We start from the raw sequence: 57,671 nt of genomic DNA, 5'->3' as shown, positions 1-57,671 counted from the left end.
CGGTGACACCGCCGTTCTATCCGGAGCCCGACGCCACCCCCGTCGCGGATGCGGTGACGTCCGAAACAGACCCGATGGGCTAGGCGTGCCGGATCGAGAGCACGCTCTCGTCGGCACACGTACAGCCCACCGCCTCACAGTCGATGCTGAAGGTATGCGCTATTTCCGGTGTGGTGCAGCCGGGGTCGGTGCACTCCATGCGGTACCGGACATGATGTATCACGGTGCCGTGGCAATGCTCCAGACCGGCTGCGCACTCCCGGCACTGGATGGTCATAGCCCGTTGATAGCACTGCGGGCCGACAAAACGTGGTTGCCGCGCGGGTCTGTCGGGCCCTAGCCCCAACCCAATTCGTGGAGCCGCTCGTCGTCGATCCCGAAATGGTGCGCGATCTCGTGGATCACCGTGATCGCCACCTCGTCGACCACGGCGGCCTCGCTGTCACAGAAATCGAGTAGGGCCTCGCGGTAGATCGTGATGGTGTCCGGCAACGACCCGGCGTACCAGGAATCCCGCTCGGTCAGCGCGACTCCCCGGTACAGGCCGAGGATCTCGGGCTCGTCGGGATCACGATCCTCGACCAGGATCACGACGTTGTCGATCGCGGCAGCCAATCGCGGCGGGATCAGGTCGAGGGCGTCGGATACCAACTCGTCGAACCGCTGCGAGCTCATCCGCACCGGCACGGGTTACGGCCCCGGTGGTACGGGCACCGGCTCGCCCGGCGGCGGCCCGGGAGGCGGTGGTCCGCCGTCGGGAACCGGTGGCGGAGCCTGCTCGGGGGCCGGAGCCGGCGCCGGGGCCTGTTCGGGCGGCGGTGCCGCCGTGGTCGCGGCCTGTGGCATGTGCTGGCCGCTCGACGACGAGCCCGACGAGTCTGATGAGCTCGACGAACCAGAGGAGCTGGAGGACCCCGACGACGAACTCGAACCTGACGAGCCCGACGAACTCGAACCTGACGAGCCCGAGGAGCCGGACGAACCCGAGCTCGAAGAGGACGACGACGGCTCATCGACATCCGGCATCGGGATGGGCTCCATGTTGAGCCGCTCCTCCGGGATGTCGGGCGGTGCGACCGGGGGCTGCCCGTTGATCATCAACGGCCCCTTGGCGCTGTTGACCAATGTCGACCAGCCGCCGTTGCCCAAAGTGGCACCGATGCTGCACGACACCTGACGGCTGCCTGCCGACCAGCTCGGCAGCGAGATGGTGCTGTAACTCAAGGCCAACGTGGTGGTGCGCAACTGAACCGGGGCCAGGTAGGCATCGGTCTGCTCAGTGCAGGTGTTCTTGATGAAGTTGTCCTGGTCGCCCTCTGACGGCAGCCCGCCGGGAAACTTCTCGCCGAGGTTCACCGCGCCGGTGACCTCCATCGCGTGCGGTGCCGCGCAATCGACCGGGACATCGGTGGGCTGATTGGTGGCGGCGTCGATGCCGAGGCAGGTGCCCGCGGCCCACACCTTCGATTGATCGACTTCGGACACCTTGCCCGCGGACTCCAACTGGCTGTCACCAGGGCCGAGCAACTGCAGGCCGCACAACATGCGGCGCTCACCGGACTGCTTCCAGGCCTTCTCGCCGGACCACAGCAGGCCGATCGTGTACTTGCCGTTCGGGTCGTACTTCGGGCCCAGGTAACTGCGCACCGACGGAGTGCACTGCTCCTGGCTGATCTGCTTGATCCGGTCCACCGACGGTGGCGGCGCGCCGGGAGCGTATTCACTGCCCGGGAATGTGCGCATGTCCACCGATTGGGCCACCTCGAAACGGTGGTTGTCCTTGCAGTCGACGATGTGCGCGGCGTCCGGGTTGCGGCCGGGCCAGTTCAGGCAGTCGCCGCGCTTGACGTGATTGAACGTGTCGTTGCCACGCGGACCCAACGCGATGGTTCCGCCGGAGTTAGACCCCTCGCTACGGGGCAACGCGGTGATCAGCCCCGCGATGAGCAAGGCGCCGAGCGCGGTCAACAGCAGCGCGCGTCGTGTCGACGCGGCTGCCAGACTCTGCCACCACCGGTCCCGCGCAGGATGTTCGTCCGGCGGCGGTTCGGCGAGCAGGACCCCACCGTCGGGGTTCTCGGGGTGCTCGGATGGTTCCAACATTGCCCCCCATTGTGACAGGCGTGTCAGCACCTGTGACAACTGATGCGGTTGTAATGTTGCGTGGTTGTGCCCGGCGGTCGGGGCCAGGTGGACGGCGTCGCTCGGATACATCTCGACCGACCACCTCAGATGTACGTCGCCGCACTTCAAAAAGTAGGGTTGCGCCCGTGATCGACCTCAAGCTGCTGCGCGACAGTCCCGACACCGTCCGTGCATCGCAACGGGCTCGCGGAGAAGACCCGGCGCGCGTCGACGCGCTGTTGCAGGCCGATACGGCGCGGCGGGCCGCGATCTCGGCGGCCGACAACCTGCGCGCCGAGCAGAAGGCGGCCAGCAAGCTGGTGGGCAAGGCGACACCTGAGGAGCGGCCGGCGCTGCTGCAACAGGCCAAGGACCTGGCCGAGCAGGTCAAGGCCGCAGAGGCCGCACAGGCCGAGGCCGAGAGCGCCTTCACGGCTGCCCACATGGCGATCGGCAACGTGATCATCGACGGGGTGCCGGCCGGCGGCGAGGACGACTTCGTGGTGCTCGACACAGTCGGTGAACCCCGGGCCATCGACAACCCGAAAGACCACCTCGAGCTGGGCGAGGCGCTCGGGCTGATCGACATGGAACGCGGCGCCAAGGTGTCGGGTTCGCGGTTCTACTTCCTCACCGGCCACGGTGCGCTGCTGCAACTGGGCCTGTTGCAGCTGGCCACCCAGGTGGCGGTGCAGAACGGGTTCACGCTGATGATCCCGCCGGTGCTGGTGCGCCCAGAAGTCATGGCGGGCACCGGATTCCTCGGCGCCCACGCCGACGAGATCTACCGCCTCGAGGCCGACGACCTGTACCTGGTCGGCACCTCGGAGGTGCCGCTGGCGGGCTACCACTCGGGCGAGATCCTCGACCTGTCCGCAGGACCCAAGCGGTACGCCGGCTGGTCGTCGTGCTTCCGGCGCGAGGCGGGCAGCTACGGCAAGGACACCCGCGGCATCATCCGGGTGCATCAGTTCGACAAGGTCGAGGGCTTCGTCTACTGCAAGCCCGAAGACGCCGAGGCCGAGCACCAGAAGCTCCTGGGCTGGCAGCGCCAGATGCTGGCGGCCATCGAGGTGCCCTACCGCGTGATCGACGTCGCCGCAGGAGATCTCGGCTCCTCGGCGGCGCGCAAGTACGACTGCGAGGCGTGGGTCCCCACCCAGCAGACCTACCGGGAACTCACCTCCACCTCGAACTGCACGACGTTCCAGGCCAGGCGTTTGGCCACGCGCTACCGCGACGAGAACGGCAAGCCGCAGATCGCCGCGACCCTCAACGGCACGCTCGGTACCACCCGCTGGCTGGTGGCGATCCTGGAGAACCACCAGCAACCCGACGGCAGCGTCCGCATCCCCGACGCGCTGGTGCCGTTCGTCGGCACCCCGGTGCTGGAACCCCGGTAAGCACCACACCGCGGCCATGACTGCGGACAGCCCGGTGCGGGTGAAAGTGCTCGGCCCGGTACAGGCCTGGGTCGGCGACGATCCGGTGGATCTCGGCGCCCGGCTGCAGCGGGCGCTGCTGGCGCGGTTGGTGGTCGCACACGGCCACACGGTGTCGGTCGATCGGCTCATCGACGACCTCTGGGAGGGGGAGCCGCCACCCAAGGCGTTGTCGGCGCTGCAGGTCTATGTGTCGCATCTGCGGCGCGGGCTGGAGCCGGACCGGCCGCGGCGGGCCCCGGCCCGCATCCTGGTCAGCGCCGCGCCCGGATATTGCCTGCGACTGCCGGTCGATGCGGTCGACGCCTGGCAGTTCGAAGCCAGGGTCACTGCGGCATATGAAGAATCGGATCCACAGCAGCGGGTCCGGGGGCTCGAACTGGCGCTGGCCGGTTGGTCGGGTGATCCGTTCGCCGGCGCGGGCGACGCGTTGTGGGCCGCACCGGAGGTGGCCAGGCTGACCGAACTGCGGCTCTCGGCGGTGGAGGCGCAGGCCGGTGCCCAGGTGGAACTCGGCCGGTACGGCACCGTCGTCGCCGCGCTGGAGCGCCACGTCCGCGAGCACCCCGGTCGCGAGGGCGCCGCCGCGGTGCTGGCCACCGCCTTGTACCGGACCGGACGTCAGACCGATGCCCTGGAGGTGTTGCGGCGCACCCGGGACCACCTGGTGGATGAGCTGGGGCTGGAACCCGGCCGCGCGCTGCGCGATCTCGAACGCGACATCTTGTGTCAGGCCGACCACCTGGAGCCGTCACGGACGCTCCCGCAGCCGGCGATACCGGAGATGGCACCTCCCGACCGCATCGAGGCCGGCGCCTATGGCCGGGCCGAGGAACTCGCCGAGATCGACTCGGCCGCAAGCGCGGTCGCCGCCGGCGGTAGCTCGGTGCTGTGGATCGCAGGCGAAGCGGGCTCGGGCAAGACCACGCTGGCGGCCGCCGCGACGAGCCGGTTGCGCGCGGCGGGCTGGCGGACGGTGCTCGGCCGTTGTCCAGAGGTGCACGGCGCGCCGGCCGGGTGGGCGTGGACCGAGGTGTTGCGAGAACTCGTCGACCCCGCCGGCTCACTGGACGACCGGCAGACGCTGGCTCCGTTGCTGCACGACGGCGCCGTGGTCGAGCCCGGCACGTTCTGGCTCGGGCATGCGGTGGCCGACGTGCTGAGCGCGGTCGCCGCGCAGCAACCGCTGGCCGTTGTGCTCGACGACCTGCACCGGACCGACGGGCTGACGTTGGAGCTGCTGCGACTGGTGGCCGACCGGATCAAGGACCTTCGGGTGCTGGTCATCGGTACCTATCGGCCCTCGGAGGACCGCGGCGAGCTGGAAGTGGCCCGGGCGGCGCTGACGGTGCACACCGCGGCACACCTGATGCTGGGTGGGCTGGATGCGGCGGCCACCGCGGCGCTGGCCGCCGATTGCGGGCTGGCCGCCGCCAGTGGCGAGGCGCTGCGGTTGCTGCGCGAGCGGACGGGCGGCAACCCGCTGTTCATCCGGGAACTGGCCCGGCTGATGGCCGCCGAAGGGACCGATGCGGTGTGGGCCTCGGTGCCCGTCGGGGTGCGAGATGTGTTGCGGCGCAGGCTGGCCCGACTTCCGGGGCCGACCGTCACCGCACTGCGCCAGGCCGCCGTGCTGGGCCGCGACATCGACGTCGACCTGCTCTCCGAACTCGGCCGCATCGACCCCGACGACCTGCTCGACGCGCTGGAGCCCGCCGTCCTGCTGGGCCTGCTCGACGAGCCCGAACCCGGCCGGTTACGGTTCGCCCACGCACTGGTCCGCGACACCCTCTACGAGGACACCTCGAAGCTGCGCCGGACCCGATTGCACGCGGCCGCGTTGGAACTGCTGCGCGCACCGGCGAGGTCGGTCGATCCGGCTGCCCTGGCGAACCACGCCGTTGCCGCCGCGACAGCCGAAACCTCGTTGACCGCTGCCGCTTTCGCCACCGAGGCGGCGCGCGAGGCGGATTCGGTCGGCGCGTACACCGAAGCCGCCCGGCAGTGGCGGGCCGCCGTGCAGATGCTCGAGCTGGTGGGCGGTCGGCGGTTGGCGCCCTTGGCCGACGGCCTCGAGCGCGAGATCGACGCCCGGTGCGGGCTGATCTCCGCGCTCGCGCAGTCCGGCGACGCGGTCGCGGCGCGCATCGAGATGAAGGCCGCGCTGCAACTGCTGACCGGGAAGTCGCGCGACGACCTGATCGTCCGGGTGCTCACCGCCTGGGACACCCCGTTGGTGTGGCGGGACCGCGAATACGACGAATCCGACACCCACATGATCGGGCTGCTGCGCCGGGTGCTGGCCGGGGGAAGCGGACAGCCCACCGAACTCGCGGTGGCCGACCGGATCCGGCTGCTCAAGGCGCTGTACGTGGAACTGGAGGGCACCGACCCGGACGGGGCGCTGGCCGCCAGCACCGAACTGCTGGAGCTGGCGCGGCAGGCCTACGCCGCGGACCCGGCAGCGTCGGGCCGGCTGCTGTGCACTGCGCTGAACGTCCGTGCCTACTGCGCGTTGGGACCCGACCTCGACGCCGAACGGGATTCGACCGCAGCTGAACTGCTGCGGACCGCGGAGGCCACCGAGCAGGCCGACTATCAAGCGGTGGCGCACTGGCTGCTGTCACTGGCGGCCGGTCACCGCTGCGATCTGGCGACGGCGAAACGACACGTGGACATCGCGGTGGCCCGCGCCGGCACCGGGCAACTCGTGCACCTTCTCGGCGTGCTCGGGCTGTTCCGGGCCCGGATGCACCTGCTGGCGGGACGCTTGGACGACGCGGTGAGCGCCTACACCGACCTGGCCGCGCGCATGGTGGAGAACGGTGCCGCGAACGGGGCCAAGCTGGCGATGGTCGGACGCGTGACGGGTGAGTTCTGTCTCGGAGATCTGGGCCTGCTGGCCGACGAACTGGTGTTCTTCTACCGGGAGGTGTCGGTCGCCGCGCTGGACGCCGCGGTGCTGGCGCTGATCGCACGCGGTCGTGACGCTGAAGCTCGGGAACTGTGGCAGGCCCGCCAACCGATCGAGCGAGCGTATTTCTGGCTGCCGTTCACCGTGCTGCGCGTCAACGCGGCGGTGGCACTCGGCGACCTCGACGAGGCCCGGGCGCGGGCAGCCGATCTGGGTGCGTACTCCGGCCGGATCGCCGGGCTCGGCGTCGACGGGCTGATGGTGGGCCCGGTGGACGAGGCGCTGGCCGCCGCCGCCGACGCGCTGGGACGTCCGGAGGTGGCGCGCGGCTACCGCCAGGCCGCTGCGGCGTTGCGGGACCGGTTGGCCGAACAGGCCCGGGCCTTCATCGACTGACTGCGGCGGTGCCGGATCATCGGCTCACGCCGAACACTGCCCGTTCCCGCCGCCGGTGTACCAGCCGCAACACCGACAGCAGGATCCGCAGCCCGATCCCGGCGTGCTGCGCCAGTGTCGAACGTTCCTCGTCGGTCATCGCCGCCAGCGAGCGTGGACCGTCGAACGACATGCGGCTGCCGTCACGGGCGGCCCGCTCCACCGACTCCCAGTCCGCCACCGAGACGTGCTCGGCGATCAAGGGGAACACCTCCAGTTCCTCGTCGTTGATGTGCTCGGTCAGCGATGTCGAGAGTTCGGCCAGCTCAAGGGCCATCACGCCGGCGATCTGGCGGTCACCCATCGACAGCCGGAACGCCGCGGCGCGGGCCCGCAGCTGGTCCAGCCTCGGGTCGAGGGCGGCGTGGTCGTCGGTCAGCTCGCTCAGGTCGACATGACTGCCCACGCTGGCCTGGACCACCGGCCACAACACGGTGTCCTCGATGGTGTGGTGATGGTGAATGGAATCGCACAGCCATTCCAGGTATCGCGAAATGGCCCGGGCACGGCCGGGAGTGCAAATCACATCCCGGTCCCGCACCGCCGTGGCCAGCTCGGTCAGGCGGGTCAGATCGGCCAGCATCGCGCGGTGCGCGAGGGTGATACCCAGCAGGTCGGGCGCGGGATCGCCGGATTTGCGGGGTTCGACTGTGACGGTGGTGGACACGGCGGTGCTCCTCGGGTTCTGCGGATCCGGGGTTGGCGGATCGGATGTCTTGGTGCACAGCCTGGGCGCGCCGACTTAAGTGCGACTTGTTTCCGGCTTGTCGCGGTCACAGTAGGGTTGCAGCCATGATCGATATCGACCTTGGCGAGGTGCGTAATTGGTTCGGCTTCGGTGTGGCCGGAAATTTCGCGGGCCATCTCGAACAGGCCGGAGAGGCCGGGGATTTCGTCAAGGTGGTCACCGAAGGGTATGCGCCCAAGGGCGTCTTCCCGTGGTACGCGCCCGGCCGCGATGATTTTCTGGGCGAGTTCCCGCTGTCCAGCGATGCCATCTTGCTGCCCGAGCCCGGGGAAGTTGAGGGCCCGCTCAACCTGCAGATCGAGCCCGAGGTCGGGGTGGCCTGCCACGTGGTGTGGAACGGCGACACCGTGGTGCGGCTGGAGCCGTTCGCCCTCGGCGCATTCAACGACTGCTCGATCCGCCGACCGGGTGCACCGAAGATCAGCCACAAGAAGAACTGGGGCCCCGCCTCCAAAGGTGTTGCGCCGCAATTCTTCGAGATCAGTGATCTGACCCCGGACGGCCCTACCGCGACGATGCGGCTGGTCTGCTACCTGAGCGAGAACGACGGCGAGCAGCACGCATACGGCGTGGATTCGCCGCTGGTGGGCTACTCGTACTACGGCGAGGTGCTGCTGGACTGGATCGTCGAGCGGCTGGCCAACCAGAAGGGTTCGGCGGACACACCTTTGGAAGATGTCGGCGCCTTGATGGTGGCCAGCGGGCATCCGGAGAACGTGCTGATCGGCATCGGCGCCACCCGCTACACGCCGCTCGGTGAGTCCACCTTCCTCAAGCCTGGAGATGAGGCGATCGTCCGGGTGTACGACAGTGCGTCCAGTGCGGCTTCTGAACTGCGGCAGGTGGTCTCAGCGCGTTAACTGCCGAGCAGTTCGTCGAGTAGCGCGATCAACTCGGCGGGGCGCTGCGGGGTGAACGCCGGATCGGGGCGAGTCCCGTTGACCTTCAAGGTGATCAGCGTCGACTTGATCGGCCGCCACACGTCCAGTGGCATCCAGCGGCGCAGGTCCGAACTGCCCCAGATGCGGAACCGGTTGAGGGCCAGCCCGAGTGACTCGGCCCGGTACGAGCGGATGTCCCGCAACGGGATCACCTTCGAGGTTCCCGACGGGAAATGGTAGCGCCGCAACGTGATCGCCTCGCGATCCAGCTGGATCAGGCCGTCGTCGTAGTACTGGCGCGGGGCACTCATGCGCGTGAGCACCGCAACTCGTGGCCCTTGGTGGTCAGGCATTTGCCGTTCTCCAGGTTCCACTGCCAGCCGTGCAGATTGCAGGTGAGTGTCTTACCTTCCACCACACCGAACTTCGACAGATCGGCCTTGAGATGCGGGCACCGGCGCTGGATTTCGAAGCCGTCCAGGGTGATCGAGGAAGAGTCGTCGTGCGCCTCGGCGAACCAGCCGTCGGCGTAGGCGATGCGCTCGTCGGTCAGGCACTTGAAGAACGTGTAGAGGTACTCGTTGTACCCGCCCACGCGCCAGGCCGCGAAGCGGGTGGACAGGAAGATCGTGTTGACCCAGTCCGGCTCGTTGTCGCGCAGCACGGTGCGCACCAGCTCGGGTGGGATGGCGAAACCGTAGCGGAACTTCTCATCCGCGATGGGTTCGCGCACAAGACGTTTCGGGAAATCCAGCACCACGGTCTCGTTGTGGCCGGGGCCCGACAGGCGCAGTTCGACCGGGTAGCCGATGCCGTCGCAGATCTGGTCGGTCTGGCTCATGATCGGCTCGAACAGTGCCCGCAGCGCGGGCAGCAGGGGCTCTCCGGCTGCCGGGGCCCAGGAGGCCTTTTCCGCGGCCAGCACCGGGGCCATCCGTTGTGCGTAGTCCTCGATGTACGCGGCTTTTCCGGTGGTGAAGATCGTCTCGGGATCCTCGACCGGGTGGGTCAGCGAGTTCAGTTGGGATCCCGCGAAATCCGCGGTGCTGCCGGGGAGCATCAGCAGGCCGCCGTCGTGGCCGTGGCGGCGCATCTGGTCCAGGAACACCACCTGGTCGGGGAAAATGTTCGCCGGATCGCCGTGATCGTCGTTGAGATCGCGCAGCTCGGCATCCAGGAAACAGGGCGGCCCGGCCGAGGGGATCACCCACGTTGCCCCGACCTGTGCGATGTATTGGCGGCACCGGTCCATCTGGCGCTGGCGCTTCTGGATACCGAAGGCTTCCTTGGCGCGCGCGGGCATGTCGTAGACCATCGGGTACCAGATGGCGCCCGAATACTGCAGCATGTGCACGTCGACCTGACCGAAGTCGGCATGCAACATCTCGAGATCCACCGGACGTGCGTCGTTCATGTTGAATGCGACGGTCTCGCCGTCGTCCACCACCAGACCTGAGTCACCGATCGGGCCGTCGGCGGGTGCGCGCAGCGCGATGATCATCACATCGAGGTCGCCCTTGGGGCCGCTGACGGTGTGCTTCACCGAATCGGTGGTCTCGAAGAACCGGTGGAAGCCCAGCGCCTGGAGTTCGCGTTGCAGGTCGGGCACCGGGAAGTCGGGCAGCAACACCACCGCGTCCTTGTTGACGTGGCGGCGCAGGTTCTCCGGGTCGAAGTGGTCCTTGTGCAGGTGCGACACGTAGAGGTAGTCCACGTCGCCAAGCGCTGCCCAGTCCAATTGGCTGTTGTCCGGGAACGGGAACCACGAGGCGAAGTAGGCGGGATTGACCCAGGGGTCGCACAAAATGCTGCCAGCCTTGGTCTCGATCAGGAAGCCGGCATGCCCGACGCTGGTGACCTGCACAAACGGCCTTTCGATGGAGTACTTCGATGCCCGCCCAGCCTAGCCCGAGTTGGGTGACGCGCAGATACGGGCTGGGATTAGGCTGGCTACGTGGAACCGGTGTACGGGACTGTCATAAAACTCGCTCGAATGGCCTGGCGGCTGCAGGGGCTGAAGTTCACCGTGACCGGGGTGGAGAACCTCCCGGTCACCGGCGGCGCGGTGGTGGCCATCAACCACACCAGCTACTTCGACTTCACGTTCGCCGGCTTGCCGGCCTACCTGCAGAAGCGGGGCCGCAAGGTGCGGTTCATGGCAAAGAAGGAAGTCTTCGACAACAAGGTCACCGGCCCGATCATGCGCAGCCTGCGGCATATCGAGGTCGACCGGGACAGTGGTGCGGCGTCATTTGAGGCGGCGGTCGACTACCTCAAGGCCGGGGAACTGGTCGGGGTGTACCCGGAGGCGACGATCAGCCGCAGCTTCGAGATCAAGGATTTCAAGTCCGGTGCGGCCCGGATGGCGATCGAGGCCGGGGTGCCGATCGTGCCGCACATCGTGTGGGGTGCCCAGCGCATCTGGACCAAGGGCCATCCGAAGAATTTGTATCGGCCGAAGGTGCCGATCTCGATCGCGGTCGGCGAGCCGATTCAGCCGACCCTGCCCGCAACCGAGCTGACCGCGCTGCTGCATTCACGCATGCAGCACCTGCTGGCTGAGGTTCAGGACACCTATGGTCCGTATCCTCCTGGCGAGTTCTGGGTACCGCACCGCCTGGGCGGTTCGGCGCCGACGTTGGCCGAGGCCAACCGGATGGATGCCGAGGAAGCGGCCGCGAAGGCGGCCAGGCGCGTGTTGGACGGCCCTTCTGGGCCTTCTGAGGCTTCTGGACCCACCGGGGCCTCGGGGTAAGACGCGTATGGAACCGGTTTTCCGAAGTTTGGAGATTGCCGCCAGGCTCGCGGTACGGGCCACCGGGACTCGGATCACCTTCGGTGGGTTGGAGAATCTGCCCGCCAAGGGTGGTGCCGTCGTGGCCATCAACCACACGAGCTACGTGGATTTCCTTCCGGCCGGCCTGGCGGCCACCGAGCGTGGCCGGCGGTTGCGGTTCATGATCAAGGCGGAGATGGACCAGGTGAAGGTGGTCCACTATTTGATCAGGCACACCGGGACGATCCCGGTGGACCGTAGGGCAGGCGCCGGGGCCTACGCCGTGGCGGTGGAGGCGTTGCGCCGAGGCGAGTTGGTCGGGGTGTATCCGGAGGCGACGATCAGCCGCAGCTTCGAACTCAAGGACTTCAAGACGGGTGCGGCCCGGATGGCGTTGGAAGCCGGCGTGCCGATCGTTCCGCTGATCGTCTGGGGTGCGCACCGCATCTGGACCAAAGATCATCCGAAAGCATTGGGGCGCAAGAATATTCCTGTCACTGTTCAGATCGGTGCACCGATTGTGCCCACGGGTACCGTTGCCCAGCTCGATGAGTCGCTCCGGGCAGGGATGTCCTCGCTGCTGACCCGGGCCCAGCGGGACTACCCGGCCCCGGCCGGGGCGCATTGGGTGCCGCGCCGGCTGGGTGGGACGGCTCCGACGCTCCAGGAGGCCAAGCGGCTCGACGAGGCCGAGTTGGCTGAACGCGCGCGCAAGCGTGCCGAGCGTGAAGCGAAGAGCAGCAGGTGAGCGTCGAGTGGGCGCCGGGGCTGATCGCCACCGACGTGGACGGAACGCTGCTCGACGAGGACGAGAAGGTCACGCCGCGCACCCGGGCGGCGGTACAGGCCGCGGTCGAGGCGGGGGCGAATTTCGTGCTGGCCACCGGGCGCCCGCCGCGGTGGATCGCGCCGGTGGTCGACGGTCTGGGGCTGGCGCCGATGGCGGTCTGCGCCAACGGGGCCGTGATCTACGACCCGTCGACCGACCGCATCATCTCGGCGCACACGCTGTCGGCCGAGGTGCTCGGTGAGCTCGCCGAGATCGCCACCCGGGTCATTCCCGGCGCGGGCTTGGCGGTGGAGCGGGTGGGCTCGTCCGCGCATGATGCCGCGACCCCGCAGTTCGTCAGTTCACCGGGCTACGAGCATGCCTGGCTCAACCCGGACAACACCGAGGTGTCGGTCGAGGATCTGCTGAGCGCCCCGGCGGTCAAACTGCTCATCCGCAAGGCCGGTGCGCGCAGTGCTGACATGGCCGCTGAACTCCTCAAACACGTTGGGCTCCAAGGTGATATCACCTACTCGACCAACAACGGGCTGATCGAGGTGGTGCCGCTGGGCATCAGCAAGGCCACCGGCGTCGAAGAGCTGGCCGCTCCGCTGGGGCTCACTGCCGCCGACATCGTGACCTTCGGCGACATGCCCAACGACATCCCGATGCTGAGCTGGGCGCAGCGCGGGGTGGCGATGGGCAATGCCCACCCTGCCGCGGTGGACGCGGCCGACGAGGTGACCGTGACCAACCGCGAGGACGGGGTGGCCCGGGTGCTGGAACGCTGGTGGTCCTGAGACGCCTCGGGCGCTCAGGTGATGGGGGTGAAGCGCTCCAGCTGCACGGGCTGCTGATCGGGTGACGGCGGGGGCAGTTCCACGGGCACACCGTCGACCACGCGGGTCACAGTGCCTTTCTCGCGGTCGAAGTTCAGTGTGCCGTGCTGGAAGTTCTGCACGATCCACTGGGGCTCGGGGATTTCGGCGCTGGTCGGCAGCCCCAGCACCCCGCGCTCGAAGCCCAGTGTTCCCCAGGCCTCGTAGATGGCCCCGGTGACGGGTTGGGCGCCGCTGTCGGGTGACCAGTAGACGGCGCCGCGCTCGAATGTCGCGTACCGGGCGCTCCCTTTGCCTACGGTCTCGGGTGAGGTCGGGTTGCCCAGCAGGCCGGCCGCCCCGCCTTCGGCCTGCCAGCGGTTGTAGATCGCGCCGCCGCGCATCTGGTCGGCCAGGTCCGCGGGCCCGGGAGGCTGATTGAACCGGGCGGCGATGTCGCGGATGTGGCCCATCTGGGCGTAGGCGGCGTTGCCGGGGCAATCGGTGATGCCGACGTCGCGGTGGGTGAAGATCGTCGGCAGGGTCGGGGTGGCTCCGCGTGGGAAGTGGGTGAAAGACCCGCCTGCGGAGGTGAGTACGACGGTGCCGTGCGGATCGACGTGATTGAGCCCGAGCCGCCAGCCCAGGAGGCGGCCGGTGTTGCGCACCTGGATCTCGGTGGGCGGTACGACGTCGAAGTCGCCCATCATCGCCACGCCCCAGGTGTCGATGTTGAAGCCGCCGGTGTGGGACCCCTCGACGGGCTTGTCCATCCCGCCGGCGCGGCCCTCGAAAACCTGCCCGTACTTGTCCACCATGGCGTTGTAGGCGATGTCGCACCAGCCCAGCTCACGGGTGTGGTACTCGTAGATCGACCGGACGATGCCTGCCGAGTCCTCGGGGGCATACTCGTTGCTGCCCGCCGTGTGGTGCACGATGCCGGCGCGAATACCCTTGTCGTACACGGTGTTTCCGCACCGCATCGACTCGTTGGCGCCCCACTGGGCGCGGTTGATGATGGTCGGCGGTTGGCCGGGGTTGATGGCGGCGGTCGGCAGTGGCCGGACGTCGGCAGGTGCCTGCGGCGGGGTGATCAGTACTGCGGTCACGTTCTGACCGATGGGCGCCTGGACGTTGGCGGGGATGTAGCCGAGTGCGGGCTGTGCCGCGCCGGGCTTCCCGGGTTTCCCGGGCGGTGCCGCGGGTGCCCGCGGTGCGCGGGTGACGGCGATCTGCACGGTGTTGGTGCGCCCGACGAACACCGGTTCGGTGCCGCGTGGGCCTGCGGTGTCGGCGCCGACGCCGTCGAGATTCTCGGCCTGGTACCAAGGGCCCCAGCTTCCGTCGTCCTTGCGGGCGCGGACCCGGGCGGACGTGCCGCGCAGGTCCGGCGAGGTGAGCGCGACCATCGAGAACGGGGTGTCCTGATGGATCTCGCGGATGCTCTCGCCGACGGCAAGGTTTTCGAGAGATTGCTGTGTGAGTATTGGTGCAGTCTCAGCGGTATCGGACTGTTTGCCAGAATCGGTGCCGCTGATCGCCCAGGGCACGATCACGACCGTCGCCGCAAGGGCGGTGAAGAGTATCGACGGAGCGGAACGGCGGGACTGCACGGACTGATGTTACGTATGAGCCTGGTGTTACGGATGGTTCGACACGCTCCACGCAACGGCACCGCAGAGCCAGATGGCTTCTGCGGTGCCGTTCTTCTAACCGGGTCCTGTTATGCGGGCGGCGGCACGGGCGCCGGGGCGGGTGCCGGCGGTGCGGGCACCGGCGGCTTCATCGCCGAGGTGATCGCCGGCATCACCATGCCCTTGAGCAGGTCGATCGCCTGGCCTGCACCGAGCTGGTTGGCGGCGCTCGACAGGTCGCCGAACAGGCCGCCGCCACCGCTGCTGGTGGCGGGCATCGCGGACAGCGACGGATCGGCGCCCAGCAGCGGGTAGGTGCCCGCGGCTGGATCGAGCCCGATCGGGGCCGAGATCGGCACCTCACCCGGGGCGGGCAGGCCGCCCGAAAGTGACGGGTCGAGGCCCACCGGGGAGGTGGTCAGGCCGGTGCCGCCCAATGAGGTGGGCGACGTCGTCAGCCCGCCGGTGGCCGGCGGGGTGAGCGCCGGGTTGGTCAGCGAGCTTGCCGGGTCGGTCAGTCCACCGGTGGCCGGCGGGGTCAGCGCCGGGTCGGTCAGTGACCCTGCGCCCGCCGGGGTGAGCGCCGGATCGGTGAGGGACCCGGTCGCCGAGGGCAACGCCCCGGTCGGCGAGCCTGCGGTGGGGGCCAGTCCGTTGGGGCTGGTCAGTGCCGCGTCGGGAGAAGTCAGTCCGGGCGCGGTCAAGCCCTGGCTCGGCATACCCGGCGCGGTCAGGCCCGGCGCGGTCAGGCCCGGGGAGGCCAGGCCCGGCGAGGTCAGGGTGGGTGAGCCCAGCGTCGGCGTCGGCGACGAGCCGGTCAGCAGACCGGTCGGCATCGGCGGCAGGTTGATGCCGAACTGGGACAGCCCCTGTGACAGCGCGGACATCAGTTCGCCGGGGAGGTCGGTGACCAGTGCGGCCTGGGTGAACTCGCGTTCTTGGGGCGCGGGGGAAAGCTGCGATACGGCAACTAGGGCGACTGGACTTGCGACTGCCACTGCGGCGACTGCGCTCATGGCTGTCGAGAGCTTGCGTCGACGACGGTTCGGCACGGAAGTCTCCTCAATATGTTTACTGCAAGGACTGCACTTCGGGTTGCAGGGTGGTGCTTTCCTCTTGCTGCGTCGGCATCCGGAATCCGATGCGGTGAAGTCCATGAGTGCCAACGAGATCGATGTTAAAGCTGTGACTCGTGGGTCTAAAGTGACGATATTGAATCGTGAGCGAATTGCGATCTGGCTCCTTCGCCGAATTCGGGGCAGGGGGGCGCGGTCGGATACCCTGGCTGCCGATGACGTCCTTATCTCCCCGGGTCGCTGCAGACCAGTCCAGCGGACATTTCGACTTATTCGTCGTCGGCTCCGGTTTCTTCGGTCTGACGATCGCTGAGCGCGTGGCGACGCAACTCGGCAAGCGCGTGCTCGTTATAGAACGCCGCCCGCATATCGGTGGTAACGCCTACTCGGAAGCCGAACCGCAGACCGGTATCGAAGTCCACAAGTACGGCGCCCACCTGTTCCACACCTCCAATCAGCGGGTGTGGGATTACGTGCGGCAGTTCACCGACTTCACGGGCTATCAGCACCGGGTTTTCGCGATGCACAACGGCCAGGCCTACCAGTTCCCGATGGGCCTCGGTCTGGTCTCTCAGTTCTTCGGCCGTTACTTCACCCCGGATGAGGCTCGCGCCCTGATCGCCGACCAGGCCAGCGAGATCGCCGGCCACGAGGCGGCCAACTTCGAGGAGAAGGCCATCTCGCTGATCGGGCGCCCGCTCTACGAGGCGTTCGTGAAGGACTACACGGCCAAGCAGTGGCAGACCGACCCGAAGGAACTGCCCGCTGCCAACATCACCCGACTGCCGGTGCGCTACACGTTCGACAACCGCTACTTCAACGACAAGTACGAGGGCCTGCCGGTCGACGGATACACCGCCTGGCTGGAGAACATGGCCGCCGACGATCGCATCGAGGTGCGGTTGGACACCGATTGGTTCGACGTCCGCGACGGCCTGCGCGCGGCCAATCCGGACGCGCCGGTGGTCTACACCGGCCCGCTCGACCGCTACTTCGACTATTCCGAAGGCAGGTTGGGCTGGCGCACACTGGATTTCGAACTCGAGGTGCTGAGCACCGGAGACTTTCAGGGCACCCCGGTGATGAACTACAACGACGCCGACGTGGACTACACCCGGATCCACGAGTTCCGCCATTTCCACCCGGAGCGGGAATACCCGGCCGACAAGACCGTGATCATGCGGGAATACTCGCGGTTCGCCAAAGAGGACGACGAGCCGTATTACCCGATCAACACCGAAGCCGATCGCGCCCTGCTGGCCTCCTACCGGGCCCGCGCCAAGGCCGAGACCGCCACGGCGAAGGTGCTTTTCGGTGGCAGGCTGGGCACCTATCAGTACCTTGACATGCACATGGCCATCGCCAGCGCACTCAACATGTACGACAACACCCTGGCACCGCACCTGTCCGACGGTGCGCCGCTGGCTACCGAAGAGGAAAGCAGCAAAGCATGAGTGACATCCCATCCGGCGCACTCGACGCCGGAGAGTCGCGGGCCGTCAGTCTGCTGGCCCGCGTCATCCTGCCGCGACCGGGCGAGCCGCTCGACGTCCGCAAGCTCTACCTCGTCGACGACCCGACCAATGCCCGCCGGGCACATGCGCCCACCCGCACGACCCTCGAGATCGCCACCGAGTCCGGGATCTCGTTCGCCACCTACTTCAACGCGTTCCCGGCCAGCTACTGGCGCCGGTGGTCGACATTGAAGTCGGTGGTCCTGCGCGTCGAGCTGACCGGCACGGCCCGCGTCGACGTCTACCGCTCCAAGGCCACGGGTGCCCGCATCACCGTCGGCGGCGCCCCCGTCTCCAGCGGTGACTCCTCCGAGCCCGCTGCGGTCGAATTCGAGATCGACCTGGCACCGTTCGAAGACGGCGGCTGGATCTGGTTCGACATCACCTCCGACACCGCGGTGCGGGTGCACAGCGCCGGTTGGTACGCCCCGACGCCCGCGCCGGGCCGGGCCAATGTGGCCGTCGGCATCCCGACCTTCAACCGGCCCTCCGACTGTGTCAACGCCCTGGCCGCGCTGACCTCGGATCCGCTGGTGGACGAGGTGATCAGCGCGGTCATCGTGTCCGACCAGGGCACGAGCAAGGCGAAGGATCATCCCGGTTTCGAGGCCGCCGCGGCGGGCCTGGGTGACCGCCTCTCCATTCACAACCAGCCCAACCTCGGCGGTTCCGGCGGCTACAGCCGGGTGATGTACGAGGCGCTGAAGAACACCGACTGTGAACAGATCCTGTTCATGGACGACGACATCCGCATCGAACCCGATTCGATCCTGCGGGCCCTGGCCATGAACCGGTTCGCCAAGGAACCCATCCTGGTCGGCGGCCAGATGCTCAATCTGCAGGAACCCTCGCACCTGCACATCATGGGCGAGATGGTCGACCGCACGAACTTCATGTGGTCGGCCGCCCCCAACGCCGAGTACGACCACGACTTCGCCAAGCACGCCCTCGATGACACCGATTCGGACCGCAGCAAGCTGCTGCACCGCCGCATCGACGTGGACTTCAACGGCTGGTGGATGTGCATGATCCCGCGGCAGGTCGCCGAGGAACTCGGCCAGCCGCTGCCGCTGTTCATCAAGTGGGACGACGTTGAATACGGCCTGCGCGCCGCCGAGCACGGCTATCGCACGGTCACCCTGCCCGGTGCGGCGATCTGGCACATGGCCTGGAGCGACAAGGACGACGCGATCGACTGGCAGGCCTACTTCCACCTGCGCAACCGGTTGGTGGTCTCTGCTGTGCACTGGGACGGCGACGCGCGCGGGCTGCTGGCCAGCCACCTCAAGGCGACCTTCAAACACCTGCTGTGCCTTGAATATTCGACGGTCGCCATTCAGAACCGGGCCATGGAGGACTTCCTGGCCGGCCCGGAACACATCTTCTCCATCCTGGAATCGGCGCTGCCCGACATCCGCGCGATGCGCCAGCAGTTCCCTGACGCCGTGGTGTTGGGCGGCGCCACCGAGCTGCCACCGGCCTCGGATCTCAAGCGCAAGAGGATCCGCATCCCGGTGTCCAAGCCGGCCATCTTGGTGAACCTGGCCCGCGGCGTCGTCCACCAGATGCGCCGGCACGATCCGGAAACCCATGTCCGGCCACAGATCAACGTGGCCACCCAGGATGCGCGCTGGTTCTCGCTGTGCCGGGCCGACGGGGTCACCGTCACCACCGCAGATGGGCGTGGTGTGGTGTACCGGCAGCGCGACCGCGCCAAGATGTTCGCGCTGCTCCGGGCCTCGCTGCGCCAGCAATTACGTGTGGTCCGTCAGTTCGACCGGATGCGCAAGGTCTATCGTGAGGCGCTGCCGGTGCTGACCAGCACCCAGAAGTGGGAGACGGTGTTGCTGACAGAGTCGGCGGAGAAAAACTGACATGACCGATGCCCCGCGCGGCGAGGACGCCGTGTTGGTTGCCGTGCAGTCTGCCCTGGCCACCCGGCCGGGCGTGCTGACCGGTGCGCGTGCGCTGTCGCATTTCGGCGAGCACAGTCTGGGTTGGCTGGGGCTCGCGGCCGCCGGCGCGCTGGCCCAGCCGGCCAAGCGCAAGTCATGGTTGGCGGTTGGCATCGGTGCCTTTGCCGCCCATGCCGCCGCGGTTCTGATCAAACGGGTGGTGCGCCGGGAGCGGCCACATCATCCCGACATCGCCGTGAACGTCGGGACGCCGAGCCGGCTGAGTTTCCCGTCGGCGCATGCCACCTCGACCGCCGCGGCCGCCGTGTTGCTGGCCCGGACGACAGGTCTGCCGGTGCGGGCGGCGCTGGTGGTGCCGATGGCGCTGTCGCGCCTGGTGTTGGGTGTGCACTATCCCACCGACGTGCTGACCGGCGTGGCCGTCGGGACGGTGGTGGGTTCTGTGGTCGGAAAAACTGCCGGTGTTGGGCCGAAGGAGACCGTGGCCAAATGAGTGAGGAAGCGCTGCCGGAACTCGGCCCGCCGAAGAACCTGGCCTCCGGGCTGATCAAGGCGATCCGTCCACGCCAGTGGATCAAGAACCTGCTGGTGCTGGCTGCCCCGCTGGCGGCCGTCGGCAGTGGAATCGAGTACAACTACGCCGATCTCGCCTACAAGGTGTCGATCGCGTTCGTGGTGTTCTGTCTGGCCGCCTCATCGATCTATCTGGTCAACGACGCACGCGACGTCGAGGCCGACCGCGCCCACCCGACGAAACGGTTCCGGCCCATCGCCGCCGGGGTGGTCCCGGAATCGCTGGCCTACACGTTGGCGGTCGTGCTCGGGGTGGCCTCGATCGGCATCTCGTGGTTGCTGACCCCGAATCTGGCCGTGGTGATGGCGGTGTACATCGCCATCCAGCTGGCGTACTGCTTCGGGCTCAAACACCAGGCCGTGCTGGACATCTGCATCGTGTCGTCGGGGTTCTTGTTGCGCGCGATCGCCGGTGGTGTGGCCGCCGACATCCCGTTGTCGCAATGGTTCCTGCTGGTGATGGCTTTCGGCTCGCTGTTCATGGCGGCCGGAAAACGTTATGCCGAGCTGCAATTGGCCGAGCGCACCGGCGCCAAGATCCGCAAGTCGCTGGAGCGGTACACGAGTAGCTACCTGCGATTCGTGTGGACGTTGTCGGCCACCGCGATGGTGCTCTGCTACGGCCTGTGGGCGTTCGGGCGCGACAGCGCCAATGACCCCCTGGGGCTCGACGGCCAGGACGCCTCGTGGTACGCGATCACCATGGTTCCGTTCACGATCGCGATCCTGCGTTATGCGGTGGACATCGATGGTGGCATCGCCGGTGAGCCAGAGGAGATCGCACTGAAAGACCGAGTTCTGCAGATCCTGTTCCTGGCGTGGATCGGAACCATCGGTGCTGCCATCTACTTCAGCTGACCGGATCACGCTGCGCCGCCTGGCAGGTGGCGTGGGTGACCGGTTGGCGGCGCGCTGGCCGGTGTTTCCGTATGACGCCACGGTGCGGATCAGCCTGTGGGTGAGCGTGGTGGTGACGGCCGCGTTGTTCGGCTGGGGTGCCTGGCAGCGCCGCTGGATTGCCGACGACGGCCTCATCGTGCTGCGGACGGTGCGAAACCTGTTGGCGGGCAATGGCCCGGTCTTCAATGCGGGTGAGCGGATCGAAGCCAACACCTCCACGGTGTGGACCTACCTGGTGACACTGGGCGCCTGGCTGGGCGGCCCGGTCCGGATGGAGTACGTGGCCCTGGCGCTGGCGCTGGCGCTGAGCGTGCTCGGCATCGTGCTGGCGATGCTCGGCACCGGCCGGTTGTACGCACCGAGCCTGCAGGGCCGCCGCGCCCTGCTGCTGCCCGCAGGCGCGCTGGTCTACATCGCGGTCCCCCCGGCGCGCGACTTCGCCACCTCGGGACTTGAAAACGGTTTGGTGCTGGCCTATTTGGGCTTGTTGTGGTGGATGATGGTGTGCTGGTCGCAGGCTCTGCGGCGACCGAAACCCGTGTCCGGCAAGTACTTCGAAGGGGCTCTGGCCGCCGTCGCCGGGCTCAGTGTGCTGGTCCGACCCGAGCTCGCGCTGATCGGTGTGGGCGCGCTGGTCATGATGCTGGTCGCGGCACGTGGGTGGCGCCGCCGGGTCCTGATCGTGGTGGCCGGTGGGCTGCTGCCGGTCGCCTACCAGATCTTCCGGATGGGCTACTACGGACTGCTGGTGCCGGGCACCGCGGTGGCCAAGGACGCCTCGGGCTCCAAGTGGGCCCAGGGCCTGACCTACCTGACCAATTTCAACCAGCCGTACCTGCTGTGGGTGCCGGTGATGCTGCTGGCCGCACTCGGGGTGGTCCTGCTGGCCACCAGGACCCGGCCGTGGTGGGTGCGCCACCAGGTGCCCCGCGGCTACGGCTGGCTGGCCCGGACCGTCCAAAGTCCGGCTGCCGTGGTGCTTTTCATGTTCGTCAGCGGGGTGCTGCAAGCGCTCTACTGGGTGCGCCAGGGCGGCGATTTCATGCACGGCCGGGTGTTGCTGACGCCGCTGTTCTGCATGCTGATGCCCGTCGCGGTGATCCCCGTGGTGCTGCCCGACGGTACGAAGTTCACCAGGGAGACGGGTTACCTGCTGGCCGCGGCCACCAGCGTGCTGTGGGCCGCGGTGGTGGGTTGGTCGATCTGGGCCGCGAACTCGCCCGGTCTGGGTGCCGACGGGACGCGGGTCACCTACTCGGGCATCGTCGACGAGCGCCGGTTCTACTCGCAGGCCACGGGTCACGCGCACCCGTTGACCGCCGCCGACTACCTGGATTACCCGCGCATGCGGGCCGTGCTGACCGCGATCGAGAACACCCCTGACGGGGCACTGCTGCTGCCGTCGGGCAACTACGACGTATGGGACGTCGTACCGGCCTACCCGCCGCCCCCCGGTCTGTCCGAGTCGCAGCGTCGGGCACTGAAAACGCCGCACACCGTGTTCTTCACCAACATGGGCATGCTGGGCATGAACGTCGGGTTGGACGTCCGGGTCATCGACCAGATCGGCTTGACGAATCCGCTGGCCATGCACACCCAGCGGTTGACCGATGGCCGAATCGGCCACGACAAGAACCTCTTTCCGGATTGGGCGGTGGCCGAGGGGCCGTTCCTCAAGACCCGGCCCTACATCCCGGCCTATCTGGACGAGGAATGGATCGCCCAGGCGGAGGCCGCGCTGGAGTGCCCGGCCACCGAGTCGATGCTCAACTCGGTGCGCGGCGAGATGACCCCGCGGCGGTTCCTGTCCAACCTGGTCCACGCGTATGACTTCACGAAGTACCGGATCGACCGGGTGCCGCTCTATGACCTCAAGCGCTGCGGCCTGCCGGTTCCCGAGCCGAAGAAGCCGCCGTACACCGGGATGCCGGCCACCGGTCCCTGATCGTTCGCGAAGTTGTCACAGCCGAATCTGTGTGTTTGGTAACGCTGGGCGCGGCTGGGCCGATACGCAGACGGGCCTGTGTACAGATCTTGATTGGACGGTACGAAGAAACCGATGCTGACCTCTGGTGTTCATCTCACGCGCCGCCGGGGGTGGCAGGGTTTCGAACCGTGCCTGATCGCGACCGTCAACGGTGCACGGGCGACCAGGGACGACAACTGCTGCAGAGAAGCACCACGCGTTCGTGTGGTTGACTACACGGGCACGTGAGCCGCTTACGTCGGTGTGAATCGATGTGCGGAATACGAAGAAGAGATCAGATAGGGAGCGGTATGAAGTTCGTTGGGAAGATGCGCGGCGCAGCGGCAGGTCTGTCGCGCCGGCTGACGGTTGCGGTCGCCGCGGCGGCCGTACTGCCTGGCCTGGTTGGCGTCGTCGGCGGCTCGGCGACCGCAGGAGCCTGGTCTCGACCTGGCCTGCCGGTCGAGTATCTCGACGTTCCGTCAGCTGGGATGGGGCGCAATATCCGGGTTGAGTTCCAGAGCGGCGGGGCGGGCGCACCCGCGCTGTACCTGCTCGACGGCATGCGCGCCCGTGAGGACAACAACGGTTGGGACATCGAACTCCCGACGTTCGAGTGGTTCCTGAACTCCGGCATCTCGGTTGTGATGCCGGTCGGTGGCCAGTCCAGCTTCTACACCGACTGGTACAAGCCGGCGTGTGGCAGCAAGGACGGCGGCTGCAAGACCTACAAGTGGGAGACCTTCCTGACCCAGGAGCTGCCGCAGTGGCTGGCAGCCAACCGGGATGTCAAGCCGACCGGCAGCGCCGTGGTGGGTCTGTCGATGGCCGGTTCGTCGGCGCTGATCCTGGCGGCCCGCCACCCGGACCAGTTCATCTACGCGGCCTCGCTGTCGGGCACGTTGAACCCGTCCGAGGGCTGGTGGCCGATGCTGATCGGTATCTCGATGGGTGACGCCGGTGGCTACAAGGCCGACGACATGTGGGGCAAGACCGGTGACCCGGGCAACGCCTGGAAGGCCAACGACCCGACCGAGCAGGTCGCCACGCTCGCGAACAACGGCACCCGCATCTGGGTGTACTGCGGTAACGGCAAGCCGGGCGAGCTCGGTGGCACCGACATGCCGGCCAAGTTCCTCGAGGGCTTCGTCTGCCGGACGAACTCCACCTTCCAGGAGAAGTACATCGCGGCCGGTGGCAAGAACGGTGTGTTCAACTTCCCGCAGAGCGGTACGCACGCCTGGGCCTACTGGGGTCAGCAGCTGCAGGCCATGAAGCCTGACCTGCAGCGGGTCCTGGGCGCCACCCCGACCGCCTGAGCGGACGCGGGTAACACCAGGTAAGACAAAGGAAGACGGCGGCGATCCCCACGGGGTCGCCGCCGTCAGCCGTTTGCGGCCCCTCCCGCGGGGGCGATGTGGTTCACTACAACGCGGGTTACGTGTGCGGGGGCACTTCGAGCGACCGGCAGCAGGAGAGGTTGATGATGAGGCGTGCGTTGAGTCTGATGCGGGCGATGCTGCTGGCCCTGTTGGCTCCGGTGCTCGGTGCCGGCCTCTGGGCCGTATCGGCGGCGACGGACACTCCCGCCCGGGCCGACGGTGTCGAGTACCTGATGGTCCCGTCGGCGGCGATGGGCCGCGACATTCCGGTGGCGTTCCAGGGCGGCGGGCCGCATGCGGTGGTCCTGCTCGACGCGTTCAACGCCGCCCCTGACGTCAGCAACTGGGTCAACGCCGGCCACGCGATGTCGACACTGGCCGGCCGCGGTATCTCGGTGGCGGCCCCGGCGGGCGGCGCCTGGAGCATGTACACGAACTGGGAGCAGGACGGCAGCAAGCAGTGGGAGACGTTCCTGTCCGCTGAGCTGCCCGACTGGCTGGCCGCGAACAAGGGTCTGGCCCCGGGCGGGCACGGGGTCGTGGGCGCCTCGCAGGGCGGTACCGCCGCGCTGACACTGGCCGCGTTCCACCCCGACCGGTACCGCTTCGCCGGCTCGCTGTCGGGCTTCCTGACCCCGTCGGCCACCACCCTCAACGGCGCGATCACGGCCGGGATGGCCGAGTTCGGCGGGGTGGACAGCTACGGCATGTGGGGTGCCCCACAGCTGGGCCGCTGGAAGTGGCATGACCCCGACGTGCACGTGCAATTGCTGGCCGATGCCAACACCCGGCTTTGGGTGTACAGCCCGGCCACGCTGACATGTAGCGACCCGGCCGCGATGATCGGTGTCTGCGATCAGGCGCAGGGCAGCAACCGGTCGTTCTACCAGCACTACCGCTCCGTCGGTGGCAGCAACGGGCACTTCGACATGCCGGCCGGAGGTCAGCATGACTGGGGTAGCTGGGCCCCGCAGCTGGCGCATATGTCGGGCGAATTGGTCGCGACCATCAAGTAGCCGTCCGGGCGACCTGCCGGAATGACCAGAATCGGCTGCGCCGGGGCACTTTTCACCAGCCGGTACGGTGGAGGCGTGCAGCACACACTACGGTCGGCCACCTTGGTGGTAGCGGTGTCCGTTGCGTCGTTGCTCACGGCATGCGATGCGGGCGACGACATCATGGCGCCACTGGTGCTGCCCACCTCACAGGTCAGCGGTGCCCAGCCGCAGGCGGTGTCGGCTCAGCCGCTGCCACGCCGCAGCGGTGAGCTGGATATCACTTCGCAGCAGCACACGTACCTCGACGAGCTCAAGGCTGTCGGGATCACCCCGTCCAGTGAGCTGTTGGCGCTGTCGATCGGGTCCTATGTGTGCCAGGCCCGCGCCGCCAGGCAGAATGAGCAGGCGGTGCGCGCGTTCGTCCTGCCGCTGGTGCGTAGCGACGTCCGGGCGTCGCGGTCCGGGCAGAAAAGCCCGACATCGGCCGAGATCGACGCCGCCGCCACCGACTACATCCGCACCGCCACCGAACATCTCTGCTAGCCGCAGATCACACCGCACCGCACGCGAGGAGCCCGAGTAACCCATGGCCAAAAATGCCAGCCGCCGGAAGCGTCACCGCATCCTGGCCCTGATCGCCGCCGCGGCGATGGCTCTCGTCGTGGTGCTCGTGGTGACGATCGTGGTGATCGTGATGCGTCGTCCCGAGACTCCGTCGGCGCCGCCGACGGCCCAGCCTCCCGCCGGGGTGCCCGGCCCGTCGACGCCGCGGAAGCCGCGCCCGGAGTTCCAGTCCGCCGACTGCCCCGATGTGATGATGGTTTCGATCCCGGGCACCTGGGAGTCCTCGCCGCAGGACGACCCGTTCAATCCGACGCAGTTCCCGCTGTCTCTCATGACGAACATCAGCCGGCCGATGTCCGAGCAGTTCGGGAAGGACCGCCTCGAGGTCTACACGGTGCCCTACACCGCGCAGTTCCATAACCCGTTCTCGGCAGACAACCAGATGTCGTACGACGACAGCCGCGCCGAGGGGAAGCGCACCGCGGTCAAGGCCATGACGGACATGAACGACCGTTGCCCGCTGACCAGTTACGTGATCGCCGGGTTCTCGCAGGGCGCGGTGATCGGCGGTGACCTCGCCAGCGACATCGGCAACGGCCGCGGCCCGGTCGATGAAGACCTGGTTCTGGGCGTGACGTTGATCGCCGACGGCCGCCGCCAGCTCGGTGTCGGGCAGGACGTCGGACCCAACCCGCCCGGTCAGGGCGCCGAGATCACGTTGCACGAGGTGCCGGTGCTGTCCGAGATGGGTCTGACGATGACCGGCCCGCGGCAGGGCGGTTTCGGTGCCCTCGACGGCCGGACCAACCAGATCTGCGGCAAGGGCGACTTGATCTGCTCGGCGCCGGAAGAGGCTTTCTCGATCTTCAACCTGCCCAAGACTTTGGAGACGCTGACCGGCAGCGCGGCCGGGCCGGTGCACGCCCTGTACAACACCCCGCAGTTCTGGGTGGAGAACGGGCAGACGGCCACCCAGTGGACGCTGAACTGGGCGAAGGACCTGGTGGAGAATGCGCCTCATCCCAAGCACGGATGAGCGGCGCGGCGGATTTGGTCGGGACCGTCACGGTCCCTTAACATTAAGAGAAAAATAAGAGCTTCGCGCGTGCGTGGTTGGTTGACTAGAGCCGTCAGCTGACTCGTAGGCGTGGTCGCCGCGCCCGGTACGATCGTCCGGGTTTGGGTACGTACGGCCGCCGAGTGGCTGCAACGCACCGCCAATGACGTGCGACAACGCGACGAGTACGGCTCTGACAGGAGAAGTTAAATGCCGTTCATCAATCCGTTCATCAAGGACGGTCAGATCAAGTTCCCGGACGGAGCCAGCGTCGTCGAGCACGTCGAGCGCTGGGCCAAGGTTCGCAGCGACAAGCTGGCGTACCGCTTCCTGGACTTCTCCACCGAACGTGACGGCGTGGCCCGTGATTTGACCTGGGCCCAGTTCAGCGCCCGCAACAAGGCTGTCGCCGCCCGGCTGCAGCAGGTCACCCAGCCTGGTGATCGCGTCGCCATCCTGTGCCCGCAGAACCTGGACTATCTGGTCGCGTTCTTCGGAGCGATCTACGCCGGACGCATCGCGGTGCCGCTGTTCGACCCGTCCGAGCCCGGCCACGTGGGCCGCCTGCACGCCGTGCTGGACAACTGCCACCCGTCGGCGATCCTGACCACCACGGAGGCCGCCGAGGGCGTACGCAAGTTCTTCCGCAGCCGCCCGGCCAACCAGCGCCCCCGCGTCATCGCCGTCGACGCGGTTCCGGACGACGTCGCGTCCACCTGGATCCACCCTGAGGGGCCTGACGAGACCACCATCGCGTACCTGCAGTACACCTCGGGGTCGACCCGAATCCCCACCGGTGTGCAGATCACCCACCTGAACATGGCGACCAACATCGTGCAGATCGTCGAGGCGCTGGAAGGCGAGGAGGGCGACCGCGGTCTGTCCTGGCTGCCGTTCTTCCACGACATGGGTCTGATCACCGCGCTGATCGCCCCGATGATCGGCCACTACTTCACCTTCATGACCCCGGCCGCCTTCGTGCGCCGGCCGGAACGGTGGATCCGTGAGATGGCCCGCAAGGAAGGCGACACCGGCGGTGTCATCTCGGTGGCCCCGAACTTCGCGTTCGACCATGCCGCCGCCCGCGGCGTCCCCAAGGACGGCACGCCGCTGGACCTCTCCAACGTCAAGGCCGTGCTCAACGGCAGTGAGCCGATCTCGGCTGCCACCGTGCGCCGGTTCAACGAGGCCTTCAGCCCGTTCGGCTTCCCGGCCAAGGCGATCAAGCCGTCCTACGGCCTGGCCGAGGCCACGCTGATGGTGTCGACCACGCCGTCCGCCGAAGAGCCCAAGATCATCTACGTCGACCGCGACGAACTGAACACCGGTCGCATCGTCGAGGTGGACGGCGACTCGCCCAAGGCGGTCGCCCAGGCCTCGGCCGGCAAGGTCGGTGTCTCCGAGTGGGCCGTCATCGTCGACGCGGACAGCGCGACCGAGCTGCCCGACGGCCAGGTCGGCGAGATCTGGATGAGCGGTCAGAACATGGGCACCGGCTACTGGGGGAAGCCCGAAGAGACCGTCAACATCTTCCAGAACACCCTCAAGTCGCGGACCAGCCCGTCGCACGCCGAGGGCGCGGAGGACGACGCCACCTGGGTCCGTACCGGCGACTACGGCGCCTTCTACAACGGCGACCTGTACATCACCGGCCGCGTCAAGGACCTGGTGATCATCGACGGCCGCAACCACTACCCGCAGGACCTGGAGTACTCCGCGCAGGAGGCCAGCAAGGCGCTGCGTACCGGCTACGTCGCGGCGTTCTCGGTGCCGGCCAACCAGCTGCCCGACGAGGTGTTCGAGAACGCGCACGCGGGCCTGCACCGTGACGACGACGACAGCTCCGAGCAACTGGTGATCGTGGCCGAGCGGGCGCCCGGCGCCCACAAGCTCGAAGTCGGGCCGATCACCGACGACATCCGCGCGGCGATCGCGGTGCGGCACGGCGTCACCGTGCGCGACGTGCTGCTGACCGCGGCCGGTGCCATCCCGCGTACCTCCAGCGGCAAGATCGGCCGGCGGGCCTGCCGCTCGGCCTACCTCGACGGGTCGCTGCGCAGCGGGAAGATCGCCAACGATTTCCCCGACGAGACCGACTGAGCTGAGCTGACCCACACCGCCGACTGCCGGCCGGTTGAGACAAAGGTGACCTGAACATGGATGAAACACAAAGCAATTCGAATCTTCCAGACGGCACCGAGCCCGCCGCGGCACCGTCGTCGCGTCCGGATCTGACCGTCGCGGAGATGCGCGAATGGCTGCGCAAGGCGGTGGCCAACGCCACCGGGCAGTCGGCCGACGCGATCGACGAGACCACCCCGCTGATCGAGTTGGGTCTGTCTTCTCGTGATGCGGTGGCGATGGCCAGCGACATCGAGGACCTCACCGGCGTCACGCTGACGGCCACGGTGCTGTTCCGGCACCCCACCATCGAGTCGCTGGCGACGGTCATCATCGAGGGCGAGCCCGAGCCTCCGAGCACCGACGACGAGGACTGGTCGCGGGAACGCGATGTGGAAGACATCGCCATCGTCGGCGTTGCCACCCGCTTCCCGGGTGACCTGAACACCCCCGACCAGATGTGGGACGCCCTGCTCGCCGGCAAGGACTGCATCACCGACCTGCCCGAGGGCCGCTGGGAAGAGTTCCTCTCCGAGCCGCGGATCGCCGAGCGCGTGGCCAAGGCCCGCACCCGTGGCGGCTATCTTTCGGACATCAAGGGCTTCGACTCCGAGTTCTTCGCGCTGTCGAAGATGGAGGCCGACAACATCGACCCGCAGCAGCGCATGGCGCTGGAGCTGACCTGGGAGGCGCTGGAGCACGCCCGCATCCCGGCGTCGAGCCTGCGCGGCACCAGTGTCGGTGTGTTCGTGGGTAATTCGACCAACGACTACCAGTTCCTGGCGGTCTCGGATCCGTCGGTCACGCACCCGTACGCCATCACCGGCACCGCGAGTTCGATCATCGCCAACCGGGTTTCGTACTTCTATGACTTCCGCGGCCCGTCGGTCGCCGTCGACACCGCATGCTCCAGTTCGCTGGTGGCAGCGCATCAGGGTGTGCAGGCGTTGCGTTCCGGTGAGGCCGACGTGGCCATCGTCGGCGGTGTCAACGCGTTGATCACCCCCATGGTCACCGTCGGCTTCGACGAGGTGGGTGGCGTGCTGGCCCCGGACGGCCGGATCAAGTCGTTCTCCTCGGACGCCGACGGCTACGCCCGGTCCGAGGGTGGCGGCATGCTGGTGCTCAAGCGGGTGTCCGACGCCCGTCGTGACGGCGACCAGATCCTGGCCGTCATCGCCGGCAGTGCGATCAACCACGACGGCCGGTCCAACGGTCTGCTCGCCCCCAATCCCGATGCGCAGGAAGCGGTTCTGCGCAAGGCCTACAAGGACGCCGGGATCAACCCGCGGACCGTCGATTACATCGAGGCGCACGGCACCGGCACCATCCTCGGCGACCCCATCGAGGCCGACGCCCTCGGCCGCGTGGTCGGGCGCGGTCGTGAGGCGGACAAGCCGGCCCTGCTGGGCGCGGTGAAATCCAATGTGGGCCACCTCGAATCGGCCGCGGGCGCGGCGAGCCTGGCCAAGATGACGCTGTCGCTGGCCAACGACAAGCTGCCGCCGTCGATCAACTACGCCGGGCCCAACCCGTACATCGACTTCGACAAAGAACACCTCAAGGTCAACGACACCGTCTCGGAATGGCCGCGCTACAGCGGACACGCGATCGCCGGTGTGTCCGGATTCGGCTTCGGCGGCGCCAATGCACACCTGGTGCTGCGCGAAGTGCTGTCCTCGGATCTTGTGGAACCGCAGCCGGAACCTGAAACGGCTGAAGAGAAGTCGGATTCTGACGAGGCCAACGCCGTGTACGTCGGCGGTGTGCGGATGGACGAGTACGGCGAGTTCATTCACGACGATGATGAATCCGGGGCCGACGAGTACCCGGCGTACGACGAGGTGAACCACGAACTGCCCGGGCTGACCGACGAGGCCAAGCGCCTGATCGAGGCCGCCCGCGAGGAGCTGGCCGCAGCTGAAGCCGCCGAACCTGTCAAGAAGGTTGTCCCGCTTGCTGTCTCGGCCTTCCTGACCTCGCGCAAGAAAGTCGCTGCCGCTGAGTTGGCGGACTGGATGGACAGCGAAGAGGGCCGGGCGTCCTCGCTGGAATCCATCGGACGCTCGCTGTCACGCCGCAACCACGGCCGTTCGCGTGCCATCGTGCTGGCCCACGACCACGACGAGGCGATCAAGGGTCTGCGCGCCGTCGCCGAGGGCAAGCAGCACCCGAGCGTGATCTCGGCCGACGGTCCGGTCACCAACGGTCCGGTGTGGGTGTTGGCGGGTTTCGGGGCGCAGCACCGCAAGATGGGCAAGAGCCTGTACCTGCGCGAGCCGGTTTTCGCGGAGTGGATCGACAAGGTCGATGCCCACATCCAGGATGAGCGCGGGTACTCCGTTGTCGAGCTGATCCTCGACGACTCGATCGACTACACGAACGAGACGTGCGAATACCCCATCGAAGTGGTCCAGACGGTGATCTTCGCCATCCAGATCGCGCTCGGCGAGTTCCTCAAGGCCCACGGTGCCAAACCGGTTGCGGTAGTGGGGCAGTCGCTCGGTGAGGCGGCCGCCGCATACTTCTCCGGCGGCCTGAGCCTGGCCGATGCCACCCGGACCATCTGCTCGCGTGCCCACCTGATGGGTGAGGGCGAGGCGATGCTGTTCGGCGAGTACATCCGCCTGATGGCGCTGGTCGAGTATTCGGCCGACGAGATCAAGACGGTCTTCGCCGACTACCCGGGCCTTGAGGTGTGTGTCTACGCGGCCCCGACCCAGACCGTCATCGGCGGCCCGCCCGAGCAGATCGACGCGATCATCGCCAGGGCGGAATCCGAGGGCAAGTTCGCCCGCAAGCTGCAGACCAAGGGCGCCAGCCACACTCAGCAGATGGACCCGCTGCTCGGTGAACTGTCCGCCGAGATCCAGGGCATCGAGCCGCATCCGCTGAGCACCGGTTACTTCTCGACCGTGCACGAGGGCAAGTTCATCCGTGCCGGCGCCGAGCCGATCCATGACGTGGAGTACTGGAAGAAGGGTCTGCGCCACAGCGTCTACTTCACCCACGGCATCCGCAATGCGGTGGACAACGGCCACACCACGTTCCTTGAGCTGGCACCGAACCCGGTGGCGCTCATGCAGGTTGGGCTGACGACGGCGTCGGCCGGGCTGCACGATGCCCAGTTGATCGCGACCCTGGCCCGTAAGCAGGACGAGGTCGAGTCCATGGTGACCGCCATGGCCCACCTGTTCGTGCACGGTCATGACCTGGACTTGCGGACCTTGTTCCCGCGCAAGTCCACCGGCCTGGCCGGCGCGCTGGACTTCGCCAACATCCCGCCGACGAAGTTCAAGCGCAAGCAGCACTGGCTGGACGCGCACTTCACCGGTGACAGCTCCGCGGTGATGCCCGGCAACCATGTCGCGACGCCGGACGGCAAGCATGTCTGGGAGTTTGTGTCGAAGGGCACCGCCGATCTGGCTGCCCTGGTGAAAGCCGCTGCCGCGCAGGTGCTTCCGGATGCCAGGTTGACGGCTTCCGAGCAGCGTGCGGTGCCTGCCGAGGGGTCCCGCCTGGTCACCACGCTGACCCGGCACCCGGGCGGCGCCTCGGTGCAGGTGCATGCCCGGTTGGACAACGGAGGTGAGTCTTCCTTCTGTTTGGTCTACGACGCGATCGTGACCCGGGGTGGCGCAGCGACCACGCTGCCCACTGCGGTAGGTGCCGGTGTTGTCGCAGAACAGGTTTCGGCCGCGCCGGCATTGGCCGAGCCCGAGCCCGAGGATGACGCGGAGATCCTGTCCGACAACCTCACCAAGGGTGCAGGCATGGGCGCCGGCTTCGAGAAGTGGTCGCCGGATTCCGGGGAGACCATCGGCCAGCGGCTGGGCACCATCGTCGGTGCGGCCATGGGTTATGAGCCCGAGGACCTGCCGTGGGAGGTGCCGCTGATCGAGCTGGGCCTGGATTCCCTGATGGCGGTGCGGATCAAGAACCGCGTCGAGTACGACTTCGACCTGCCGCCCATTCAGCTGACTGCGGTGCGCGACGCCAACCTGTACAACGTCGAGGACCTCATCAAGTACGCGATCGAGCACCGCGACGAGGTCGATCAGATCGCCGAGTCCCAGAAGGGCAAGACGGCCGAGGAGATCGCCGCCGAGCAGTCCGAACTGCTGGGTGGTGCCTCCACGGTCGCCGAGCTCGAAGCCAAGCTGGCCGAGGCCGGACATCCGTCGGGTGACAAGCCCGCCGAGGACAGCGAGCCGGACAAGCCCGCCGAGGCCGCGGCCACCGAAGGCTTGGAGATCCCGCCGCCGCCCACCGATCCGGGTGGCCCGGCCATCCCGGCTCCGCCGTCGGATCCGTCGGGACCGAGTAAGGCGACCGCGGCTGCGGCGGCAGCCAAGGTGCTGACCCAGGAGGCGGTCACCGAGGCACTGGGCGCCGACGTGCCCCCGCGTGACGCCGCGGAGCGGGTCACGTTCGCCACTTGGGCGATCGTCACCGGCAAGTCGCCGGGCGGCATCTTCAACGAGCTGCCGTTCGTCGATGTCGAGATGGCGACGAAGCTGTCCGAGCGGCTCTCCGAGCGCGCCGAGGGCACCGTCACGGTTGAGCAGGTGCGGTCGTCGAAGACCATCGAAGAGCTGGCCACGATCGTGCGCGATCAGCTCGAAGAGGGTGTGGTCGACGGGTTCGTGCGCATCCTCCGGCCCGCGCCGAAAGGCACTGCGGACGGGTCCTCGAAGATTCCGGTGTTCGTGTTCCATCCGGCCGGCGGATCGACGGTCGTCTACGAGCCGTTGCTGAAGCGCTTGCCGGCCGACACCCCGGTGTACGGCATCGAGCGGGTCGAGGGCTCCATCGAGGAGCGCGCCGCCGAATACGTGCCCAAACTCCTTGAGATGCATCAGGGTCCGTTCATCCTGGCCGGCTGGTCGCTGGGCGGGGCGCTGGCTTACGCCTGTGCGATCGGCCTGAAGCAGGCCGGTGCCGACGTCCGGTTCGTGGGCCTGATCGACTGTGTTCGCCCCGGCGAGCCGATCGACCAGAGCCAGGCGGGGATGCGGGCTCGCTGGGACCGCTACGCCCGGTTCGCCGAGCGCACCTTCAACGTCGAGGTTCCCGAGATCCCTTACGAAGAGCTGGAGAAGCTCGACGACGAGGGCCAGGTGAAGTTCGTCCTGGAGGTCGTCGCGCAGAGCGGTGTGCAGATCCCGGGCGGGATCATCGAGCACCAGCGGACGTCCTACCTGGACAACCGGGCCCTGGACACCATCGAGATCCAGCCCTACGACGGGCACGTCACGCTCTACATGGCCGACCGCTACCACGATGACGCGATCGTGTTCGAGCCCGCGTACGCCACCCGTCAGCCCGACGGCGGCTGGGGCGAAGCTGCCTCGGACCTGGAGGTCGTACACATCGGGGGCGAGCACATTCAGGCCATCGATGAGCCGTACATTGCCAAGGTCGGTGCTCATATGAGCGAGGCGATCGGCCGTATCCAGAGCGAAGCGACAATGTCGACAGCGGAGAGCGAGAGCAAGTGACGAACAAGACGACGGCTGAACTGCTGGCCGAGCTCCGCGAGAAGCTGGAACTGGCATCCGATCCGGGCGACGAGAAGGCCAGGGCCCGCCGGGACAAGAAGGGAATCCCGTCCGCACGGGCCAGGATTCACGCCCTGCTCGATCCGGGCAGCTTCCTGGAGATCGGTGCGCTGGCCAAGACGCCGGGCGATCCGAGTGCCTTCTTCGGCGACGGCGTGGTGACCGGGCACGGCACCATCAACGGCCGTCCGGTCGGCGTGTTCAGTCACGACCAGACGGTGTTCCAGGGGTCGGTCGGGGAGATGTTCGGCCGCAAGGTGGCCCGGTTGATGGAATGGGTGGCCATGGTCGGTTGCCCGATCATCGGTATCAACGACTCCGCGGGGGCCCGTATCCAGGACACCGCGACCTCGCTGGCCTGGTACGCCGAACTCGGCCGCCGGCACGAGATGTTGCGCGGCCTGGTTCCCGAGATTTCGCTGATCTTCGGCAAATGCGCCGGCGGAGCGGTGTATTCGCCGATCCAGACCGACCTGCTGGTGGCGGTGCGTGACCAGGGCTACATGTTCATCACCGGCCCGGACGTGATCAAGGATGTCACCGGCGAGGATGTCACCTTCGATGAGCTCGGCGGCGCGGATGTGCAGGCGCAGCGCGGCAACATCCACAAGGTGGTCGAGTCGGAGGCCGCCGCCTACCAGTACGTGCGCGACTACCTGAGCTTCCTGCCGTCGAACCACTTCGACAACCCGCCCATCATCAATCCCGGCTTGGAGCCGGAGATCACGCCGCATGACCTGGAGCTGGATTCCATCGTGCCGGACGCCGACAACATGGCCTACGACATGCAGGAGATCCTGCTGCGGATCTTCGACGACGGTGACGTGTTCGAGATCGCCGACCAGCGGTCCCCGGAGCTGATCACCGCGTTCGCCCGGGTCGACGGACATCCGGTCGGCGTCGTCGCCAACCAACCGATGTTCATGTCGGGCGCGATCGGCAACGAGGCTTCGGACAAGGCCGCCAGCTTCATCCGGTTCTGCGATTCCTACAACCTGCCTTTGGTTTTCGTGGTCGACACCCCGGGCGCGATGCCGGGTGTTGCCGAGGAGACGGGCGGCATCATCAAGCGCGGTGGCCGGTTCTTCAACGCCATCGTCGAGGCCGACGTGCCGAAGGTGACGGTCATCATCCGCAAGGCTTACGGCGGCGGGTACGCGGTGATGGGTTCCAAGCAGCTGACGGCCGATCTGAACTACGCCTGGCCTACTGCCCGGATCGCGGTGATCGGTGCCGAGGGCGCGGCCCAGCTGCTGGTCAAGCGGTTCCCGGATCCGACCGCACCTGAGGTGCAGAAGATCCGCGCCGACTTCATCAAGGGCTACAACGACAACATGGCCACGCCGTGGATCGCTGCCGAGCGCGGCTACATCGACGGTGTCATCCAGCCGCACGAAACCCGGTTGCTGCTGCGTAAGTCCCTGAAGCTGTTGCGGGACAAGCAGAACGGCCCCAAGGTGCAGCGCAAGCACGGTTTGCTTCCGCTGTAGCTTGCGGTGAGCGGCCGGCACACAGTCTTACTCACAAGCGTGTAATTCAGAACTACCGCCTGTGAGCAGTGGCGACACTGGGCCCCTGCAAAACCATCCACAAGTTATCCACAGGGCACTGGAGTTCGCTGGATGCTCGGCTGGTTAGGCTGAGGGCGGAAGGGGATCGCCTATGAGCACCGCCGTCGTCGTGGGGAGTGGGCCCAACGGGCTCGCGGCCGCCATCGTGTTGGCCCGGGCCGGGCACGAGGTCACCGTGCTGGAGGCGTCCGACGAAATCGGTGGCGGGGTGCGCTCGGGGACTCTCGGCGGTGTCGTGGTGGACCACTGCTCGGCGATTCACCCGATGGCCGTGGGCTCGGCGTTTCTCGCCGGTCTCGGCCTTGAGCGGCACGGATTGCGCTGGCGCTGGCCTGAAATCGACTGTGCGCACCCGCTCGACAACGGTGAGGCCGGTCTGCTGTATCGCAGTGTCGAGCAGACCGCAGCCGGACTCGGTGCCGACGGCCGGCGTTGGCGGGCACTGTTCGGCGGCCCCGCTGCCCGTTTCGACACGCTTGCCGACGACATCATGGGCCCGCTGGTGCGCATCCCTGCCCATCCCTTGATGCTGGCCCGGTTCGGGTTGCCCACGGTGCTGCCGGCCGCGGTGCTGGCCCGGGTCTTTAAGACCCCGGCGGCCCGGGCGTTGTTCGGAGGCGTTGCGGCCCATACCTTCCGGCCGTTGCACTATCCGATGACCTCGGCGATCGGGCTGGGAATCCTCACGGCCGGACATCGGCACGGCTGGGCCGTCGCCGAAGGCGGGTCGCAGGCGATCACCGATGCGTTGGCCTCGGCCCTGGCCGAACTCGGCGGCAAGGTGCAAACGGGTGTCCGGATCACCACGGCGGCTCAACTGCCGCCGTCGGACATCACCATGTTCGATCTGACGCCGACGGCTGTCGCCGGCATCCTGGGGGCCCGCCTGCCCCGGCTGGCGGCGCATGCTTACCGTCGATTCCGTTATGGCCCAGGCGCCTTCAAGGTCGACTTCGCGGTTCGCGGGCCGGTGCCGTGGACCAATCCCGAGGTGGGGCGGGCCGGTACGGTGCACCTGGCCGGCGACTTCGACGAGATCGCGGCCACCGAGCGGGACATCCATGCCGGACGTATGCCGCGCCGGCCGTTTGTTCTGGTAGGTCAGCAGTACCTGGCGGACCCGGGCCGCTCGGCCGGAAAGATCAATCCGATCTATGCCTATGCGCATGTGCCCCATGGCTATACCGGTGATGCCACCGACGCCATCATCGCGCAGTTCGAGCGGTTCGCGCCGGGATTCGCCGACCGGGTCGTCGAGTCCGCGGTGCGCTCGACCACCGAGATGTCGGTCTACAACCCGAACTACGTCGGCGGCGACATCTGCACCGGTGCCAAGGACATCCGGCAGCTGGTGTTCGGGCCACGGCCCACCCTGGCTCCCTATGACGTCGGGATTCCGGGCATGTACATCTGCTCGGGTGCCACGCCGCCGGGCCCGGGTGCCCATGGCATGTGTGGCGCCAATGCCGCGGTGCGAGCGCTGGAGTATTTGCGCCACCGCTGAGGGGTTCAGGACTGCAGGCCGGCGATGAAGACGCCGAGCAGCCCGCGCACGGTGCCCTCGAAATCGGTGACCATGGCGTCGTGGCCGGCCGCACCCGGTCGGGTCCATGCCCACGCCGTCCCGGTGAAGGCGTGGATGGCCGCTGTCAGCGAGGCCAGCTGCGCGTCGGACAACGGCAGCGCCGGTCTCAATGCCGCACCCAACCGCTGCTGGGCGTCATGTGCCTGGGCCGGCAGTTCCGGGAGGTCTTCGGGGCCGAGCCGGTTGATGAGGACTGGGGAAGCCGCGATCAGATCGCACAGCAGTGGACGCTCGGCCAGGGTGCGAGCCAGGGCGGTCGCGGGTGTGACGGTGCGCAACTCGCCGGCCAGCGTCTCGATCCAGTCGAGGTGTTCGTCGTACATGACCCGTAGCAGGAGCGCTTCGCGTGAGCGCACGTACCGCAGGATGCCCGATTTCGCCAGGCCGGCCGCCGCGGCCACGTCACCCAAGGTGAGCGTGGCGGCTCCGGTGTGCCGGAGGCACTCCCGCGTGGCGGCGAGCAACTGGGTCAACCGGTCCTGGCGCTGGACGGCGTTACGGGCGCGCTGGAAAGGCGGCGCGGATTCGGGCACCGCTACATAATAGAACGCTGTTCTGTTAAAGTCCCGACTCGTGCACCGCTATGAATGCGTGATCCGCCGCCACACCACGGCGCCGCCAGCGATACTGTTCGCCATCGTGTCCGACGGGTCCCGGTGGTCGGAGTGGGCCCGGCCCCTGATTCCCTACTCGGCGTGGGAGACCCGAGGCCCTGCCGACGATGGCGGAGTCGGGGCGATCCGGGCCGTGGGCACCAGGAAGAAGCCGGCCCGCGAGATGACCACAATTCACGAGCCCGGCCGCAGACACGGCTACACCATGCTCGCCGACGGACCGATCCGGGATTACCAGGCCGAAGTCACGTTCGCCGAGTCCGCGGGCGGCACCGAGGTGACCTGGCGGGGGCGCTACCAGACTCGTTGGCGTGTCGTTGGATTGGGCTACCGGCTGGTCCTGCGCGTGGTGCTCGGAACACTGTCGCGCAAGCTCGTCACCGCCGCTGAAAAAGGGATCGGATAGCGCGAGTGGCCAGTTATGGCACAACTTTTGGTTCAACGCGTGTCATAACTGGCCACTCGATGCACCGCAACGGGCTACGGCTTGATCCGGATCCGGCCAGGCTTGTAGAGGCCTGAATGGGTCTCTGTCCCAAGCTCGATCGTCGCCGGAGCCGCATCGACGATGGTGTCGAATCTGCGCAGCGAGCCCCAGTCGCGGCCCCAGTCCTTGTCCAGGTAGGTGGCCATCACGTGCTGGCGCAACAACAGGTCACTGATCCCCAGCAGGCCGCCATTGATGCCGTCCTCCCAGGTGTCGGTGTCTTTCATCTTGGCGTTGTAGTCCGGGGTGATGCGGAACTTCGGCACCTCGGTGACGCCGTTGGCGTGCAGCATCGGCTGCTGGCACGGGAAGGCCATGCCCACCGCCCAGTCCATCAGCACCGGCTGCTGTGATCCGACGTACTCCTGCACGGTCTTGACCTCGGGCACCCGCGGCGGGGTGACCGCGACCCAGTCGCCGGGGCTCAGCGACAGGTCGTCGGCGATCACCCGGACGTAGGTGGCGTCGGCCGGAATCTCACTGCGGTCGAAGCGCAGGTTGCGCCAGGACGGGATCGGCCCCAGGTCATACGGCACCACCCGGCCGGCCGGCACCGCGGTGCCATCGGGCCCGGTCCGTCCGTATTCCAGTTCGACGGTCTGCCCCTCGGTACGGCCGTTGAAAATGCTGTTGCCGGTGATGGTTCCGGCCGCGGTCACGACGACCAGCGGGTGGGCGTCGTCGCGGGCGGGCAGCTCATACCAGGCCGAGGCCAGCTTGCTCACCTGCTGCGCCGGGCCCTCGGCGAAGCTGCCGGCCAACGGAACCCGGTTGGGATCCAAGCCGTACGGCAGTGGCACGGTCGATCCGTTGACACCGGGGGTGTCCAGCTTGACCGCGGCGTTCCAGTCGGCGTCGATGCCCGGCATCGGCACGGTGATCCGGATCGCCTCGGCAACAATATGATCCGGCACTCCGTTGGGGGTGAACCCGGTCGGCGCGGTGCCGCCCAGCGGCCCCAGCGGGCCGTAGTCGCCTGGCACCGGGGTGAGGAAGCCGTCATTGGTGTCGGGTTCGACGAGCACGTCGTCGGCCAGGCCACAGCCGCCGGCGAACGCTCGCAGGTTCGACGAGGCGTTGGAGTAGGTGCCGTCCTGACGCACCACTCCGTAGAGCATCGAACCGACGAACACCACCACCATGAACCCGGCCGCGACCGGCACCGGAGCGGTGGTCAGTGCCCGCGTCATCCGGCCCTCGGCCGATGGCCGCAGATGCAGCCAGTAAGCCCACAGTGCGGTGATCACGAACAGCGCAAAGAAGATGGCGCTCACCGTGATTCCGCCGATGTTGGGCTTGTCGTTGTTGAAGGGCACGCCGTAGCTGGACACGTACCACCAGCCGTTGGTGCTGGCGAAGCACAGCGCGAGCACGAACAGCACGGCAGACGTGAACGCCATCCGATTGCGCGCCGAGCGCAGCACTGCGGGTCCGGCCAGCACCGTCACCACCGCGGCCATCGCCGCACCCACGGCGGCGAACAGGCCGAAGTGGTGCACCCACTTGGTGGGGGCGAACTGCAGGAAGAAGATCGTGGCGAAGATGATGCCCATCAGCCGCCACACCGGTCCCCGGGCTACACCGGGAATCCGTTTGCGCCGCAACATGATGAACAGCGAGGCGAACAGGCTCAGCGCGGTGACGATGAAGCCGAACCGCCGTGACAGCGAGCCGTCCACGGTCGGCAGGATCAGGTAGTAGTAGCGCAGGTTCTCGGTGTACCACTCCTGCGCCGGCCCGATCGCGGTGCGAATTCTGGTGGCTTCCAACACCGTGGCGAACGTTTGGTCGGCGAACACCACGGTCAGGATCACTGTGCCGGCGGCCAGCAGCGGCAACACCAGCGGCCACACGCCAAGGACGCGGCGCCGGCGCACCAGGATGCGCAGCAGCGGACGTCCACCGGCCACCAGGGCGGCCACGGCGATGATGCCGGTCGGCTGGATGCCGAGGGTGAAGGCCGCCGAGATGATCGCCAGGGCGGCCGGGGTCAGCCTCCCGGAGATGATGGCCCGCTCGATCAGCACGTAGGTGATCAGGGCGCCGGTGGCGATCTGGCCCTCGGGGCGCAGGCCGTTGTTGAACGGCATCCAGGCCGCCAGCAGCACCATGCCGGCTGCCCACAGTGCGGGCCTGGACGCGATCACCGCGGGCCCGAGCCGGGGCAGCACCTCGCGTGACAGCAACAGCCAGCACACGATTCCGCACAGCAGGTCAGGCAGCCGCATCCAGATGCTGGCGTCGCTGATGTGGGTCATCAGGGCCAGCAGGTTGTAGTACCAGCCGAAGGGGTCTTCGGGGCTGCCGAACCAGCGGAAGTAGTTCGACATGTAGCCGGCGTGGTCGGCGACTCGCGCCATCTGGAGTTGGTAGCCGTCGTCGGACGAGTTGGCGCCGATGATGTGCCACAGCAGGAACGCGCCGACCACCACCACGTCCAGGGCGCTGAACGTGCGCCAGCGCGACGGGATCACGCGGTGCATACGCCGGCCGTCGAGCCGGTCGAGGCGCCACAGCGCGAGCACCGCGATCACCGTGGCGGCGATGCCGATCAGGATCGCCGCGAGCTTGAGCGCAGTGGGCTTGGAGGTGAATCGGGTGTCGATCGTGGCCGAGAGCGAAAGTCCTTGCGGCGCGGGTCCGCTGAGCTCGGTGAAGACGCCGACGATCTGGGGTCGCAGGTTCGGATCGGCGAAGCCGGTGCGCAGCTCCTTGCCGTCCTTGTCGGTCAACCCGACGAACGTGGCGAAAGTGCCCGCCTCCGACGACGTGATCTCGATACGTGAGCAGCCCGCGGCCTTCTCGCGCGGCACGCTGGCGATCACCACGTTGCGGTCGGTGATGTCGACGCGCTTGGCGTTGACGTTGACGAACAACGCGTTGAGCGCGGCTTGCCTGCCCTCCTTGGGGGCGGTGCCGAGCACCATCGCACCCTCGGGCGGCGTCGACCGGATCACCTCACACGGCACCGTCACCGACATGGTGACGGGCGTCTGGCTGATCAGCGGTGCGGTGACGCTGTTCATCTGTCCGGCTTGCGGCCAGTTCAGGGTGGCGGTGGTCTGCACCACCGGCAGCAGCGGCGTGGCCACCGCGCACAGGAAGCCGATCAGGCCGGCGATCATCGCGACCCAGCGGGTCAGCTGAACGTTCTTGTCAGCGCTGTGTTCGCGCAAGGTCACGCTCATGGCAGGGCTCGGATCGGTCCGGGCCGGCTGAAGCCGAACACTCGTTGGGTTCCTTGATCAATCGAGGCCACAGGCGCCTGCCCGGCCGGTACCACCGGGTCGTATTTCTCGATGGAGCCCCAGTCCCGGTACCAGTCGTCGCGCAGGTACGTCGGAATGGTCGACGTGCGCAGCAGCGCCTGGATGAAAAGGAAGGGACCACCCTTCTGGGCGGACTGCCACATGTTCGACGACACCACCACTTGCTTGACGTTGGGAAGGATGCGGTACTGCGGCAACTCGGCCACACCGAGTCGTTCGGAGAACGGGCGCTGGCACGGGAAGTTCGCAGCGGTCGCGATGTCCATCAGCACCGGGGTCTGCTTGCCGAGGAACTCCTGCGCGGTCTGCAGGGTCGGCACCCGCGGCGGGGTGAAACCGAACCACTGATCGTCGGACAGGTTCGGGTCGTCGGCGACGATTCGCGCCACGTTGGCCTCCGGCGGCGCCCAGGCCAACGGGAAACGCAGGTTGCGCCAGGCGTATTGGGCGAACACGTCGATCGGCTGCACGGCGTCGAGGGCCTGGAAGCTGCCGTCGGGACGGTGCACGCCCCACTGCAGTTTCAGTGACTGGCCGTAGTGGAACTCGTGTTCTTCGTCGTAGTACCAGATGGCGCCTGCGGCGGCGACGGTCACCAGCGGCCGGTCCGGGGTGCGGGGCGGCAGTTGGTACCAGGCCGAGGTGGCCTTGGCGGCGACGGTATTTTCCTTGTAACTGCCCATCACCGGGGTGCGCGCGGGGTCCAGGCCGAACGGCAGATACACCCGCGAGCCGTTGACGCCTTCGGGGCCGTAGCCGCCGCCGGTGCCCGCGGCGTAGGCGATGCCGACGTTGGGCTTGTTGGGGGAACCGTCGGAGTTCACCGTGCCAGGGTTGGCGACGACAGGCTTCGGCGGTTCGAGCGTGTCGCTGATCCCGTTGGGGGTGAAGCCGACGGGGTTCTGTCCGCCCAGCGGGCCGTACTCGCCCCAGGTCTGCCCTTCCGCCGGTTGCAGCATGCCTGCGTTGGTGTCGGCTTCGACCAGCACGTCGTCGGCCATGGCGCAACTGTCCGAGGACAGACCGGAGGTGAGCGCCGAGAGGTTGGCCTTGGCGGTGGTGTAGACGGGGTAGCGCTGGACGAAGCCCTTGGTCATCGAGCCGACTTCGAGCACCACCATGATGACGGCGACCACGAGCAGCGGCGTGGAGGCGAGCACGCGGTTGCGGCGGGTGTTGGCGACTTCGGTGTGTCCGGCGTAGTCGATCCGGAAGTGCAGCCAGCCGGCCAGCACCGCGGTGACGATCGCCAGGGCCAAGAACATGGTGGTCACCGGGTAGCCGGCGATCACCGGCTGACGGTCGAACCAGGGCACGCCGTAATTGCCGACGTAGAACCAGCCGTTGATGCCGGAGGTGGCCCAGGCGAGCACGAACAGCAGAGCGGTGACGTAGAGCGCGAGGTTGCGTCGGCTGTGCAGACCCACCCGGGCGAAGGCGAACGCGGTCACCGCACCAAGGGCGGCAGCCAGTCCGGCGAAGGCACCGAACTGCACGGCCCATTTGGTCGGGGTGAAGTGCAGCAGGAGTAGGCCGATGGCGGTGGTGCCGAGCAGTCTCCAGACCGGGCCGCTGGCGATCCCGGGCACGTGCCCCTTGCGCAGCAGCAGCGCGATCATGCCGAACAGGCACAGCATCATGGCCAGCACCGCGAACCGTCGGGTCAGCGAGCTGTCGACGGAATCCTCGACGGTCAGGAAGTAATAGCGCAGGAATTCCTGATACCAGGAGATGGTCGGGCCGACCGTGTACTTGATCCGGGCCGACTCGGCGACGGTGGCCAGGGTCTGGTCACGGAACACGACGACGAATATCAGTGCCGCCGAGCCGGCGAGCGCGGCGAGTGCGGGCAGGGCGATGCGGCGGCTGCGGATGATGCCGACCACGCGGCGCGCACCGACCAGCAGCGGGGCGGCGGCGATGATGCCCTGCGGGGCCAGCGTGACGCTGAGGGCGGCGACGATGATCGCCAGGGCCGTGGGCCACAGACGCCGTGTTCCGATGGTGGTCTCGACGAGCGCCCACACCGCGAGCACACCGAAGGCGATCAGCGGTTCGGGGCGCAGTCCGTTGTTGAACGGGAACCAGGCGGCCAGGAACACCGCGCCCGCGGTCCACATCGTGACCCGGTTGAGTGCGACGCGCCGGCCGAGCCGCGGCAGCACCCAGCGGCTCAGCAGCAGCCACGTGCCGATGGCGGCCAGGGTGGCGGGCACCCGCATCCAGACGCCCGCCGTGCTGATCGCTGCGAAGTGGGCCAGCACCGACTGGTACCAGTCGAACGGGGCCTCGGTGGCGCCGAAGTAGCGGAAGTAGTTGGCGGAATATCCGGCGTCGGCCGACACCCGCGCGATGGTCAGGTTGTAGCCGTCGTCCGATGAGATGGCGCCGATGACGTGCCACAGCAAGAGTCCGCCGATGACGCCGATGTCGGCGATCCAGGTGGCAAACGGGACCTTCACGAAACGGCGCCAGGCGTGACGAATGCGGTGGCCGCCACTGACCTGAATGTCGCCGCCGGGGCGGCTCCGCCGGTCCAGCACGGCGAGCGCGACGATCGAGGCCACCACGCACACCACGCCGAGCGCCATCACCAGCAGCTTGAGCGCGGTCGGTGAGGTGATGAACCGGGTGTCGATGTCGACGCGGGCGCTCAGCCCGGGCTGCGGCGCCATCTTCAGGTCGGTGAACAGGCCGGCGACCTGAGGCTTCTTCTCCACGGCCGCGGTGCCGGCGGCGCCGGGGATGCCGACGAAGTCAGCGCCCACCCCGCCGAGGTTCGCCCACAGGTGCAGCGCGCTGCAGCCGCCGGCGTTGACCGCCGCGCGGGGAGCGACGGCTGCCACCGAATCTCGGAATGCCACCACCACGGTTTCGGTGTTGGCGCGCACGAACAGCCCGTTGCGGCTGGCGTCGATGCCACCCGAGGGGATTGTCGAGAACACCAGGCCGCCCTCGGCGGGCAGCGTCGCGATCGCCGAGCACGGGATGGACACGTCGAGGGTCTGCGGGGCGCCCGAGACCAGCGGCGCCGTCACCGCGGTGACGTTGCCCGCGGCATCGGTGCCCTGCGGCCACAGGATGGTCGCAGTGGTCTGTTTGACGGGCAGCAGTGGCACCAGGGCGCACAACACCACACCCGCGATGCCCGCGACGATGGCGATCAGGCGTGCGATGCCCACAACACGGTCGGTTGGCTCATCGGAAGGCACGAGGCTCGATGTTATGCGACCCGTATGTGAGACCCGGTTTCACCTGCCGCGTGCTGGAGAGACTTGTCCGAGCTGTGTCCTAGCTGTGCCGCAGCGGGGCCGGGCTCCACAGTCCGCTGCGGATCGCGGTGCCCAGGTCCAGGCGAGCCGGTTCGGCGTCCGGGTACCACGGTGTGAGCCGTTGCAGCGAGCCCCAGTCCCGGAACCAGTCGTCTTTCAGATATGTCGGCACGCTCGACGGGCGCAGCAGTAGTTCGGTGATGCCCAGCGGGCCGCCGCCCAGGTAGTCCATCACCGGCGAGTTGGCCTCGGCGCCGAAGCGGTCCGGCAGGATCCGCCACTTGGGCACCTCGGTGACGCCGTACTGATGGGCGAAGGGGCGCTGGCACGGGAACGCCAGGCCCACGAGCCAGTCCAGCAGCACCGGGTCCTGCGATCCGACCACGTCCTGCAGGGTGCGCAGCTGCGGGATGCGCGGCGGGGTCACCGCGATCCAGTGCTGCGGGGCCAGGTCGTCGTCGGAGGCGACCAGGCGGATCTGGGTGGCCTCCCGCGGGATGGCGTCCATCGGGGCGCGCAGGTTGCGCCAGGCCGGGGCGGCGCCCACGTCGGCGAATCCGACGCCGCCGCCGGGCTTGTTCTCGGCGGCCTGGGCATCGGTGGCCCACTGCACCACGACCTCACCCGGATCGAACCGGCCTGCTGCCGAGACCACGAGCAGCGGGCCGGCCTGATCACGATCGGGCAGCCGGTACCAGGCCGACCGCATGATCGCCGGCTGCTGGGTTCCCGCCCGCCAGCTGCCCAGCACGGGGGTGGTGGCCGGGTCCAGGCCGTACGGCAGCCGGGCCCTGGAGCCGTTGATTCCGGCGGCGGCGGTGGTGCCGCCCTCGGTGCCCACCTCGCTGCCGGTCACGGTGCCGGAGTCGGTGTCGGCGAAGTTGCCGGAGCCGGGTTGTTCCATGACCGGGTCGGCCGAGATGTCCGAGGGGATGCCGTTGGGGCCGAATCCCTGCGCGATGACCGCGCCGAGCGCCTGCCCGGGCGGTTCGCTGATCGGTTCGAGGGCACCGGTGTTCGCGTTCTCCTCGACCATCACGTCGTTGGCGAGTCCGCAGGTCTTGCCGGTGAGCGCCTCCAGATTGGAGCGGCCGACCGACCAGGCCGGGTACTGGTTGGTCATCGCCAGCGTCAGTGAGACCACCTCGAACGTCACCAGCAGCCACGCGGCGATCGCCAGCGGCGATTGCACGATCCGTTGCCATCGGCGCTGTGGCCCGTCCGGGGATTCGTCGCGGTCGCTGAAGTGGTACCAGGCGGCCAGCAGCAGGGCCAGCACCGACAAGCCGAGCAGCATGGTGGTGAACCCGAAATGCCACTCGGGGAACGAGTTGGACCAGGGCACACCGAAGTTGGAGACGTACCACCAGCCGTTGACGGTCGCGAACGACAGCGCCATCACGAACAGCACGAGTGCGGCGAACATCGAGCGGTTGCGTCGGGAGCGCATCGCGGCGGCCGTCACAGCGACCGCAGCCAGCGCGCCCAGCGATCCGGCCAGCCCGGCGAACACACCGAAGTGGTGGGTCCACTTGGTCGGGGTGAACATCATCGCCAGGAACGAGATGATCGTGATGCCGACGATGCGCCGGCTCGGTCCCGCGGCGGTACCTGGTATGCGGCCCTTGCGCAGCGTCATCGCCACCGAAACCACCAGCGCCACAAGCAGGGTCAGCACCGCGAAGCGTCGCGCCACCGAACCGTCCGGGCTTGAGGTGAACAACCGCGAGTAGCGGATGTGCTCGTCGAACCAGGCCAGGCTGGGGCCGACGGTGGATTTGAAGGTGCTGGCCTGGATCTCCCCGGCCAGGGTCTGGTCGCGGAAGATCAGGATGATCGTGACGGTGCAGGCAGCCAGGATCGGGGCCAGTAGCGCAAGGTGGCCGAAGCGTGAGGTATGCCGGGCCACAATGGTTTTCAGCGGCCCGACCGCCACCAGTAGGGCGCCGACGGCCGCGATACCGGTGGGGCCCGAGAACAACGTCAAGGCGCCGATGATGATGGCGATGGCCACCGGCAACGTTCGGTTCGTGGCTACTCCGCGCTCCACCGAACACCAGGTCAGCAGGATGCCGAGGGCGATGATCGGCTCGGGACGCAGTCCGTTGTTCAGCGGCAGCCAGAACGCCAGGAACATTCCGGCCGCGGTCCAGGCGGCCGCCCGGTTGGTCTTGACGGCGCGACCTAGCCGCGGCAGCACCTCACGGCTGATCACCCACCAGCACGCGAGCGCCATCACCAGGGTGGGAAGCCGCAGCCAGATGCTGGAGGTGGAGACGTGGGCCCACAGGGCCAGCAGGTCGTAGTACCAGCCGAACGGGGCCTCTGGTGTGCCGAACCAGCGGTAGTAGTTGGCCATGTAACCGGCGTGCTCGGACACCCGGGCCATGGTGAGGATGTAACCGTCGTCGGAGGTGTTGGCGCCGACGAAGTGCCACCACACCAGCACGGCGGTGACGAGTCCGTCCAGCGGTTTCATCGACCACCAGCGGGGCGGCAGGAAGCGCCGGTGCCGGACACCGTCGGCGGTGTCGAGACGGTGCAGCGCGCCCAGTACGATGACGGTCATCGCGACGCCGACGATCATCGCGAGCAGCTTGAGCAATGTCGGGGCGCTGCTGTAGCGGGAGTCGATGGTGGCCGAGAACTTCAGGCCCTCGGGCGTGGGCCCGGACAGGTCGGTGAAGACACCGACGATCTGCGGCCGGAAGTCGTAGCCGCCCCGTTCACCGCGCAGGGGCGCGTCGGGATGGTCGGCGGTCGCACTGGCGTCACGCTGGGTGAGCCCGACGAACTCCCCGGTCACCTTGTCGGCGTGCGCGGTGAAGGTCAGGGACTGGCATGCCGGGCTGAGTACCGCGTCCAGCGGTGCGCTGATCACCGGGGTGTTGCGCACGATGACCAGCACGTCGTTGTTGACTCGCTCGATCAGCAGGCCGCGGTCGACGGCTTTGGGCGCCTGCTTGGGCACAGTGGACAGCAGGACGGTGCGGGCTCGGTTCTCCGGCCCGGCCAGTCCCGCGGCGGCCTGGCACGGCACCGTGATGGTCAGGTCGGTGGCCACGTACCCGATCAGCGGGGCGTTGATGCTCTGCCATGTGCCGTTCTGCGGCCAGTTCAGCTCGGCGGTGGTCTGCTTGACCGGAAGCAGCGGTGTCGCCACCGCCATCAGTACGCCGAGCAGACCGGCGACGATCGCGATGAGCCGCGCCGTCCGGTGATTGCTGCCGGCGGTTCCCTGCGGTCCCGTCACGGGCTCTGATGCTATCGGCGTGTCAGCGCCGGGATTAATGGCCATCGGGGGTTGGCTTTCTGATCGCCAGGACGAATGGACCGATGTCGGTCACCTCGAAACGTGGATCTTTGAACAGGGCCGTGTCGAGCGCCACGTGGTAGCGGCGCACGTTGGGCTGGTTGGGGTAGACGTCGGATGCCAGGCGCAGCGTGTAGGTGTCGTTGGCGCCATGGCGCATCAAGAACACCGTCGGTGCCTTCCAGGGCATTTCGTCGAGGGCCTTCACGAACTCGTCGGCCTTGGTCATGGTGGCCCAGGCTTCGATGGCCTTGGCGCGTTTGTCGAATTCGGCCAGCGGGTTGGCGTAGTGCGACGTCAGACCTTGGAACCCGTAGTAGGGGTAGTACGACAGGAAGCTGTAGTCGGCGGTCAGCACCACGGTCTGGTTGCGCGGAACCCCGGTGACCTCGGCGATCTTGGCGTCGATCTCGCGGTAGTAGCGTTCGGCGCCCGGTGGCCGGCGGTCGGCTCGCTGACCGGTGCCGTCGGTGTCGGTGTAGGCCACGTTGATGTCGGGGCGCAGCACGTCGGGGATGTCCTGGCTGAACGTGAGGGCGCCGATGGCGCCGACCGTGGCGGCCGCGGTGATGACCCGCCGTGCGGTTTCCGGTTGATAGCGCCGCGCTGCGAGACGGGCCAGGCCCTGCGCCGATTCAATGAACCCGAACGCGCCTGCGGTGGTGAGCAACACGGTCAGCGTCGGCTGCAGCCGGAAGGACAGCAGCGTGGTGCCGACCAGGGTGGTCAGCATCGACAGCAGGGACCAGGCGTAGACGGCGAGCACCGCGATGGCCAGCGCGCCCGCCCGCGTCGAGGTGCGTGCCCGGACCACCAGCCACAGCGTGCCGAGCATGCACAGCGCGCCCAGCAGCGTGAAGCTCAGCATCGGGAAGGTCAGCTGGGCGCCGGCGTCGGGCAGGTAGTGCTGGGCGGTGCCCTTCTCTGCGGGCTCGCCGCCCAGCCACGCCAAAAGGTACGGGGCCCAGGTGATCAGGGCGATGGCCCCGGATATCACGGCGATGACCGCCAGGCGCAGCAGCGGGTCGATGCTGCGCCGCGCGACCGCCAGCACCAGCGCCATCAGTGCCAGCGTGAACGCGCAGTAGGCCAGCAGCAGGGTGTAGAAGAGGGCGGCGAGGCCGAGGAAGATGCCGACACCGATGACTGCCGCCCAGCCGCCGTTGCGGGTTTTGCCCCGAAGCCCGGACCAGGCCAGCACGAACACCGGCGGCAACAGCACGGTGATGATCGCGGCGTAGGGCTCGGTGGAGGAGTAGGCCAGCATCGCCGCGGTGCTCGCGGTGGTGACGATCAGTGCGTGCTCGAACCGAATCATGGTCGACCACAACACGAATGCGACGGCGACCGCGATGGTGATCGAGACGATCGACCACGGCTTGAACATCTCCCATGCCGGGGTGTCGGTGGCCGCGGCGATGCGCCCGCCCATCCAGAACCAGCCGGCCGGGTAGTACGGCGGCAGCCCGAAGTAGGTCATGTCGTGCAGGCCGGGGGTGTCGGTCAGCCGGGTCAGGTATTCGGTGCGGAACTGCTGGTCGACCGAGACCCCGAACAGGTACAGCTTGGTGGCGCCCAACGGCATCGCCAGGGTGACCACCGAGAAAGCCGACAGGAAGATCAGTGCGGTCAGCCGGGCCAGCGTGCGCCGGCCGCGGCGCCAGAACAGGCCGGCGGCCAGTATGCCCGCCAGGGCACCGACCTGGCCCACCGTGGTGAGCGCGTGCAGCTGGTTGGACGTGTTGTAGGCCGGCCATTGGACCTGGGCGATCGCGGCGATCGAAACCCCGGCCACCGCCGAGGCGAGCATCAGGGCGATCACCATGTGTCCGATGACCCTGGCCGGACGCTGCTGCATCAGATGGGAAGCTTGCGGAAGATGGGCCGCGGGATGTGCCGCAGAACCATCATCACGTAGCGGAACGCGCCCGGCGCCCAGACCAGCTCCTTGCCCTTGGCCGAGGCGGTGACGGCCAGTTCGGCCACATACTCCTTGTCGACCGTCAGCGGGGCTTCCTTGACGTGCGCGCTCATCCGGGTGCGCACCTGCCCGGGCCGGATCACCAGCACCCGCACACCGAATTCGCGCAGCGCCTCTCCGAGACCGAGGTAGAACCCGTCGAGCCCCGCCTTGGTGGAGCCGTAGACGAAGTTGGAGCGGCGCACCCGCTCGCCGGCTGCGGAGCTCATCGCGATGATCCGGCCGTAGCCCTGTGCCCGCATCTTCTCGCCGACCAGCACGCCGACGGAAACGGCTGCGGTGTAGTTGATTTCGGCGATCTGCACGGCTTTACGCTGGTTCTGCCACAGTTCTTCGGCGTCGCCGAGCAGGCCGAACGCGACGATCGCGACGTCCACGTCACCGGAGGAAAATGCCTTGTCGATCACGTCGGGGTGGCTTGCGGTGTCGACGGCGTCGAAGTCGATGACCTCGACCGAACTGGCGCCGGCCTTGCGCAGCTGGGCTACTGCGCCGTCGCGGCCCGGGTCGCCGGGCAGGGCGGCCAGCACGATGCGGGCCGACGCGTCGCGCAGATAGCGCTCACAGATCGCCAGCCCGATCTCTGAAGTGCCGCCGAGCAGCAGAATCGTCTGGGGGTTACCTACGGCGTCGAACACCATCTAGCGCAGCTCCAAGCCTCGGGGGACATCGTGACGAGGGTACCGTGCGGTTTCTCCTGAAAATCCGAGCAATCCGAGCGCAGGGCCTTGACCCCACTTCCTACGCGACGTAGCTTTTTTCTACACCGTGTAGGAAATGGGGGAGATCATGACGATCCGTGACTGGCTGACGTTGCCCGCGACGGAACCGGGGGAGGACTACGGTTTCTTCGGTCCCGACTCGATGACATGGAAGGTGTGGAGCTATCCCACCTCGCTGTCGATCGGGTTCCAGCGCGCTGTCGTCATCGAAGAACTCGACCCCGCGCTCGTCGCGGCGGTCGACAAGACCCACGAGATCTACTCACGCCCGCGCACCCGGTACGACCGCACGCTGCGGTACTTCGCGATGGTGGCGTTCGACGACAGCCGCTCCACCACCAAGGCCGCCGACGTCCTGGTCAAGGTCCACTCCAAAGCGATCGGCACCGATCCGGTCACCGGAAAGACCTACGACGCCAACGATCCCGCTTCGCAGCTGTGGATCCACCTGACCGCGTGGCATTCGATCCTGGTGGCCTACGAGAAGTACGGTCCCGGCCCGTTGTCACCCGAAGAGGAGCTGCAGTACTGGCGCGAATGCGCGATCGCGGCCGAACTGCAGACCTGCGATCGCTCCGACGTTCCCCTGACCCGCGAGGGCATCCGGGAGTACTTCGAGCAGATGCGGCCCCAACTGATCGGCTCGGACATCGCCCGGCAGGCCATGCACCACCTGCTGGGTGCCGAGGTGATGTTGCCCGAGATGCCGCTGCTGCTGCGGCCGGGCACCAGGGTCATCACCGCGTTCCTGCGCCGCGGCACCCTGGCGACGATGCCGCGCTGGATGCGAGAGATGGCCGGGCTCAGCACTTCCCGGGTGCTCGACGCGTTGGCGGTGCTGCCGCTGCGGATCGGGTTCCGGCTGATTGCGACGAGCACCCGGCTGCAGCTGATCCTGCTGCGACTCCTGTCCCCGGCGACCTTGCCGATCGGCGCGCGGGTGCTGCTGGCGGTTCCGCCGAAGGACCCGGTCACCACCACACCCCGTGAGGCGCAGCGCCGCTTCGGCTACGACGCGCCCAGCCAGGCGCACTTCTCACTTCGTGACCGGCAGGCGGTCCGGGTGTTCGGCGAGGGCCGCGCACCCAGTGACGAGGGGATCGTGGAATCACAGCCGATCCTTGGCACCATCGGTTGACATGGAAGATGCCGCACTAGCCAACCGGGCCCGCGCCGAACACCTGGGCCCGGACCGGCGCCGGCCGCAAGTGCTGGACACCGCGTTGGATATCGCAGCACACCAGGGCTTGGCCGACGTCACGATGGGAACCATCGCGAGACGTCTGGGTGTCACCAGGCCGGTGGTGTACGCCTGCTACCCGGGCCGTGGGGAAGTGCTTGCCGCACTGCTGGATCGGGAAACCGACGTGGTGCTGTCCAGCCTGCTCGAACTGCTGCCGCCGCAGCGCACCGGCTCCATCGAGCAGTTGTTCGTTGACGGTTTTCGAGCGCTGGGAAGCACGGTCCGTGAACGCCCGGCCTCCTGGCGCATCATCTTCGCCGCCGACCCCGATCCGGTGTTGACCGCGGCCATCGTCGCCGGCCGTGAGCGCATCCGAGGGCAGCTCGCCACCGCGATGCGTCCGCTGCTGCAACGCTGGCAGGTCGCCGATGTCGACGTCACACTGCCCATGCTGGTCGAGGTGTTCCTGGCGATCTGTGAAGCCGCCGTCCGCAAGATGCTCGACGACGGGGACGACGCCGAACCCGAGCTGATGGCCGAAATCTTCGGCAGGGCGGCTTATCGGGCAATGCGCGCAAAAGCCTAGCGCGACAACAACACCCCGCGAGCCGGAGCTCGCGGGGTGCTGCGTTACCCGTCAGATCAGGCCGTCGAAGCAGCCGACCGATCAGACCTCCAGGTCGAACCGGTCGGCGTTCATCACCTTGGTCCAGGCCGCGACGAAGTCCTTGACGAACTTCTCCTTGGAGTCGTCCTCGGCGTAGACCTCGGCCAGCGCCCGCAGCTGCGAGTTCGAGCCGAACAGCAGGTCGACCCGGCTGGCGGTCCACTTCGGCGAACCGCTGGCGCGGTCGGTGCCGACATAGGTGCCGTCGTCGGCCGGTGCCGGGGCCCACTTGGTGCCCATGTCGGTCAGGTTGACGAAGTAGTCGTTGGTCAGCTGACCCTTCTTGTCCGTCAACACGCCGAGTTCCGAGCCGCCGTGGTTGGCGCCCAGCACCCGCAGACCACCGATCAGCACGGTCATCTCCGGAGCCGACAGACCGAGCAGATTGGCCCGGTCGATCAGGCGGTACTCGGGCGGCAGGCTGTCGCCCTTGGCCACGAAGTTGCGGAAACCGTCGCCCTTGGGCTCCAGGTAGGCGAACGAGTCGGGGTCGGTCTGCTCCTGCGAGGCGTCGCCCCGGCCGGAGGTGAACGGCACCTCGACGTCGAAACCGGCGTCCTTGATGGCCTTTTCGAGACCGACGACACCACCGAGGACCACCAGGTCGGCGAAGGACACACCAGTGTCGGAAGCGGCCTGGATCTCCTCGAGCTTGGCGATCACCGGGGCCAGCTCGTCGGGCTCGTTGGCCTCCCAGCCCAGCTGCGGCTGCAGCCGGATCCGGCCGCCGTTGGCGCCGCCCCGCATGTCGCTGGAGCGGTACGAGGCCGCTGCCTTCCACGCGGTGTCGATCAGCTGCTGGGTGGTCAGACCGGAGCCGGCGATGGCCGCCTTGAGGGTGGCGACGTCCGCGTCGGACAGCGGCTTACCGGCCGGGATGATGTCCTGCCACACCCAGGTCTGCTTGGGCACCAGCGGACCGAGGTAGCGCGTCACCGGACCCATGTCGCGGTGGATCAGCTTGAACCAGGCCTTGGCGTACTCCTCGGCCAGCTCCTCGGGGTGATCCAGCCAGCGGCGGGTGATCTCGCCGTAGATCGGGTCGAACCGCATCGACAGGTCGGTGGTGAGCATCGACGGGTGGGTCTTGCCGTTGCCCTGCGCCATCGGCACCGAGTTGGCCCAACCGTTGTCCTTGGGCTTCCACTGGTTGGCGCCCTGCGGGCTCTTGGTCAGCTCCCACTCGTTGCCGTAGAGGATCTCCAGGAAGCTGTTGTCCCACTTGGTCGGAGTGTGCGTCCAGGTCACCTCGATACCGCTGCTGACAGTGTCGTTGCCGACGCCGGGGTTGGCCCAGCCCAGACCCATCTGCTCCAGCGGTGCGGCCTCGGGCTCGACACCGTTCTCGATGTCGGTGGCGCCGTGGGTCTTGCCGAAGGTGTGGCCACCGACGATCAGGGCGGCGGTCTCGACGTCGTTCATCGCCATCCGGCCGAACGTCTCGCGGATGTCGATGGCTGCCGCCAGATAATCCGGATTGCCTTCGGGCCCTTCGGGGTTCACGTAGATCAGGCCCATGTGGCTGGCGCCGAGCGGGTTCTCCAGCTTGGTCCGGTCACCGTCGGCGCCGGCGTAGCGCTCCTGCGAGCCCAGCCACTCGTGCTCGGCGCCCCAGTAGATGTCCTCCTCGGGCTCCCAGTAGTCCGGGCGGCCGAACGCGAAGCCGGCGGTCTTGAAGCCCATGTGCTCCATCGCGCGGTTGCCTGCGTAGACGAGCAGGTCGGACCACGAGATCTGCTTGCCGTACTTCTTCTTCAGCGGCCACAGCAGGCGGCGGGCCTTGTCCAGGCTGACGTTGTCGGGCCAGCTGTTCAGCGGGGCGAAGCGCTGCATACCGCGCCCGCCACCACCGCGGCCGTCCTCGACGCGGTAGGTGCCCGCGGCATGCCAGGACATGCGGACGAACAGCGGACCGTAGTGCCCGAAGTCGGCCGGCCACCAGTCCTGTGAATTCGTCAGCAGCTCATCGAAATCGCGCTGGAAGGCCTCGACATCGAGAGACTTGACGGCCTCGCGGTAGTCGTAGCCCTCGTCCGACGGATCGATGGCAGGCGGGTTCTTCTGCAGGATCTTCAGGTTGACCGCGTTGGGCCACCAATCGCGGTTGCTGCCGCCCTCCACGGGCGGCTTGATCCGCATGGGACAACCGCTTTCGGCGGGTTCGGTCTGTGCTTCACCGATCGGGGGATGGGTTTCGGCGTCTGCCATGACAATCCTTTCCGGGGCTGGCGGGTTAAGGGGTTATCTCTTTGGAGAAACGGAACATTCGGGGCAGGTGCCCCAATAGATGACCTCGGCTTCATCGATCTCGTAGCCGTGGTCTTCTGACGCGGACAGGCATGGGGCGGACCCGGCCGCGCAGTCCACGTCGGCGATTGCGCCGCACGATCGGCACACGACGTGATGGTGGTTGTCGCCGATGCGCGATTCGTACCGGGCGACCGAACCGGATGGTTGGATGCGACGCACCAGAGAGGCTGCGGTCAGCGCGTGCAACGAGTCGTACACAGCTTGGTGTGAAACGTCGGGCAGTTCGTCACGCACGGCACGGATGATCGTGTCGGTGTCGGCGTGCGGGTGTGTGCTGACTGCGTGCAGCACCGCCACACGGGGGCGCGTCACACGCAGGTCGGCGCTTCGCAGCATCTGCTGGAAGTCCGCGGTTGTCGCCACGAACGGAAGTCTGGCCCCTTTTCTGGAATTAGTCAAGAATAAAATTCTCGGCGAACTCGAGGGGAACAGAGAGGGGCTAGACGAGCTCCAGCCGGCGCGCCATGTCCGAGATGAACAGGCCGTCGGGATCGACCTTGCGACGTACCGCCAGCCACTCGTCGATGCGTGGATACATCGCGTGGAAGGTCTCGGCCGTCGTGCGGGAGTCCTTGGCGGTGTAGAGCCTGCCACCGAATTCCAGTACGCGGCGGTCGAGTTCGGTGACGAACTCGTTCAGTCCGGCCTTGATCGGGAAGTCCACGCACACGTTCCAGCCGGGGATCGGGAAGCTCAACGGCGCCTGGTTGCCCGGGCCGAACAGCTTGAACACGTTGAGGAACGAGTAGTGCCCGGAGCGCTGGATGTCGACGATGATGGCCTTGAACTCCTCGACGGCCTCGGTGGGCACCACGAACTGGTACTGCAGGAAACCCGCAGGGCCGTAGGCGCGGTTCCACTCCCCGAACATGTCCAGGGGGTGATAGAACTGCGTCAGGTTCTGCACCTTGTTGCGGTAGGTGCCCGACTTGCGGTACCAGAGTTCGCCGATCGGTCCGAAGGTCAGCTTGTTGGCCAGCCCGTTGGGGAACACATCCGGCAACGTAAGTAGTTGTGGCGCATCGAATTTCAGCGGGTTCTTGCGGAGTTTCGGCGGCAGCTGATCCAGCGTTGCCAGTGAACCTCGCGAGATCGCGGCCCGGCCGAGTTTCGGTGGCTTGCTGATCGCGTCGAACCACGCAGACGAATAGGTGTAGTTGGATTCGCTACCGTCGCTGTGGAATTCGATGGTCTCGTCGAGGCTGTGGGTGACATCGCCGTCGGCGATGAAGTACGCGGTCTCCGTCGGGGTCATCTCGATGGTGGCCCGCAGGATGATGCCGGTCAGGCCGTTACCGCCGACCGTGGCCCAGAACAGTTCGGATTCGGGACCGTCCGGGGTGAGTTTGCGGATCTCGCCGCCCGCGGTCAGCAGGTCCATCGAGCGCACGTGGTTGCCGAAACTTCCGGCGCTGTGGTGGTTCTTGCCATGGATGTCGCAACCGATGGCACCACCGATGGTCACCTGCCGGGTGCCCGGCAGCACCGGGACCCACAACCCGTGGGGGAGCGCGGCCCGCATCAGCTGGTCGAGGTTCACCCCGCCGTCCACGTCGACCAGCTTGGTGTCGGCATCGATCGAGTGGATCTGGTTCAGCGCCGACATGTCGATGACGAGTCCGCCGCCGTTTTGGGCGTTGTCACCGTAGGAGCGACCCAGGCCGCGGGCGATGACGCCCCGGCCCTTGTGCTCGGCGGCCTGCGTGACGGCCTTGACGATGACTTCGGGATCGCTGGTCGAGAGCACCTGTGCCACGGTCGGTGCGGTCCGGCCCCAGCCCGTCAGGCGCTTGGGAGTGGTCGGCAATTCGGTAGTCGACATCGCTAAGGAGAGTACCCGGCAGTAGCCACGGACCGGCCCGACTGCGCGCCGAGAGTGACGCAACGGTCGTCGGACGCCGCGCAGAACAACCCTGGCGTCCCTTTCGCGACAGCGTCTGCGGCGCGCAGCTCAGTGCAGTTTGAAGATCACCGCACGCTGCACGATGAAGTTGATCACCGTCGCCGTGCCCTGGGCGATCACGAAGGCCACCGGCACCGCCCACGATTGGTAATCGGCGAGGTGGAGCACCAGGTGGTTCAGCCCGACCTGCACTGCGAAAGTGACCAGGTAGAGCGCCCACACCGCGATGAACCGGGCCGTGCTCGGCGGAGCCTGGAAGGTCCAGCGCCGGTTGATCAGGTAGGCGGTCGTGGTCCCGGCGATGAAGCCGATCGTTTTGGCCACGTCGACCTGCAATCCGAAGGCCTTGTAGAGCAGTACGTACAGCCCGAAGTCCACGATCGCCGAGAGCCCACCGGTCACGACGAACCGGAACGCCTGCGTTTTGAGGTCCAGGGTCGGCGACATGACGGGTTCGGCCACCAAGGCAGCTTAGCGAGGGCCTAACGTTCAGTCGTGTTGCAGACGGTGCTCAACGACCTCGGGATAGCGGTGTTCGCGTCCTCGGGGGTCATCGTGGCGATCCGCAAGGGCTTCGATCTGTTCGGTATCGCGGCGCTGGGCGTGTTGACCGGTGTGAGCGGCG

The 57,671-nt window shown here is 67.6% G+C and carries 42 protein-coding genes (2 of these 42 cut by a window edge); 24 read left to right on the top strand and 18 right to left on the bottom strand.

The genetic code is table 11. The features are described from left to right. Window positions 1-83, top strand: the 3' portion of a protein-coding gene (locus tag BKG60_RS03405; RefSeq protein WP_070184702.1) for a histidine phosphatase family protein. It extends 607 nt beyond the left edge of the window; 83 of the gene's 690 nt are visible here — the last part of the coding sequence; the start codon falls outside the window, past its left edge; the stop codon is at window positions 81-83. On the opposite strand, the gene BKG60_RS03400 is transcribed toward BKG60_RS03405, so the two are convergent. From BKG60_RS03400 to BKG60_RS03390, 3 genes are read right to left on the bottom strand one after another with little or no spacing between them, the layout of a single operon-like run. Beyond that, window positions 80-277, bottom strand: coding sequence for a hypothetical protein (locus tag BKG60_RS03400; RefSeq protein ID WP_075909224.1), 198 nt, complete (start codon window positions 275-277; stop codon window positions 80-82). The genes BKG60_RS03405 and BKG60_RS03400 overlap by 4 nt on opposite strands. A 59-nt stretch (window positions 278-336) precedes the next feature. Then, window positions 337-687 (bottom strand): metallopeptidase family protein, encoded by a 351-nt coding sequence (locus BKG60_RS03395; RefSeq protein WP_075909223.1) that lies wholly within the window; start codon window positions 685-687, stop codon window positions 337-339. A 3-nt stretch (window positions 688-690) separates the two neighbouring features. Further along, window positions 691-2,103 (bottom strand): septum formation family protein, encoded by a 1,413-nt coding sequence (locus BKG60_RS03390; RefSeq protein WP_083650225.1) that lies wholly within the window; start codon window positions 2,101-2,103, stop codon window positions 691-693. A 167-nt stretch (window positions 2,104-2,270) separates the two neighbouring features. Between BKG60_RS03390 and serS the strand changes: the two genes are divergently transcribed. Next, window positions 2,271-3,527, top strand: coding sequence for a serine--tRNA ligase (gene serS / locus BKG60_RS03385; RefSeq protein ID WP_075909222.1), 1,257 nt, complete (start codon window positions 2,271-2,273; stop codon window positions 3,525-3,527). A 16-nt stretch (window positions 3,528-3,543) separates the two neighbouring features. After that, complete coding sequence (locus BKG60_RS03380; protein WP_075909221.1) at window positions 3,544-6,876, top strand: ATP-binding protein; 3,333 nt, start codon at window positions 3,544-3,546, stop codon at window positions 6,874-6,876. Window positions 6,877-6,892: 16 nt separating this feature from the next. Here the strand turns inward: BKG60_RS03380 and BKG60_RS03375 are convergent, their stop codons facing one another. Next, on the bottom strand, window positions 6,893-7,582 hold the full coding sequence (locus BKG60_RS03375; protein WP_075909220.1) for a hemerythrin domain-containing protein: 690 nt from the start codon (window positions 7,580-7,582) through the stop codon (window positions 6,893-6,895). Window positions 7,583-7,707: 125 nt separating this feature from the next. On the opposite strand from BKG60_RS03375, the gene BKG60_RS03370 reads away from it, so the two are divergent. Then, complete coding sequence (locus tag BKG60_RS03370) at window positions 7,708-8,523, top strand: DUF5718 family protein (RefSeq protein WP_075909219.1); 816 nt, start codon at window positions 7,708-7,710, stop codon at window positions 8,521-8,523. On the opposite strand, the gene BKG60_RS03365 is transcribed toward BKG60_RS03370, so the two are convergent. Then, on the bottom strand, window positions 8,520-8,855 hold the full coding sequence (locus BKG60_RS03365) for a hypothetical protein (RefSeq protein WP_070186651.1): 336 nt from the start codon (window positions 8,853-8,855) through the stop codon (window positions 8,520-8,522). The genes BKG60_RS03370 and BKG60_RS03365 overlap by 4 nt on opposite strands. Next, complete coding sequence (locus tag BKG60_RS03360) at window positions 8,852-10,408, bottom strand: MBL fold metallo-hydrolase (protein WP_075909218.1); 1,557 nt, start codon at window positions 10,406-10,408, stop codon at window positions 8,852-8,854. The genes BKG60_RS03365 and BKG60_RS03360 overlap by 4 nt, the downstream gene beginning before the upstream one ends. A gap of 90 nt (window positions 10,409-10,498) precedes the next feature. Here BKG60_RS03360 and BKG60_RS03355 point away from each other — a divergent pair, with 90 nt between their 5' ends. From BKG60_RS03355 to BKG60_RS03345, 3 genes are read left to right on the top strand one after another with little or no spacing between them, the layout of a single operon-like run. Then, complete coding sequence (locus tag BKG60_RS03355) at window positions 10,499-11,299, top strand: lysophospholipid acyltransferase family protein (protein ID WP_070186653.1); 801 nt, start codon at window positions 10,499-10,501, stop codon at window positions 11,297-11,299. Window positions 11,300-11,306: 7 nt separating this feature from the next. Next, window positions 11,307-12,068, top strand: a complete 762-nt coding sequence (locus BKG60_RS03350) for a lysophospholipid acyltransferase family protein (protein WP_070186654.1) — start codon at window positions 11,307-11,309, stop codon at window positions 12,066-12,068. After that, a complete protein-coding gene (locus BKG60_RS03345; protein ID WP_070186655.1) occupies window positions 12,065-12,889 on the top strand; it encodes a Cof-type HAD-IIB family hydrolase in 825 nt (274 codons plus the stop codon). The genes BKG60_RS03350 and BKG60_RS03345 overlap by 4 nt, the downstream gene beginning before the upstream one ends. Window positions 12,890-12,903: 14 nt before the next feature. Here BKG60_RS03345 and BKG60_RS03340 read toward each other — a convergent pair whose 3' ends face one another. Together BKG60_RS03340 and BKG60_RS03335 are read right to left on the bottom strand one after the other, a co-directional pair. After that, window positions 12,904-14,520, bottom strand: coding sequence for an N-acetylmuramoyl-L-alanine amidase (locus tag BKG60_RS03340; protein ID WP_070186656.1), 1,617 nt, complete (start codon window positions 14,518-14,520; stop codon window positions 12,904-12,906). Window positions 14,521-14,630: 110 nt separating this feature from the next. Next, window positions 14,631-15,593 (bottom strand): hypothetical protein, encoded by a 963-nt coding sequence (locus BKG60_RS03335; RefSeq protein WP_070186657.1) that lies wholly within the window; start codon window positions 15,591-15,593, stop codon window positions 14,631-14,633. Window positions 15,594-15,832: 239 nt separating this feature from the next. On the opposite strand from BKG60_RS03335, the gene glf reads away from it, so the two are divergent. The 13 genes from glf (at window position 15,833) to BKG60_RS03270 (ending at window position 37,244) form a co-directional block, all read left to right on the top strand. Further along, complete coding sequence (gene glf / locus BKG60_RS03330) at window positions 15,833-17,071, top strand: UDP-galactopyranose mutase (RefSeq protein WP_070186658.1); 1,239 nt, start codon at window positions 15,833-15,835, stop codon at window positions 17,069-17,071. After that, window positions 17,068-19,005, top strand: a complete 1,938-nt coding sequence (locus BKG60_RS03325) for a glycosyltransferase (protein ID WP_070186659.1) — start codon at window positions 17,068-17,070, stop codon at window positions 19,003-19,005. The genes glf and BKG60_RS03325 overlap by 4 nt, the downstream gene beginning before the upstream one ends. 1 nt (window position 19,006) lies before the next feature. Then, window positions 19,007-19,540 carry a phosphatase PAP2 family protein gene (locus tag BKG60_RS03320; RefSeq protein WP_070186660.1) on the top strand — a complete coding sequence of 178 codons (534 nt, stop codon included), beginning with the start codon at window positions 19,007-19,009 and terminating at the stop codon, window positions 19,538-19,540. After that, window positions 19,537-20,478 (top strand): decaprenyl-phosphate phosphoribosyltransferase, encoded by a 942-nt coding sequence (locus BKG60_RS03315; protein WP_070186661.1) that lies wholly within the window; start codon window positions 19,537-19,539, stop codon window positions 20,476-20,478. The genes BKG60_RS03320 and BKG60_RS03315 overlap by 4 nt, the downstream gene beginning before the upstream one ends. Continuing rightward, window positions 20,456-22,465, top strand: a complete 2,010-nt coding sequence (gene aftB, locus BKG60_RS03310; RefSeq protein ID WP_374243103.1) for a terminal beta-(1->2)-arabinofuranosyltransferase — start codon at window positions 20,456-20,458, stop codon at window positions 22,463-22,465. Before BKG60_RS03315 ends, aftB begins: the two co-directional genes overlap by 23 nt. A 332-nt stretch (window positions 22,466-22,797) precedes the next feature. After that, on the top strand, window positions 22,798-23,805 hold the full coding sequence (locus BKG60_RS03305; protein ID WP_070186662.1) for an esterase family protein: 1,008 nt from the start codon (window positions 22,798-22,800) through the stop codon (window positions 23,803-23,805). Window positions 23,806-23,972: 167 nt separating this feature from the next. Continuing rightward, window positions 23,973-24,884: an alpha/beta hydrolase-fold protein gene (locus BKG60_RS03300; protein WP_070186663.1), complete on the top strand. Its 912-nt coding sequence runs from the start codon at window positions 23,973-23,975 to the stop codon at window positions 24,882-24,884. 75 nt (window positions 24,885-24,959) lie between these two features. Continuing rightward, the gene (locus BKG60_RS03295) at window positions 24,960-25,409 is read left to right on the top strand and encodes a hypothetical protein (RefSeq protein WP_070186685.1); all 450 of its coding nucleotides are present in this window, start codon (window positions 24,960-24,962) and stop codon (window positions 25,407-25,409) included. A 43-nt stretch (window positions 25,410-25,452) separates the two neighbouring features. Next, window positions 25,453-26,466: a carboxylesterase Culp6 gene (culp6, locus tag BKG60_RS03290; protein ID WP_075909217.1), complete on the top strand. Its 1,014-nt coding sequence runs from the start codon at window positions 25,453-25,455 to the stop codon at window positions 26,464-26,466. 231 nt (window positions 26,467-26,697) lie between these two features. Then, window positions 26,698-28,587, top strand: a complete 1,890-nt coding sequence (gene fadD32 / locus BKG60_RS03285; protein ID WP_070186665.1) for a long-chain-fatty-acid--AMP ligase FadD32 — start codon at window positions 26,698-26,700, stop codon at window positions 28,585-28,587. 56 nt (window positions 28,588-28,643) lie between these two features. Continuing rightward, window positions 28,644-34,109 (top strand): polyketide synthase Pks13, encoded by a 5,466-nt coding sequence (gene pks13, locus BKG60_RS03280; RefSeq protein ID WP_165688697.1) that lies wholly within the window; start codon window positions 28,644-28,646, stop codon window positions 34,107-34,109. Further along, a complete protein-coding gene (locus BKG60_RS03275; RefSeq protein ID WP_070186667.1) occupies window positions 34,106-35,659 on the top strand; it encodes an acyl-CoA carboxylase subunit beta in 1,554 nt (517 codons plus the stop codon). Before pks13 ends, BKG60_RS03275 begins: the two co-directional genes overlap by 4 nt. 172 nt (window positions 35,660-35,831) lie before the next feature. Beyond that, window positions 35,832-37,244: a phytoene desaturase family protein gene (locus BKG60_RS03270; RefSeq protein ID WP_070946584.1), complete on the top strand. Its 1,413-nt coding sequence runs from the start codon at window positions 35,832-35,834 to the stop codon at window positions 37,242-37,244. 5 nt (window positions 37,245-37,249) lie between these two features. On the opposite strand, the gene BKG60_RS03265 is transcribed toward BKG60_RS03270, so the two are convergent. Next, entirely contained in the window at window positions 37,250-37,858 is a 609-nt protein-coding gene (locus tag BKG60_RS03265) for a TetR/AcrR family transcriptional regulator (protein WP_070946585.1), read from the bottom strand. Window positions 37,859-37,898: 40 nt separating this feature from the next. Here BKG60_RS03265 and BKG60_RS03260 point away from each other — a divergent pair, with 40 nt between their 5' ends. Beyond that, window positions 37,899-38,345 (top strand): SRPBCC family protein, encoded by a 447-nt coding sequence (locus tag BKG60_RS03260; protein WP_070946586.1) that lies wholly within the window; start codon window positions 37,899-37,901, stop codon window positions 38,343-38,345. A 74-nt stretch (window positions 38,346-38,419) separates the two neighbouring features. On the opposite strand, the gene BKG60_RS03255 is transcribed toward BKG60_RS03260, so the two are convergent. The 5 genes from BKG60_RS03255 to dprE2 all read right to left on the bottom strand — a co-directional run bounded on the left by BKG60_RS03255 (window position 38,420) and on the right by dprE2 (window position 50,902). Then, window positions 38,420-41,614 (bottom strand): arabinosyltransferase domain-containing protein, encoded by a 3,195-nt coding sequence (locus BKG60_RS03255; RefSeq protein ID WP_070946587.1) that lies wholly within the window; start codon window positions 41,612-41,614, stop codon window positions 38,420-38,422. Beyond that, window positions 41,611-44,907: an arabinosyltransferase domain-containing protein gene (locus BKG60_RS03250; protein WP_070186672.1), complete on the bottom strand. Its 3,297-nt coding sequence runs from the start codon at window positions 44,905-44,907 to the stop codon at window positions 41,611-41,613. Before BKG60_RS03250 ends, BKG60_RS03255 begins: the two co-directional genes overlap by 4 nt. Window positions 44,908-44,986: 79 nt before the next feature. Beyond that, window positions 44,987-48,265 carry an arabinosyltransferase domain-containing protein gene (locus BKG60_RS03245; protein WP_423226848.1) on the bottom strand — a complete coding sequence of 1,093 codons (3,279 nt, stop codon included), beginning with the start codon at window positions 48,263-48,265 and terminating at the stop codon, window positions 44,987-44,989. Next, window positions 48,255-50,138 (bottom strand): galactan 5-O-arabinofuranosyltransferase, encoded by a 1,884-nt coding sequence (locus BKG60_RS03240; RefSeq protein ID WP_070946589.1) that lies wholly within the window; start codon window positions 50,136-50,138, stop codon window positions 48,255-48,257. The genes BKG60_RS03245 and BKG60_RS03240 overlap by 11 nt, the downstream gene beginning before the upstream one ends. Next, the gene (gene dprE2 / locus BKG60_RS03235; RefSeq protein ID WP_070186675.1) at window positions 50,138-50,902 is read right to left on the bottom strand and encodes a decaprenylphospho-beta-D-erythro-pentofuranosid-2-ulose 2-reductase; all 765 of its coding nucleotides are present in this window, start codon (window positions 50,900-50,902) and stop codon (window positions 50,138-50,140) included. The genes BKG60_RS03240 and dprE2 overlap by 1 nt, the downstream gene beginning before the upstream one ends. 136 nt (window positions 50,903-51,038) lie before the next feature. Between dprE2 and BKG60_RS03230 the strand changes: the two genes are divergently transcribed. After that, a complete protein-coding gene (locus BKG60_RS03230; RefSeq protein WP_070946590.1) occupies window positions 51,039-52,121 on the top strand; it encodes an oxygenase MpaB family protein in 1,083 nt (360 codons plus the stop codon). Window position 52,122: 1 nt separating this feature from the next. Next, window positions 52,123-52,752, top strand: coding sequence for a TetR/AcrR family transcriptional regulator (locus BKG60_RS03225; RefSeq protein WP_070186677.1), 630 nt, complete (start codon window positions 52,123-52,125; stop codon window positions 52,750-52,752). A gap of 81 nt (window positions 52,753-52,833) precedes the next feature. Here BKG60_RS03225 and katG read toward each other — a convergent pair whose 3' ends face one another. The 4 genes from katG to BKG60_RS03205 form a co-directional block, all read right to left on the bottom strand. Then, complete coding sequence (gene katG / locus BKG60_RS03220) at window positions 52,834-55,041, bottom strand: catalase/peroxidase HPI (protein WP_070946591.1); 2,208 nt, start codon at window positions 55,039-55,041, stop codon at window positions 52,834-52,836. Between the two features lie 33 nt (window positions 55,042-55,074). Beyond that, entirely contained in the window at window positions 55,075-55,479 is a 405-nt protein-coding gene (locus tag BKG60_RS03215) for a Fur family transcriptional regulator (RefSeq protein WP_070186686.1), read from the bottom strand. Between the two features lie 103 nt (window positions 55,480-55,582). Then, the gene (gene dprE1, locus BKG60_RS03210) at window positions 55,583-56,965 is read right to left on the bottom strand and encodes a decaprenylphosphoryl-beta-D-ribose oxidase (protein ID WP_070946592.1); all 1,383 of its coding nucleotides are present in this window, start codon (window positions 56,963-56,965) and stop codon (window positions 55,583-55,585) included. 129 nt (window positions 56,966-57,094) lie between these two features. Then, window positions 57,095-57,493 (bottom strand): GtrA family protein, encoded by a 399-nt coding sequence (locus BKG60_RS03205; protein WP_070946599.1) that lies wholly within the window; start codon window positions 57,491-57,493, stop codon window positions 57,095-57,097. A 48-nt stretch (window positions 57,494-57,541) separates the two neighbouring features. Here BKG60_RS03205 and BKG60_RS03200 point away from each other — a divergent pair, with 48 nt between their 5' ends. Continuing rightward, window positions 57,542-57,671 carry the 5' end (the start) of a trimeric intracellular cation channel family protein gene (locus BKG60_RS03200; RefSeq protein WP_070186680.1) on the top strand. Its footprint extends 497 nt past the window's final position, so the window shows 130 of its 627 coding nt (coding positions 1-130); the start codon lies at window positions 57,542-57,544; its stop codon lies beyond the right edge, outside the window.

It is taken from the genome of Mycobacterium syngnathidarum (assembly GCF_001942625.1).
Lineage (GTDB): Bacteria > Actinomycetota > Actinomycetes > Mycobacteriales > Mycobacteriaceae > Mycobacterium > Mycobacterium syngnathidarum.
The sequence above is the reverse complement of the archived record's forward strand: the minus strand, read 5'-3'. Positions and strand labels throughout refer to the sequence as shown.

Excerpts from the sequence above, each read along its gene's own strand:
- BKG60_RS03400 (WP_075909224.1), bottom strand. The coding sequence starts at position 277 with ATGACCATCCAGTGCCGGGAGTGCGCAGCCGGTCTGGAGCATTGCCAC.
- BKG60_RS03390 (WP_083650225.1), bottom strand. The coding sequence starts at position 2,103 with ATGTTGGAACCATCCGAGCACCCCGAGAACCCCGACGGTGGGGTCCTG.
- BKG60_RS03380 (WP_075909221.1), top strand. The coding sequence starts at position 3,544 with ATGACTGCGGACAGCCCGGTGCGGGTGAAAGTGCTCGGCCCGGTACAG.
- BKG60_RS03370 (WP_075909219.1), top strand. The coding sequence starts at position 7,708 with ATGATCGATATCGACCTTGGCGAGGTGCGTAATTGGTTCGGCTTCGGT.
- BKG60_RS03365 (WP_070186651.1), bottom strand. The coding sequence starts at position 8,855 with ATGAGTGCCCCGCGCCAGTACTACGACGACGGCCTGATCCAGCTGGAT.
- BKG60_RS03350 (WP_070186654.1), top strand. The coding sequence starts at position 11,307 with ATGGAACCGGTTTTCCGAAGTTTGGAGATTGCCGCCAGGCTCGCGGTA.
- glf (WP_070186658.1), top strand. The coding sequence starts at position 15,833 with ATGACGTCCTTATCTCCCCGGGTCGCTGCAGACCAGTCCAGCGGACAT.
- BKG60_RS03325 (WP_070186659.1), top strand. The coding sequence starts at position 17,068 with ATGAGTGACATCCCATCCGGCGCACTCGACGCCGGAGAGTCGCGGGCC.
- BKG60_RS03320 (WP_070186660.1), top strand. The coding sequence starts at position 19,007 with ATGACCGATGCCCCGCGCGGCGAGGACGCCGTGTTGGTTGCCGTGCAG.
- BKG60_RS03315 (WP_070186661.1), top strand. The coding sequence starts at position 19,537 with ATGAGTGAGGAAGCGCTGCCGGAACTCGGCCCGCCGAAGAACCTGGCC.
- BKG60_RS03305 (WP_070186662.1), top strand. The coding sequence starts at position 22,798 with ATGAAGTTCGTTGGGAAGATGCGCGGCGCAGCGGCAGGTCTGTCGCGC.
- BKG60_RS03300 (WP_070186663.1), top strand. The coding sequence starts at position 23,973 with ATGAGGCGTGCGTTGAGTCTGATGCGGGCGATGCTGCTGGCCCTGTTG.
- culp6 (WP_075909217.1), top strand. The coding sequence starts at position 25,453 with ATGGCCAAAAATGCCAGCCGCCGGAAGCGTCACCGCATCCTGGCCCTG.
- fadD32 (WP_070186665.1), top strand. The coding sequence starts at position 26,698 with ATGCCGTTCATCAATCCGTTCATCAAGGACGGTCAGATCAAGTTCCCG.
- pks13 (WP_165688697.1), top strand. The coding sequence starts at position 28,644 with ATGGATGAAACACAAAGCAATTCGAATCTTCCAGACGGCACCGAGCCC.
- BKG60_RS03270 (WP_070946584.1), top strand. The coding sequence starts at position 35,832 with ATGAGCACCGCCGTCGTCGTGGGGAGTGGGCCCAACGGGCTCGCGGCC.
- BKG60_RS03255 (WP_070946587.1), bottom strand. The coding sequence starts at position 41,614 with ATGAGCGTGACCTTGCGCGAACACAGCGCTGACAAGAACGTTCAGCTG.
- BKG60_RS03245 (WP_423226848.1), bottom strand. The coding sequence starts at position 48,265 with ATGGCCATTAATCCCGGCGCTGACACGCCGATAGCATCAGAGCCCGTG.
- BKG60_RS03240 (WP_070946589.1), bottom strand. The coding sequence starts at position 50,138 with ATGCAGCAGCGTCCGGCCAGGGTCATCGGACACATGGTGATCGCCCTG.
- dprE2 (WP_070186675.1), bottom strand. The coding sequence starts at position 50,902 with ATGGTGTTCGACGCCGTAGGTAACCCCCAGACGATTCTGCTGCTCGGC.
- BKG60_RS03230 (WP_070946590.1), top strand. The coding sequence starts at position 51,039 with ATGGGGGAGATCATGACGATCCGTGACTGGCTGACGTTGCCCGCGACG.
- BKG60_RS03225 (WP_070186677.1), top strand. The coding sequence starts at position 52,123 with ATGGAAGATGCCGCACTAGCCAACCGGGCCCGCGCCGAACACCTGGGC.
- katG (WP_070946591.1), bottom strand. The coding sequence starts at position 55,041 with ATGGCAGACGCCGAAACCCATCCCCCGATCGGTGAAGCACAGACCGAA.
- BKG60_RS03215 (WP_070186686.1), bottom strand. The coding sequence starts at position 55,479 with ATGCTGCGAAGCGCCGACCTGCGTGTGACGCGCCCCCGTGTGGCGGTG.
- dprE1 (WP_070946592.1), bottom strand. The coding sequence starts at position 56,965 with ATGTCGACTACCGAATTGCCGACCACTCCCAAGCGCCTGACGGGCTGG.
- BKG60_RS03205 (WP_070946599.1), bottom strand. The coding sequence starts at position 57,493 with ATGTCGCCGACCCTGGACCTCAAAACGCAGGCGTTCCGGTTCGTCGTG.